General features: G+C 72.7%; 36 protein-coding genes and 2 tRNA genes. 14 read left to right on the forward strand and 24 right to left on the reverse strand.

All coding sequences use genetic code 11. From position 1 onward, the window contains the following. Window positions 1–144: 144 nt before the first annotated feature. Window positions 145–774: a hypothetical protein gene (locus ACZ55U_RS31285; protein WP_465531496.1), complete on the reverse strand. Its 630-nt coding sequence runs from the start codon at window positions 772–774 to the stop codon at window positions 145–147. A 275-nt stretch (window positions 775–1,049) separates the two neighbouring features. Then, window positions 1,050–1,122: transfer RNA gene (locus ACZ55U_RS31290), tRNA-Lys, on the reverse strand. Between the two features lie 515 nt (window positions 1,123–1,637). On the opposite strand from ACZ55U_RS31290, the gene ACZ55U_RS31295 reads away from it, so the two are divergent. The 4 genes from ACZ55U_RS31295 (at window position 1,638) to ACZ55U_RS31310 (ending at window position 5,052) form a co-directional block, all read left to right on the forward strand. Further along, window positions 1,638–2,273, forward strand: a complete 636-nt coding sequence (locus tag ACZ55U_RS31295) for a helix-turn-helix domain-containing protein (RefSeq protein ID WP_465531498.1) — start codon at window positions 1,638–1,640, stop codon at window positions 2,271–2,273. Between the two features lie 125 nt (window positions 2,274–2,398). Beyond that, complete coding sequence (locus ACZ55U_RS31300) at window positions 2,399–2,698, forward strand: helix-turn-helix domain-containing protein (RefSeq protein WP_465531500.1); 300 nt, start codon at window positions 2,399–2,401, stop codon at window positions 2,696–2,698. Then, window positions 2,698–3,942 (forward strand): tyrosine-type recombinase/integrase, encoded by a 1,245-nt coding sequence (locus ACZ55U_RS31305; protein ID WP_465531560.1) that lies wholly within the window; start codon window positions 2,698–2,700, stop codon window positions 3,940–3,942. Before ACZ55U_RS31300 ends, ACZ55U_RS31305 begins: the two co-directional genes overlap by 1 nt. A gap of 132 nt (window positions 3,943–4,074) precedes the next feature. Next, complete coding sequence (locus ACZ55U_RS31310; protein WP_465531502.1) at window positions 4,075–5,052, forward strand: hypothetical protein; 978 nt, start codon at window positions 4,075–4,077, stop codon at window positions 5,050–5,052. A 185-nt stretch (window positions 5,053–5,237) separates the two neighbouring features. Here ACZ55U_RS31310 and ACZ55U_RS31315 read toward each other — a convergent pair whose 3' ends face one another. Both ACZ55U_RS31315 and ACZ55U_RS31320 read right to left on the reverse strand, forming a co-directional pair. Further along, window positions 5,238–5,627, reverse strand: coding sequence for a hypothetical protein (locus ACZ55U_RS31315; RefSeq protein ID WP_465531504.1), 390 nt, complete (start codon window positions 5,625–5,627; stop codon window positions 5,238–5,240). A gap of 18 nt (window positions 5,628–5,645) precedes the next feature. After that, complete coding sequence (locus ACZ55U_RS31320; RefSeq protein WP_465531506.1) at window positions 5,646–7,238, reverse strand: restriction endonuclease fold toxin-2 domain-containing protein; 1,593 nt, start codon at window positions 7,236–7,238, stop codon at window positions 5,646–5,648. 266 nt (window positions 7,239–7,504) lie between these two features. On the opposite strand from ACZ55U_RS31320, the gene cas7g reads away from it, so the two are divergent. Genes cas7g through ACZ55U_RS31340 form a run of 4 tightly spaced genes read left to right on the forward strand, consistent with a single transcriptional unit; the run spans window position 7,505 to window position 14,420 of the window. Next, a complete protein-coding gene (gene cas7g / locus ACZ55U_RS31325; RefSeq protein ID WP_465531508.1) occupies window positions 7,505–8,749 on the forward strand; it encodes a type I-G CRISPR-associated RAMP protein Csb1/Cas7g in 1,245 nt (414 codons plus the stop codon). Between the two features lie 6 nt (window positions 8,750–8,755). Beyond that, on the forward strand, window positions 8,756–10,228 hold the full coding sequence (gene csb2, locus ACZ55U_RS31330; protein WP_465531510.1) for a type I-G CRISPR-associated protein Csb2: 1,473 nt from the start codon (window positions 8,756–8,758) through the stop codon (window positions 10,226–10,228). Beyond that, the gene (cas3g, locus tag ACZ55U_RS31335; protein WP_465531512.1) at window positions 10,225–13,317 is read left to right on the forward strand and encodes a type I-G CRISPR-associated helicase/endonuclease Cas3g; all 3,093 of its coding nucleotides are present in this window, start codon (window positions 10,225–10,227) and stop codon (window positions 13,315–13,317) included. Before csb2 ends, cas3g begins: the two co-directional genes overlap by 4 nt. Window positions 13,318–13,319: 2 nt before the next feature. Next, window positions 13,320–14,420 (forward strand): type I-G CRISPR-associated protein, Cas3-extension family, encoded by a 1,101-nt coding sequence (locus ACZ55U_RS31340; protein WP_465531514.1) that lies wholly within the window; start codon window positions 13,320–13,322, stop codon window positions 14,418–14,420. A gap of 968 nt (window positions 14,421–15,388) precedes the next feature. On the opposite strand, the gene ACZ55U_RS31345 is transcribed toward ACZ55U_RS31340, so the two are convergent. The 7 genes from ACZ55U_RS31345 to ACZ55U_RS31375 form a co-directional block, all read right to left on the reverse strand. Next, window positions 15,389–15,565, reverse strand: a complete 177-nt coding sequence (locus ACZ55U_RS31345; RefSeq protein WP_465531516.1) for a hypothetical protein — start codon at window positions 15,563–15,565, stop codon at window positions 15,389–15,391. Window positions 15,566–16,566: 1,001 nt separating this feature from the next. Beyond that, window positions 16,567–16,640 (reverse strand) — tRNA-Pro (locus ACZ55U_RS31350). Window positions 16,641–16,776: 136 nt separating this feature from the next. Then, entirely contained in the window at window positions 16,777–18,189 is a 1,413-nt protein-coding gene (locus tag ACZ55U_RS31355) for an MFS transporter (RefSeq protein WP_465531518.1), read from the reverse strand. A 119-nt stretch (window positions 18,190–18,308) separates the two neighbouring features. Further along, complete coding sequence (locus tag ACZ55U_RS31360) at window positions 18,309–19,100, reverse strand: DUF1684 domain-containing protein (RefSeq protein ID WP_465531520.1); 792 nt, start codon at window positions 19,098–19,100, stop codon at window positions 18,309–18,311. Window positions 19,101–19,395: 295 nt separating this feature from the next. Beyond that, the gene (locus tag ACZ55U_RS31365; protein WP_465531522.1) at window positions 19,396–20,265 is read right to left on the reverse strand and encodes an acyl-CoA thioesterase; all 870 of its coding nucleotides are present in this window, start codon (window positions 20,263–20,265) and stop codon (window positions 19,396–19,398) included. Window positions 20,266–20,405: 140 nt separating this feature from the next. Continuing rightward, window positions 20,406–21,020: an alpha-ketoglutarate-dependent dioxygenase AlkB family protein gene (locus ACZ55U_RS31370; RefSeq protein ID WP_465531562.1), complete on the reverse strand. Its 615-nt coding sequence runs from the start codon at window positions 21,018–21,020 to the stop codon at window positions 20,406–20,408. A gap of 419 nt (window positions 21,021–21,439) precedes the next feature. Next, the gene (locus ACZ55U_RS31375) at window positions 21,440–22,219 is read right to left on the reverse strand and encodes a transglycosylase family protein (protein WP_465531524.1); all 780 of its coding nucleotides are present in this window, start codon (window positions 22,217–22,219) and stop codon (window positions 21,440–21,442) included. Window positions 22,220–22,819: 600 nt separating this feature from the next. Between ACZ55U_RS31375 and ACZ55U_RS31380 the strand changes: the two genes are divergently transcribed. Continuing rightward, window positions 22,820–23,677 carry a hypothetical protein gene (locus ACZ55U_RS31380; protein WP_465531526.1) on the forward strand — a complete coding sequence of 286 codons (858 nt, stop codon included), beginning with the start codon at window positions 22,820–22,822 and terminating at the stop codon, window positions 23,675–23,677. A 349-nt stretch (window positions 23,678–24,026) separates the two neighbouring features. Next, complete coding sequence (locus ACZ55U_RS31385; protein ID WP_465531528.1) at window positions 24,027–24,839, forward strand: hypothetical protein; 813 nt, start codon at window positions 24,027–24,029, stop codon at window positions 24,837–24,839. A gap of 99 nt (window positions 24,840–24,938) precedes the next feature. Here ACZ55U_RS31385 and der read toward each other — a convergent pair whose 3' ends face one another. The 3 genes from der to ACZ55U_RS31400 form a co-directional block, all read right to left on the reverse strand. Continuing rightward, complete coding sequence (gene der, locus ACZ55U_RS31390; RefSeq protein WP_465531530.1) at window positions 24,939–26,393, reverse strand: ribosome biogenesis GTPase Der; 1,455 nt, start codon at window positions 26,391–26,393, stop codon at window positions 24,939–24,941. A 170-nt stretch (window positions 26,394–26,563) separates the two neighbouring features. Next, entirely contained in the window at window positions 26,564–27,301 is a 738-nt protein-coding gene (gene cmk, locus ACZ55U_RS31395) for a (d)CMP kinase (protein WP_465531532.1), read from the reverse strand. Between the two features lie 300 nt (window positions 27,302–27,601). Next, window positions 27,602–28,687 carry a prephenate dehydrogenase gene (locus ACZ55U_RS31400; RefSeq protein WP_465531534.1) on the reverse strand — a complete coding sequence of 362 codons (1,086 nt, stop codon included), beginning with the start codon at window positions 28,685–28,687 and terminating at the stop codon, window positions 27,602–27,604. A 456-nt stretch (window positions 28,688–29,143) separates the two neighbouring features. Here ACZ55U_RS31400 and ACZ55U_RS31405 point away from each other — a divergent pair, with 456 nt between their 5' ends. The 3 genes from ACZ55U_RS31405 (at window position 29,144) to ACZ55U_RS31415 (ending at window position 33,365) form a co-directional block, all read left to right on the forward strand. Next, on the forward strand, window positions 29,144–31,351 hold the full coding sequence (locus ACZ55U_RS31405; RefSeq protein WP_465531536.1) for a DUF4139 domain-containing protein: 2,208 nt from the start codon (window positions 29,144–29,146) through the stop codon (window positions 31,349–31,351). A 3-nt stretch (window positions 31,352–31,354) separates the two neighbouring features. Then, the gene (locus tag ACZ55U_RS31410) at window positions 31,355–32,902 is read left to right on the forward strand and encodes a mucoidy inhibitor MuiA family protein (RefSeq protein ID WP_465531538.1); all 1,548 of its coding nucleotides are present in this window, start codon (window positions 31,355–31,357) and stop codon (window positions 32,900–32,902) included. A 100-nt stretch (window positions 32,903–33,002) separates the two neighbouring features. Beyond that, complete coding sequence (locus ACZ55U_RS31415) at window positions 33,003–33,365, forward strand: DUF952 domain-containing protein (RefSeq protein WP_465531540.1); 363 nt, start codon at window positions 33,003–33,005, stop codon at window positions 33,363–33,365. A gap of 409 nt (window positions 33,366–33,774) precedes the next feature. Here the strand turns inward: ACZ55U_RS31415 and ACZ55U_RS31420 are convergent, their stop codons facing one another. The 10 genes from ACZ55U_RS31420 to ACZ55U_RS31465 all read right to left on the reverse strand — a co-directional run bounded on the left by ACZ55U_RS31420 (window position 33,775) and on the right by ACZ55U_RS31465 (window position 47,164). Then, window positions 33,775–34,782 carry a helix-turn-helix domain-containing protein gene (locus ACZ55U_RS31420; RefSeq protein WP_465531542.1) on the reverse strand — a complete coding sequence of 336 codons (1,008 nt, stop codon included), beginning with the start codon at window positions 34,780–34,782 and terminating at the stop codon, window positions 33,775–33,777. Between the two features lie 371 nt (window positions 34,783–35,153). Next, the gene (locus ACZ55U_RS31425; protein ID WP_465531544.1) at window positions 35,154–36,395 is read right to left on the reverse strand and encodes a pseudouridine synthase; all 1,242 of its coding nucleotides are present in this window, start codon (window positions 36,393–36,395) and stop codon (window positions 35,154–35,156) included. A gap of 62 nt (window positions 36,396–36,457) precedes the next feature. Then, entirely contained in the window at window positions 36,458–37,051 is a 594-nt protein-coding gene (gene scpB, locus ACZ55U_RS31430) for an SMC-Scp complex subunit ScpB (protein ID WP_465531564.1), read from the reverse strand. Between the two features lie 287 nt (window positions 37,052–37,338). Next, a complete protein-coding gene (locus ACZ55U_RS31435; protein ID WP_465531546.1) occupies window positions 37,339–38,277 on the reverse strand; it encodes a segregation and condensation protein A in 939 nt (312 codons plus the stop codon). Window positions 38,278–38,738: 461 nt separating this feature from the next. Then, window positions 38,739–39,356 (reverse strand): hypothetical protein, encoded by a 618-nt coding sequence (locus ACZ55U_RS31440; RefSeq protein WP_465531548.1) that lies wholly within the window; start codon window positions 39,354–39,356, stop codon window positions 38,739–38,741. After that, entirely contained in the window at window positions 39,353–40,420 is a 1,068-nt protein-coding gene (locus tag ACZ55U_RS31445) for a ParA family protein (RefSeq protein ID WP_030245868.1), read from the reverse strand. The genes ACZ55U_RS31440 and ACZ55U_RS31445 overlap by 4 nt, the downstream gene beginning before the upstream one ends. A gap of 425 nt (window positions 40,421–40,845) precedes the next feature. Continuing rightward, on the reverse strand, window positions 40,846–41,961 hold the full coding sequence (gene ald / locus ACZ55U_RS31450; RefSeq protein ID WP_465531550.1) for an alanine dehydrogenase: 1,116 nt from the start codon (window positions 41,959–41,961) through the stop codon (window positions 40,846–40,848). A 259-nt stretch (window positions 41,962–42,220) separates the two neighbouring features. Continuing rightward, a complete protein-coding gene (locus ACZ55U_RS31455; protein ID WP_465531552.1) occupies window positions 42,221–44,380 on the reverse strand; it encodes a tetratricopeptide repeat protein in 2,160 nt (719 codons plus the stop codon). Between the two features lie 318 nt (window positions 44,381–44,698). Next, complete coding sequence (locus ACZ55U_RS31460) at window positions 44,699–45,346, reverse strand: NUDIX domain-containing protein (RefSeq protein ID WP_465531554.1); 648 nt, start codon at window positions 45,344–45,346, stop codon at window positions 44,699–44,701. 138 nt (window positions 45,347–45,484) lie between these two features. Continuing rightward, window positions 45,485–47,164 carry a CTP synthase gene (locus ACZ55U_RS31465; RefSeq protein ID WP_465531556.1) on the reverse strand — a complete coding sequence of 560 codons (1,680 nt, stop codon included), beginning with the start codon at window positions 47,162–47,164 and terminating at the stop codon, window positions 45,485–45,487. Between the two features lie 719 nt (window positions 47,165–47,883). On the opposite strand from ACZ55U_RS31465, the gene ACZ55U_RS31470 reads away from it, so the two are divergent. After that, window positions 47,884–48,605 (forward strand): trehalase-like domain-containing protein (locus ACZ55U_RS31470; RefSeq protein WP_465531558.1); only part of this gene is annotated, 722 nt, incomplete at its 3' end.

Genomic DNA, 48,605 nt, shown 5'->3' on the forward strand with positions numbered 1-48,605 from the left:
GCACACCGCGCCGACGGCCCGCCGTGAAGCACCAGAACCGGACAACCTGCCTTCAAGGACTACGAGAACCGCCCAAGACTCGCAGAACACCCTCTTAACCGTTCCCGCGGTCGCGTTGGGCGGCCTCTCAGCCAAGAGGGCCGGTCAGGAGTTGGCCGCCTTGGCCAGCAAGCGCTTCGCCAGGTCGGAGTCCGATCGCATGGCCGTGACGACCGCCATCGGGATTTCCGACTCCCCGTGGTGCTCGCCGCAACTGCACGCGCTCCACTGCCCCTCTTCAATTCGGGCGGCGGACCGGTCAGCCAGGTCGGCCACCTCGGCCAGCAGGTCGAGGTGGATCTCCATGAATCCCGACTCCCGACTGTGCACCAACGCGTCACCCAGTTCCACCGAGAGGTCGAAGGCGTGATGCTGGTCCCGGCTGGCACCGTTGCCTCCGGCCCACTGGGCGATCTTCGCTAGGACCATCACGAGCCGACCCGAAACCCAGGGTGGGACGACGACGGCCTGGTCGCACTTGCGGACGGGGCGCACGGCCGTCGCCCGGTCGCTCTGGTCGGCCGCTCGGACGATCGCGTCCGCCACCGCTTCCGGCGTGACGCAGTGGAGCGCTTCAGCCCGTTCAAGCCCGGACTGGCGGGCCACAAGCCCGACAAGGTAGCCGATCGTGCGCCGGACAACGGCGATCTCCACACTGAGCCCGCGCGTCAGCAAGACGCTCGCACTCTGGGCCACGAGGGCCTCCAGCCGGGCAGCACCCTCCACGTCGTCCACGGCTCTAACCTACTCCGCCGCATCCCGCCCCGTTGTGGGTACCAAACAATCGACGTCAGCCTGGCCACTCGGCGCCAACGGCCCTCTGCGACTATCGCCCGACCTCAACACGCAGGCCAAATCTGATGCCTCGTCACATATCGGCACAGTAAGCCTGCAGTTGCGGTCACACCTCGGGCACACCTTGACGCGTACGCGACGAATAATCATGCCGACGAAATGTGGATAAATGGAAAAGGCCCAGGTCGGACACTGTCCGACCTGGGACTTGCCGGTGGGCCACCAGGGGATCGAACCCTGAACCTACGGATTAAAAGTCCGCAGCTCTGCCAATTGAGCTAGCGCCCCTACGGCGCCTGAGCGCGCCAGATGGCGCCACTCCGCACCGCCAGATCCGGCGCTCCACCAAGCCAGGCAAGGCGACCGGCCACACATGCCGCAAAACTGACCTGACGACGCAAGCAGCTGCCCCCTCTCAGCCACCCCCGGCGACCCGCATACACAGGAGACCAACCAAGCAGCGGCCGAACGCCCACCACCTCCGGGATCAATAGCGCCAAGCCCCAACGCAAGCAGCGCGCCGAGTGCGCGGCACGAGCGACCGTCATGCCGAAACGGCACGGGACAGTCGCCCTGCCGAGCGAGTTCACACCCGCGAGTGCGACTGAGGTCGAGCCCACGACTGGCGGTCGCAAGGTCGACCACGGCGGGGAGTTCTGCCGGCTGGGCAATGGTCACGCCGAGGCAGACCTGGACAGAGTCGCACACAAGGACACCCCCATCTCATAGGAAATGTTCCTTTCCGGAGAACAGGCCGCCATGCGACCCGATTCAGATCGAGACATGTGCTGTACTGTTCTTATATGGATCATAAAACATGGTCGGCCGCCGTAGACGCGGCCATCGCTCGCGAGATCAAACGCCGCCGCACAGAACTGGGACTGTCTGCTGAAGCCCTGGGGGCCCGATGTGGAGACCTCGGCTATCCCCTGACCCGACAGGTGATCGCCAAGCTGGAGTCCGGCGCCCGGAATGGGCCAAGTCCAGCGGAACTCCTCATCCTGGCACGCGCGTTGGAAATGCCACCGGTCAGCCTGATCCTGCCGCTCGGCCAGGGACCGACGGCCCGGCCGACGCCTCTTTCGGAGTCCACTCCGTGGGAAGCGGTCGCCCAGTTCACTGGCGAAGACCGTGCGGCCCTCCCGGAGGTTCCGGAAGCCGGTTCACCCCAGGCCATCCTTGACGCCTTCCGTCGCCATGACCGGCTCGTCCGCACAGCACTGCTGTCCACCCGGATGGCCGCCGAACGCCGCCGGGACGCCCAGCTCGCGCCGCCGGACGAGTACGAGCGAACCGACACCGCTGCCGCCCAGCTGGAGCAGGTCGCACAGAGGGACCGGAGCGATCTCCTCGCTGCCCGCCAGGCACTGCGCGATCAGGGCCTCTTCCCGCCCCCGCTGCCCGCCGACCTCGCCCACATCGATCGCAAGGAAGCCTGACCAACAACCATTCACCGGGCCGACCCCGGCCATCACGGTCTCCGAGACGGCATCCGCCTGCCAGCTTCCGGCCGTCCCGGAGACGCGACCTCCCCAGCCTTCGACCGGAGTAGGCCAACGCCATCATGCCGCACACCTCACCCCCGCCCAACCGTGCCGCCAAGAAGTCCGCCCGCGCCTCGCGCACACCCACCACCGCACCGATATGCATCTGCGCGAACGCGGACTCACCCAGCCTCCTCTACACCCCGGCGGAGGCCGCGAAGATCCTCAAGGTCAGTCCCCAGACGCTGCGCCGTTGGCGCACCCAGCAGCCGTCGCAGGGCCCTGCCTACGTGCGCATCGGCGCCCGGATCTCCTACCGGCACCAGGACCTGGCCGACTACCTGGCCAACCGTCGTGTCGTGCCGGGGATGGCAGCGTGATGAACACGCCCGAGCGGATCGACGCTCCGGTCGGCGTGAAGCTCTACACCGACATCGAGCACCGGGCGGACCGCCCGACCCCCTTCCGCGCACGCGTGCGCTGGACCGACCCGACCGACCCGACCAGACGCCCCTCGCGCTCCAGCGGATTCTCCACCAGGCCCGAGGCCCAGGAGTGGCTCGACCGCATCATCAAGGCGAACAGCCGCGGCGTCAGCGTCACCTTGGCGACCACCGAACTCGGCGACTACGGCGATTCGGTCATGGACCTCGCCATGCGCGGCCTCGAACTCAAGACCCACGACCCCTACCTGGCCGGCTGGCGCCTGAGGGTGAAGCCCACCGTCGGCCACCTGCAGATCGCCAGCATCTCGGCCGGCATCGCCGACCGGGCCCTCAACTCCTGGATCGCCGACGGCGCCGGCATCTCCACCCTGAAGAACACCATCGCGGTGTGGGTGCGGGTCATGGAGCAGGCCATCCGCGACGGCATCATCGAGATCAACCCCGCTCGCCTCCACGGCTGGCAGAATCTGATCAAGAAGACCGAGGACGAGGAGTTCGAACCGCGCGGCCTGGCCCTGCGCGACTGGGACATGCTCGACCGCCTCGCCGAAGCCCTGGTCGAGGCCTCCTTCGACAAGTACGAGGGCTGGGGCGACATCGTCCGCTTCGCCGGCGGCACCGGCGCCCGCATCGGCGAGGTCTCCGGCGTCCGCGCGGGCGACATCGACACGGACAAGTGGATCTGGAGGGTCTGCCGGCAGACCACACCAGGCCCCGGCGGCCTCCTCGACAAGGGCACCAAAGGCAAACGCGCCCGCCTCGCCCCTATCATCCCCGAGCTTCGCCCGAACATCGCCTGGCGCATATCCCGCGTCGGAAACCGGCCCGATGCCCGCCTGTTCACCGGCCCGCGCGGCGGCCGGGTCACCACCGCGATCCTGCGCGACGCCACCCACTGGGACGACGTCGTCCTCCGCCTCGGACTTGAGTACCTACGCCGACACGACCTCCGCCACACCGCCCTGACATGGTTCGCCGACGCGGGCGTCCCGCCCCACGTCCTCATGCGCATCGCCGGCCACGGCCAGCTCACCACCACCCAGCGCTACCTCCACCCCGACCTGCGCTCCATCGAGCGCGCCGGAACCCAGCTCACCACGTACATCAACGCCACCCGCGGCCTGCCCGGCCCCAAGGTCGAGGTCGAGCAGATCCGCCAACTCGCCCTGACCAGCTGACACCAACCCGTCCCGGCTGTGCAGGGAGACCTCCGTGTCAACGCACACGGAGGTCTCCCCGCTCGGCTGCGCCGAGCTTCCCGTTGTGCCGCTAGGCTCCGTGCAGCCGAGTCCGGGGAAGAGGAAGTTGCCATGTCGAACAAGAAGTCGCGGCGCCAACGGGACGCGGCCCGCGCCAGGGCCGCTGAGGTGCGGCGGCAAGAGAGTTTCAACGAGGCACACGCCCGGACCGTCACCGAGCGGCACCTGGACCCGCGTTTCGCGCAGCGCCTTCGCACCGACGAGGGCGACGAAGTCTCCTGGCATCCCGACAGCCAGACCGGACAAGGCCTCCAGGACGCCGTTCAGCGCCAGTTGAAGCGCTTCCGGGAGAAGTTCGGGCGTGAGCCCGGTCCCGACGACCCGCTGTTCTTCGACCCGGACGCCGACGAGCCCCGCCCGATGCCCGAGGAGCGCATCACCGGGATGCTCGGCGAGATGGCCGTGATCGCCGAAAAGGCCGGGACCGATCCGGCCTTCATCCATGCCTGGCGCGACCTCGGGTATGTGGTCACCGAGGACACCCGGCACCTGTTCAGCGCCGCCGAGGTCCAGGCGTTCTCCGACGCCGTGAAAGCGCACCAGCGCGGTCACCGCCCGCAGCCGGAGAGTCCGAAACCCGACGCCCCCTCGGAAAGCCTGCGGACCGTCATCAGCGCCATCATCGACCGGCATGACCCGCGGATCGCCATGCGCGTCGTACTCGGCATCGACCGGGCGGCGGCAACGGAAGGAGAGGAGGCCGCCGGCCTCATGGCCTCCCTCCTCTTCGGCGCCCTCGCAGGCTGGCTCTCGGGCGCCCGCGAAGCCGGACTCAGCCCGAACGACGCCACCGCGGCCGTCGACTGGGTCCGCGAATCACTCGGCACCGCCAACGGCCGCAAGGTCATGCACATCGCCGGCATCATCGGTCACCCCAGCGCGTCCGGCGCCACCGTCAAAGAAGCCGCCGACCACCTCGGCGACGACTTCCTCCCCACGTTCATCTGGCTCACCGCCGGCGTCGTCGCCACCGCAGGCAAGGGCGACGTCCACTGGCTCAACCAGTACGACATCTCGCTGGGCGACTGAACCCTGAGCCGCCGGGAGCGCCTTCGGGCACTCCCGGCGGTCCTGCATCCGTTCGAACAGATCCGGATTCCACACTCTTCCCTCCTCGTGCCCACCCATCCGCCCGTCGCCTGTGCGGCTCTCCGGATGGCACGCCGGAAGGCGACCCCTTCGCCGGGCTGGCAGCCGCTGCTTCGGGGAGGCGGCTACTCCAGGTCGAACAGCGTCTGGAGGAGTTCCTCGATGTCCTGGACGGTGGAGCCGGGCGGGATCACGCGGACGTTGTCGGGGGTGGACGCGACCATGGTCACCGCTCGGGCGTCCGCGGGGAGGAGGCTGAGGAACCAGGCGACGGTGTCGGCCCACAGTGCGGCGTCTCCGTCGCGCAGGACGAGCTGTCCGTGCTCGAAGTAGCTGCATTGCCGGGTGATCCCGTCCAGTTCGACGTCGAAGTCGATGTAGTCCTTGTCGCTGACGGGGGCGTGCTTGAGCCAGGACTCCATGCCGGGGAATCGGCCTGCGAGGTGCTGCTCGGCTTCCTCCGGGGTGAGCGGCCAGGTCGTGCCGGGTGCTGCTCCGACGTAGATCGTGTCCAACAGGGGTTCCTTGCCGGGCTAGGGGACGACGCGGACGTTACTCTTCACGTGGTGCTTGGCGAGCAGGTACTGCCAGTATCCGACGGTCGCCTTGTCGGGGGTGTCGATCTCCAGGTACTGGGCGTGGTTAGCGGGGTTGTCGATGGCCGCCTGGTAGCGGGAGAGTTCGGACTCGTCATCGGCCAGGACGAATTGAACGTTGAACTTCTCCTCCTTCAGTCCTTCGAGGGACCGCGGGCTGCAGCCCGGCTTGCGAACGTTCTTGGCATCGATCAGCGCCCCGTCCTCGGGCCGGAATCCGTCGGCCCACACCTTCTCCCCGTCCTTGCCGTAGACCCGCCGCTCGGGTTCGCCCGCGACCCGCACCTGATAGGCACGGTCCGCGGGCGTGCCGTAGTTCGGATCACGCTGGTCCATCCCCGCGATCCAGGTCCTGGCGGCCATCTGCTGCGCCGCGTCATAGAGCGGATACGGCCGCGGCTCGGGCGGAGGCGGGATCGGGCCGACTGCGGGGTTGGCAAGCGGGCTCTGTCCGGCGGCGCCCGGGTTCGCGGGGTTGCCGGGGGTGGGAGTGGACGCGCTGGCGGAGTCGACTCCCGCCACGCCGGTCGCGGCCGCGGCGGTGCCAGCGAGCACGACCAGCCGTGAGGCGAGGGACGACACGATGGCCTCGGCCTCGGCGACGGCGGCAGCCGCCGCCATCTCGGCTTCGGCTGTGGCGAGGGCCTCGGCCGCCAGGGCGGCGTCGGCGGCGAGGGCCGCGTCGGCGGCGCCCGCGGCGATATCGGAGCCACCGAGTGTGAACACCGTCAGCAGGACACCTGCTGTGGTGATGACGCCGGCGGCAGTTCCCAGCCCGATCAGTGTGTCCTGGCAGTCGTCGATCGCCTTCGCGTACTGATTGCAGACGGCCTGCAGCTCCCGGCAGGCGGCCGAGATGTTCTCCATCAGGGACAGATTCGACGACGCGGCAGTGCCGCCGGCGGGGCACGCGTTGAACACGGTTCCGGCGTAGCTCTCGAAGGCCGCGAAGGCATCACCCGAACACTTGGCCATCACCTCCATCGAGTGCAGCCCGGCGTTGCGCTGGGCCTGGTCGATCAGAGACGCGCACTGCTCCCAGACGTGCGCCGCGGCCCGCAGCCGTTTCGGGTCACCTTGAGGCCAGAACTTCCCGATGATCGGGATCTCGTGGACCTCCTTCGAACCGGTGACCATCGGCAGGCTGTTGTGGGCCTCGTTCGGCTCGCACTGCTGCGCGCCCTTGGCCAGGCCTGACGACGTATCGATCTTGCCGCTGAAGGCTGCCGCGACGGCGTCCTGGTTGGCGAGGTAGTTCGAGGCCATGGTGAGCAGGCGACTTGAGACCGTGGCCATGCCCTGGCCGGCTTTGCCAATGGCCGCGATGACCGTCTTCGCCGCCGGTTCGTACTTGGCCGCGAAGGAGTGGGCGACGGTGTCGTCGCCGGCCATGCCGGACGTGGACGCGAGGTCGCCGACGATCCCGTCGGCGATGTTGTAGACGAAGTCCTTTGTGTCGAGGAACTGCACTGACGATCGGAACACGATGTCTGGGTCGACGATGAACCCGTTCACCGCAGGTGTGCCCATATCCCGCCCTCCCCCAGTCTTTTGACAGCGTATCGGGGAACTGTACGGCCGGCCTGGTATCTGACGGGGAGGAGCCCATGGCGTCCTCATACGCATCGCCGGCCACGGCCAACACGCCACCACCCCGCGCAGCCTGCCTGACCCCAGAGGAGAGCCCGCCACTTTATCCCAAGTCTGTTCTAAAAAAGCAATTCTGACGTGTATTCATTCAAACGAGTGAGCAGTGTCGGTGGGGGCTGCTTCGATGCGGACTGTCCAAGAGATTCGTGCCCGAGGAGGGCTCCATGAAGGCGTTGTACGAGCGGCTGGCCGAGGCGGCGAGCGGGCTGTCGGCGGACGGTGCGATCAGGGTCACGGCCCAGTACGAGCCGGTGGCCGGTGTGGGGGCGCCGGTGGCGCCGCCGACCGTGAAGGTGAAGCAGACGGTCAAGGATCCGTCGACGGGGAAGGAGAAGGAGGTCGACGGTCCGGGTCAGTTGTTCGAGGACCGGTGGGTCGGCGGGCAAACGGTCCAGGTGGTACTGCTGGATCAGCGGCAGTCGCAGGCGAACCGCTGTGAGACGGCCCTGTTGGAGGCCGTCGACCTGGGGGATGCGGTGGTGCCGCACCTGGCGCTGCACGTGACCGCGGAAGGCCGGGCGCTTCGGATGACGAACCTGGACGCGCCGCACCGCTCCCGCGACGCGTACTTCCGGGACGCGTTGGATGAGGCCGGGGTGAAGTTCGACGACACGGAAACGGGCCGGGCGCTGCGTGAAACGGGGACGGGGGATGTGCGGGCTTTCCTGGAGTCGGCGCCGTCGGACCTGGTGTACGGCCTCTGGGACTCGCACCGCAAGCGCCGTGTGCAGCTGAAGGTGCCGCGCACCTACACCTCGGAGGTGGTGGGCCTGGACCCGCTGTCCGGGAAGAGGGCGGCGGGGCGCTTCGACAAGTGGAACTTCCCCGGCGACACCGTGGAACTGACCGCCGACGGCTGGAGGCCGGTCGACGGCACGGGGAAGAAGGGCAAGGGGAAGGCGCTCAAGGCATCGGCGGTCGGGCACGGCATGATCCCACCGGTCGCGGGCATGGGCGGCGTGACGGTGCGCGCGATCGAGCGGAACGCGACGCTGGCCATGGCTGGCCTGAGGGCGCTGCGCTTCGGTGACGCGCCGAAGGAGTACGCGCGGGCGGGAAGGGCTCTGCTGGCGGCCCTGGCACTGCTGGGGGACCGGCTGGCGTTCGCGGCGCCGGCGGTGCGGCTGCGCTCGGGCTGCGACCTGCTGCTGGTGTCGGAGCGGATCGAGTGGGTCGGCCGCGGGCGTGAGGGCGTGGCGGTGACGGAGCCGCTGGAGCTGGACACGGCCGCTGAGGCGCTGGAGCTGTTCGAGTTCGCGCGCTCGCGGGCTGAGGAGGCGGGCCTGGTGTGGTCGAAGGAGCCGGTGCGGCTGCGGCCGAACACGCAGGTGCAGCAGGCGATCGAGCGCTCCTTCCGCCTGGAGGGCATCGGCGAGGCGGAAGGCGAGTAGAGCGTCATGCCTTTCCACATCTCGGTGGAGCTGCTGGAGCCGCTCTACCAGGCGACCGCCATGGACGGCGAGCGCGCGGAGTGGCCGCCCCACCCGGCCCGCCTGTTCTGCGCGCTGGTCGCGCACGCCGACCTCAAGGACACCGCGCACCGGATGGCGCTGACCTGGCTGGAGGCGCAGGAACCGCCCGTGGTCACGGTGCCGGCCAGGCCGATGGAGGCGGAGCACCCGCGCGCGGCGTGGGTGGTGACCAACATCGTGGACCCGGGAAAGGTGACCCACGGCCTGCTGCCGGGACGAACCGCCGGCGGCGTCCCCCGGGCGTGGGCTCAGAAGACGCTGTCCGGCACGCGGATGATGTTCAGCTGGGCCGCGGAGCCGGGGAAGGATCTCGCCCCGGTACTGAAGGAACTCGCCTTCCGGGTGCCGTACTTCGGGCGCTCGACCGGGGCCGGTCTGCTGGATGCCTGGTGCGGCCCCGACGAGCCCGGTGATGAGGATGGGTGGCGGCAGCGCTGGAGGCCTGCCGTCAACGGGGAGTACCCGAAGGGATCGCGGCCGATCAGGATCCCTTACCGCGGCTATCTGGCGTGGCTGGAGGAGGCGTTCGAGGAGCAGCGCCCGTCCTGGAGCCAGTCGGTCACCCACCACTACCTCGACCCCGACCACACCGACCGGGACGAGCAGGCGGTGGCGGAGGGGCCGTTCGGTGATCTGCTGACGTTCTCGTTCGCCCCGGGCGTGGCGCTGGACCCGCGGTGGACGCTGGAGCTGACCGGCGGGCTGCGGAGCATGGTGATGGGCACCCTGGAGGCGATGGGCCACGACGTCGAGGCGATGACCACGGTCCACGGCCATAAGAGCAGCCCGGACGGCCCACGGCCGGTCGCCTACCTCGCGCTGCCGTTCGCCGGCCACCGCCACGCCGACGGGATGCTGCTCGGCCTGGGCATCGCCCTGCCCCGCGAGATGCCCAGGCAGGACCGCAAGGCTCTTCTCGCCGCCCTCCTTCGTCATGACGGGGGCTTGCGCTGGATCCGGTTCGCGGAGGGGGAACCGCTGGACCTCGTACGGGTCAGTCCCGCCGCCCACAACCAGTGGCCGCAGACCGTCCGACCGGGGACGTGGCAGGGGCCGTCGGCGGTGTGGACCACGGTGCTGCCGATGGTCCTCGACCGCTTCCCCAAGAAGTACGAGGAAGCCGCGTGGGCGGACTCGGTCGCGGCAAGTTGCGTCGCGGCTGGGCTGCCCGAACCCGCCCGGGTGCAGGTGAGCCCGCGCGCTGGCCTCGCCCCCGGAGTGCGAAGCACGGACGGGTTCCAGCTCCGTCGAAAGGACAGGGAGCGGCCGCTGCCGAGCTGCCACGTGCGCCTGACCTTCCCAGTGCCGGTGTCGGGGCCGGTGGTGCTGGGAAGCAAGAAGAACTTCGGCCTGGGCCTGTGCCGCCCGGAGCCCGACTTCCAGGAGGACGACCAGTGACGGGCACCGAGTGGCTGCCGGTGATCGATGCGGGCGAGTTCCCCGCTTTCTTCCGCGAGGTCCACCACCACACCCACTGCCCCGACGGCGCCACGACCGCGACCTGCGACGGCTGCGAGGGCTGGGAGCCGTTCCCGTGGCAGAACGCCTACCTGGCCGCTCTGACGGCCAGCGCGGACTGGCCCGACCTCGACGTCCCCACCGCGCTGGGCAAGACGACGTTCATCGACATCTGGCTCTTCCTCCTCGCCCAACAGCACGCTCATCACCGACACCAGAAACTGGGCCGCGGGCACCGGACGGTGCCGCTACGGCTGTTCTTCTGCGTCGACCGGCGCCTCGTGGTCGACCAGGCCCACCAGCACTCCATCGAGCTGGCCGAGGCCCTCGCCGAGGCGCCTGCCGGCTCGGTGCGGGCGAAGGTCGCCGCCGCGCTGCGCGACCTCGGCGGCGGCGAGTCGCCGCTGGAGGTGGTGCGGATGCGCGGCGGCACCCGGTGGGAGTCGAACTGGGTGCGCAGCCCGACCCAGCCGCTGGTGGTGACGTCGACCGTGGACCAGTACGGCAGCCGCCTGCTGTTCCGCGGCTACCACACCTCCCCGCAGCGGGCTCCGATCGACGCCGCTCTGACCGGGCACGACGCCCTGCTCGCGCTGGACGAGGCCCATCTGTCGAAGGCTCTGCTGGCGACCGCCGCCGGGACCGCGCTCTACCAGCAGACGGCGGTGCGAGGGGAGTTGGCCACGCGGGCGCTTCGGGTGGTGAGCCTGTCGGCGACCAGCGTCACCGGCGGCCGTCCCCGCCTGGGCATCAGTCAAGACGACCGCGACCACCCGATCGCCGGGCAGCGGATCGCGGCCGAGCGCCACGTGACGCTGCTGGACGCCGGCGCCTGGTCGAAGAAGCCCGCGGAGGCGTTCGCCCTGGCGGCCGAGACCGGCCTGGCCGCCGTCCTGCCCGTCCTGCGGCTGCCCGCGGTCGCGGTGATCGCCAACACCATCGCCCACGCCCGCGCCGCCCACGAAGTGCTGGCCCGGCGCTCGGACGTGGACGTGATGCTGCTGACCGGCCGCTGCCGGTCCGCGGAGCGCGACCTGCTCGTCACCGGCCCGCTGGCCGAACTCCTCGACGGTGTCAGCCGGGACCGTGAACGCCCCCTCGTCGTGATCAGTACCCAGACCCTCGAAGTGGGGATCGACTGCACCTTCGGGGCGATGGTCAGCGAATGCGGCGACTGGGCATCTGTTCTGCAGCGTCTCGGGCGCCTCGACCGCCGCGGCGAACTCGGCCCCGTGCCCGCGATCCTCGTCCGCACCCACAACCCCGAGGACCCGGACCGCATCCCCGTCTACGGCCCGGCCGCAGCCCACACCTGGCAGTGGCTCACCGGGAAGGCCTCCACCCACGACAGCCAGGAGCCCGCCGAGCTGACCCCCCGCCTCCTGGACGGCCTGGTCCTCAACCCCGCCACCCTGCCCGGCCTGTTGGACGGCACCGACACCACCCCGCTCACCCGCGCCCGCGAACACATCCCCCCGGTTGAGCAGGTGCGCCTGGGCGCCTTCGCCCGCACCAGCCCCATCCCCGTCCCCGACGAATCCCCCGCCCCCTTCCTCCACGGCCTCGACACCGGCCAGCCCGAAGTCCAACTCCTGTGGCGCGCCGACCTCCCCACCGACACCACCGACCCCGAGACCCTCGCCGAACACATCCGCACCACCCCCGTCCACACCGCCGAAACCCTCGCCCTGCCCCTCGCTGCGGTACGCCGCTTCCTCACCCAACCCCGCGCAACCCCCGACACCAGCGACCTCGAAGGCCCCGACGCCGACACCACCCCCGAACCCCGAAACCCACCCACCCGCCTTCGCACCACGGTCCTCCAACGCGAAACCGACGGCACCTGGACCACCCCACGCCTCATCCAAGACCTGAAGCCCGGCGCCACCCTCGTCCTGCCCACCACCGCCGGCGGCCACGACGCCTACGGCTGGACCGCCGACCCCGACACCCCCGTCCCCGACCTCGGCGACCACCCCACCGACAACACCCACACCCCACTGCGCCTCGACCCGGCCGTCCTGGCCACCACCACCGGCAGCGACCCCGAGCAGTTCACCCCGATCATCAAGCAGGCCCACACCGACCTCACCACAGACCCCGACGACCCGGACGCCGTCAGCACGACCGACGCGGTCCACGCCGCGATCACCCGGCTGCTCGACGCCCTGCCCACCGACGCCGCACACGACAGCCCCTCCCGGCACACCCCGGTACTGCGCCGGCGCCTGGAAGCCCTGCTGGAGGTCCCCGACTGGCGCACCGCACGGTCGGCCGCGGCCGGGGTGGTGCTGATCGACCACGGTGGTCCGGGCCGGATTGTCCTCGTCCCGCCCCGGCTCGCCGACGCCGACCGCTACCGGCTCGCCGTGGACGACGAGGACCCGGACAGCGCCAGCCTCACTCGCACCGTCACCCTCAAGCGCCACCATGAGGCCGTCGGCGAACGCGCCCGCGTCTTCGCCGAGGCCGTCGGACTGCCCGCGGACCTGGTCGAAGCCGTCGTGCTGACAGCCCGGGCCCACGACTGCGGAAAACACCACCCGCGGTTCCAGTGCATGCTCTGCTCCGGTGACCGCCTGCTCGCCGAATCCCTGCCCGAACCCCTCGCCAAGTCCGGCATGGACCCCGCCGACCGCACCGCCCGCCGACGCGCCGCCCGCCTGGCCAACTGGTCCAAAGACCTGCGCCACGAAGCCCTCAGCGCCGCCGCCGTCCACACATGGCTCGCCACCGACCCCACCACCGCCCGAGGCCTCGACCACGATCTCATCACCCACCTCGTCGCCGCCCACCACGGCTACGCCCGCCCGATGCTGCCCGCCTTCGCCGACCCCGAGCCGGTCCTCGTCGAGTGCACCATGCCCGACGAAACCACCGTCACCGTTTCCAGCACGGCGATCGGCACCGACTGGATGGGCCCACGCCGATTCCGCGCCCTCAACCAGCGCTACGGCTTCTGGGGCCTGGCCCTCCTCGAAACGGTCCTGCGCCTCGCCGATATCGCCTGCTCCGAAGAAGGCAACTGACCATGCACCAGCTCGAACTCCCCGCCCTGCGCTCCGACGACCCGCTCGGATTCCTCGCCGCCCTCGGGGTCCTCGAACTCACCACCGCCGCCCTGCCCACCGAGCCGTACCTCCACTGGAAGGGCCCGGCTGGCGCAGCCGTCCTTACCACCGACCAACCCCTCACCCTCGACACCCTCACCAAGCTCCTCACCACCTACCTCCCGCCCAAGCCCGCCCGCACCGCCGGGAAGCTTGCGGACGCAGCCGAGACGGAGGACGGGGAAGGCGAGGACGCCGACACAGCCGACACCGAGGGGGAAGTCTGGGACTCCTTCCCGCACGTCCCCGGACTCCTGACCCGACCACGCGAGAACGCCACCGCCCCCAACGAAGCCCTGCGCATGCGCATCGACACCGCGCACCAGACGCTGCGCGAACTCGCCCAAGCCGAACGCGAAACGGGCGACCACCAGTCCCGCTGGTTCGCCTCCCTGACCAACGTCATGTGCTTCGAAGACACCAAACCCAAGACCGGCAAGAACGACCCGGAGACCACGGAAGAACCGGGACCCGCCACGGTGCGCCGCACCCCCGTCACCCCGCTGATCGCCGCCGCCGGCGGGATGACCATCACCGGCCTGATGCAGAAAGCCGTCCTCGGCTGCCACAAGGACCCGCGGCAGGTCCACTCGGCCCTGGACGGCTGGCGCCGCATCCCCGACTACGCCTCCGCCAACTTCGACCACCGCTCCCTCGGCGACGCCCACACCAACTCCGAAGGCAAGCCCTACCAACGCGGAGCCCCCGGCCCCACCTGGCTCGCCCTCCACGCCCTCGCCACCTTCCGCCTCACCGCCATCGGCCGCATCCAAGCCGCCACCAGCTGGGACACCACCGACAGCCGCGGTGCCCTACGCTGGCCCGCCTGGACACCCCCACTCACCACCACCGACGTGACCGTCCTGCTCGAACACCCCGCCGTCCGCGCCACCGAACCCAGCAACACCCGCAATGCCAGAATGCTGACCAACCTCGGCGTCACCGCCCTCTACACCGCACCCCGAACAGGCCTCAAACAATCCAACGGCCCCCTCGCCGCCAGCCGCCACCTCTGGCCCTGAACCCCACCCCCGGCCCCCCTTTAACGCCCGCACCTTGACAACTCCACAGCGCCAACACCGAGAAAGCCGTCCCGGCCGGACACGACTTCGGAACCACAAGCACACACGAGAACACCGCATCGCACCGAAGCGAGAAGTCCGAATCACCCCAATGGCACCCACGTATGCACGGCAGCCAACCCGCCGAACCACCAGACCAGCAGCTCAACCGCCGTCGCTCCGCACCATCCCGGTGCGGCACCATCGCAGCCCTCAGCGGTACGTCACCGGCCTTGAGATCCAGGAGTCGCTCCGCACCATCCCGGTGCGGCACCATCGCAGCAGCTTGATCAACCTGGCGAGGCGGTCCATCTCCTGGGAGCGCTCCGCACACGGCACCATCGCAGCGTCACGGTGGCTTACTCCCAGCACCTGACGAACCACGTCCTCCGCATCGTCCCGGTGCGGCACCATCACAGCAATTTCGACACCGGCCGCTCCCAGCACGGCGTCACCGGTCGCTCCGCACCGTTCCGGTGCGGCACCATCGCAGCACCGAGTTCGCAAGGCGACTACGATCGCGGAGTGGGGTGCCTCCGCACTACTTCGGTGCGGCTCCATGGCAGTTCCTCGACCTCGACGGCCAGTTCGGCCTTCTGAGCGTCACTCCGCACTCCCGGTGCGGCTCCATTGCAGCTCGGCACCGACCGCAACGGCCTTCGCGATGCAGAAGGTCACTCCGCATCGTCCCGGTGCGGCACCATCGCAGCTCGTTGATAACGCCGCCGCTCTCCTTGAGCGCGGAGTCGCTCCGCACCACCCCGGCGCGGCACCATCGCAGCAGTTCACCCTCAGGCGGCTGAAGGCACAGCACCGCGGTCGCTCCGCACTATCCGGTGCGGCATCATCGCAGCCACTCCCTACCCAAGGTGCAGCGGTCAGTCTGCCGTGTGTCTCCGCGCCACTTCGGTGCGGCCCCATCGCAGAAACTAGGGCGCGACGACGGCGAAGATGGCCAGCCTGAGACGCCTCCGCACCGCATCGGTGCGGCACCATCGCAGCGCCAGCATCACCGGAGGCGAGGACATGCAGGCCCGGTCGCTCCGCACCATCCCGGTGCGGCACCATCGCAGCTTGGTCTTGTAGCGCTGAGCAATCCGAGTCATGGAGTCGCTCCGCACCATCCCGGTGCGGCACCATCGCAGCCCTGAGGCAGTGAAGGAGTGACCGCGTTGGCCGGTGCGTCGCTCCGCACCATCCCGGTGCGGCACCATCGCAGCACGCACTCGTCGGCGATGCAGCGGAAGCGCAGGGTGTGCGTCGCTCCGCGCCATCCCGGTGCGGCACCATCGCAGCTTCGGCCGGACGCTCGACCCGAGCCGACTCGCCTCACGTCGCTCCGCACCATCCCGGTGCGGCACCATCGCAGCGCCTACGACGCCCAGGTGGTGCGCTGCCACGCGTGCGGTCGCTCCGCACCTCGTCGGTGCGGCACCATCGCAGGGCTCCCCCTCGCACCGGAAAGTCCGCCCTTTTGGGGCTGGCGTCACTCCGCACGACCCCGGTTCGGCACCATCGCAGGGCCGACTGCTCCATGGTGATGGACACCAGCGGGGCTCGTCGCTCCGCACCATCCCGGTGCGGCACCTTCCTCTGCCCATGGGCCGGCTCCGCTGCACCGGGACTCACCGGCCAGCGCTCCGCGGACTCCATGCTCGTGGTCGTCGGGTCGGTCCCCCTCGCGCCGTCTAGGCAATGGTCACCGTCTGTAGACGGTTGCGAGCCACGGACTGGCCTGATCCGAGCTCACGGAGGCGTCCGGAAGGTCCTGGGCGACGCCTCCGGCGCGAGGTCACGAAATCGTCTGACGTCTTGACAGATTCGAGGACGGCCGCCCAACTGCCTGAAAAGATGGCTGGATTGCGTCATGGGGTGTCGAAAAACCGCTGGTCACGATTTGATATCGGTCACTGTGGGTAGTCAATTTCAGGGCCGGGAACGCCGCCAAGAGGGGGCCCCACCCCCCGGATTCGACCGGTTCGGAGCCACTCGGTCCCCATCTGGTCCCCAAGCGCATACGAACGAACGCTCATGGAATCTGACGCCATGTCACGCAAAAGGCCGCTGACCTGGGCATTAACCCGGCCAACGGCCTTTCCGACTCACGTCGGGACGACAGGATTTGAACCTGCGACCCCTTGACCCCCAGTCAAGTGCGCTACCAAGCTGCGCCACGTCCCGTGGTCTCGGCGCCCGCAGCGAGGGCCTGGGGGGCTCTGCTGTGGGCTTCTCGACCTCGTCTCCGGTTGTCCCGGCGACGTGGAAAACAATACAGCACGTCGGGGGGTGCTCGCTGCCAGGTTCGGGGGTGGGTGGGTCAGGGGGTCGGGTGGCGGGCGTCGTAGGTGAGGAAGGCGGGGCGGCGGGCGGCGAGGAGGAGGACGGCGGCGACGCAGGCGAGGCCGCCGGTGATCACGGAGGTGGTGGGGTTGGTGAGGGCGGCGACGGTGCCGGACTCGAAGTCGCCGAGGCGGGGTCCGCCGGCGACGACCACGATGAAGATGCCCTGGAGGCGGCCGCGCATCTCGTCGGGGGCCGCGACCTGCATCATCGTGTTGCGGAAGATCATGCTGACGGTGTCGGCGCAGCCCGCGATCGCGAGCAGCAGGAGGCCGAGCCAGAGGTTGTGGAGGGCACCGAAGGCCGCGATGGCCAGGCCCCAGGCGGCGACCGAGGCGAGGATGGCGACGCCGTGGCGGTGCACCCGGCCGACCCAGCCGGAGAAGAGCGCGCCCACCAGGGCCCCGACGGCCGGGGCGGAGACCAGCAGGCCGACGGTGCCGGCGTCGCCGCCGTAGAAGGTGACCGCGATGGCGGGGAAGAGGGCGCGCGGCATGCCGAAGACCATCGCGGCCAGGTCGGCGAGGAAGCTGGTGCGCAGGTTGGGCTGCTCGCGCAGGAAGCGGAGGCCGTCGAGGACGGAGGCGCGGCCCTTGCGCTCGCCGAGCGGCCGCATGGCGGGAAGGCGCCACATCGCGTAGAGGGTGGCGGTGAAGGCGACGGTGTCGACCAGGTAGGCGGCCTGGGCGCCGTACGCGCCGATGAGGACGCCGCCGAGCATCGGGCCGACGGTGAGGCCGAGGTTCATGCTGACGGTGTTCAGGGCGTTCGCCGCCGGAAGCTGGTGGCTGGGCACCAGGCGGGGGATCATCGCGGAGCGGGCGGGCGAGCTGAGTGCGAAGAAGCCCGCCTGGACGGCCACGGCGGCGTACAGGACGGCGACCAGGCCGAGGCCCGCCAGTGCCTGCGCGGCGAGGACGGCGGAGACGGCTGCCAGGCCGCCCGAGCCGATCAGGCCCAGCCGCCTCCGGTCGACGGTGTCGGCGATCGCGCCGCCGTAGAGGCCGAAGGCGACCAGCGGGACGAGGGAGAAGATGCCGACCAGACCGGTCGCGAAGGCGGAGCCGGTCAGGTCGTAGACCTGGACGGAGACGGCGACGGCCGTCATCTGCTGGCCTATGGAGGAGACGGCCTGCCCGGCCCAGACCCGGCGGTAGTCGGGGTGGTCGCGCAGCGGGCTGAGGTCGGCGAACGCCCGCCGGTACCAGGGTGAGGCGGCGACCGCCGTCGGCGTCGACCCGGTCCCCGGGCCGTCCCCCGGCCCGGAGTGGAGCCCGGACCCGGGTTCGGGATCGGATTCGGCTCCAGGATCGGATTCGGGTTCGGGATCGGGTGCGACGGAGGAGAGTGAGGGCGACGGCGACGGAGTGGAATGCTGATTGTCCGGCATAGTCCCCCATGCTCCGCCCCGCCTCCGGCCACCCCGGGACCGGGGCCCACCCCAGTACGCCCCCAGCACCGCCCCAGGCCCGCCCAGGGCACCCTCAGGCGCCGGAGAGGCCGCCTCCGTTACCGGGTCAGCACCTGCTTCTCCCCCGCCTCCACCGCGAAGTCCAACCGGTTGCCCGGCGGCGGGAACGGGCAGATGAAGTGGTCCGAGAAGGCGCACGGCGGCAGGTAGGCCCGGTTGAGGTCGAGGACCGTACGGCCCTCGGCGTCCGGCGCCGGCAGGGTGATGAAGCGGAAGCGGTAGGTGTCGGTGCCACTGGTCGCGTCCGCGATCACCCCGCTGAGCCGCTTGCCCGACCGGCTGACGGTCAGGGTGCGGTGCTCGCCCGCCACGGTGAAGGCGATCTGACCCGTGACGGCCAGCGGACGCTCCTTGCCGTCGGCGTTCGGAACCACGACCGACCGGGCGTCACCGTCCTCGAACGGGGTGAAGACGGCGGGCACGGCCCACTCGGGCGCGTACGGGTAGGCCGAGATGCCCGCGAAGGAGGCACGGCGCGGCGCGGCCGGGTCGAAGACCCGCAGGGCCAGTTCGCCCTCCCGCTCGATCGGGACGAGCAGCGTCTCGCCCAGCGTGGCCGTGTCGGCGGCCGGGTCGCTGTCCGGACGGAGCAGCACCTCGCCGTCCACCGGGGTGGCCGCGCCGTCGACCGTGATGCCGTCGGCCGCCGCCGCCCGGAGCCGGACGCCCTCGGCATCGGCCCACCAGAGCCCGGGCAGGTCGGGGATCCCGGCGGGCTCCGGCTCCAGCCAGTGCGTGCCGGTGAGTGACAGCGGGCCGTGCGGCGCGCTCACCGACGCCGCCCGGCCGTCGCTCCAGTGCTTCCAGTCCTCCGCAGCCGTCTCCGTCATCGGTCCACCCTCCCGGTCGGTCCGCGGACGGCCCGCGGTTCGGGCCGCCCGTCTCGGTCATTCACAACACCGTCCGCGCGGACGGATCATTCCCCGTCTGCCCGAGACCGCCGAAACCGCAACACGGTGGCAACGCGCCGACACGCGGCACAACACGGGGCGGGGCTCCGAGCACGACAGGGGACGAGGCACCGAGCACAGCGCGGCGCCCAGCACCGGCACCGGGCGCAGCGCGCGGCACGGCCCGGGGCGCGGCAGGGCGCGGCACCCCGCAGGGCACGGGCACACCGATCACCTACCCGTCACGGCGCTTCAGCGGCCGGAACAGCCCCTCCTGCACCACGGACACCACCAGCTGCCCGTTCCGGTCGAAGATCTGCCCGCGCGCCAGGCCGCGCGCGCCGTGCGCGATCGGGGACTCCTGCTGGTACAGCAGCCAGTCGTCCGTCCGGAACGGCTGGTGGAACCACATCGCGTGGTCGAGCGAGGCCATGTCGAAGTTCCGCTCGCCCCACAGGGGCTCGACCGGGGCGCGGACGGCGTCCAGCAGCGTCATGTCACTGGCGTAGGTGAGGGCGCAGACGTGGATCAGCGGGTCGTCCGGCAGCGGGCCGTTGGTGCGCAGCCAGACGCCGCTGCGCGCCTCGACACCCTCCAGTTCCGCCTCCGTCCAGCGCAACCGGTCCACGTAGCGGATGTCGAAGGGCTGGCGGCGGCTGATGAACGGGGGCAACTCGCCGAGCCGGGAGCCGACCTCGTCCAGGGCGCTGGGCAGTTCCTCGGGGCCGGCCACCGGCGGCATCGGGTACTGGTGCTCGATGCCGCCCTCCTCCGGTCTGTGGAAGTCGGCGGTGAGCGCGAAGATCGACCGGCCGCCCTGGATGCCGAGCACCCGGCGGGTGGTGAAGGAACGGCCGTCACGGATCCGGTCGACCTGGTAGACGATCGGCACCCCGGGCACCCCGGGGCGCAGGAAGTAGGCGTGCAACGAGTGGACCGGGCGCTCGTCGTCCACGGTGCGCCCCGCAGCGACCAGCGCCTGCCCAGCGACCTGGCCACCGAACGTCCGTTGCAGCGCCTCCTCGGGGCTGCGCCCCCGGAAGATGTTGAGTTCGATCTGCTCAAGGTCGAGCAGGTCGACGAGGTCGTCGACGGGGGTACCCATGCTCACGCTTCCTCTCCGGTCTCCGAACGAATTCTCCAGCTCACTCGAATCCCCTGGCGACCCGGCTCATTCCCGCGCAGCGGGTCGAAGACCCCGGTTCACTCGAACGAGTAACCGAAACCGTCGACGGGGGCCCACGGCTACGCCGCCAGCCCCGACTGCCGGACCGTGATGTTGAGCCGCCCGACCAGCCCCAGCGCCCGATCGGCAGTCCCCGGCAGGGTCCGCACCACCCCGTGGTACGCGAACCGGGCCGGACCGCCGAAGACCAGCAGGTCGCCGCTGCGCAGCTCCAGGTCCGTCCACGGCCGGGTCCTGGTCTCGGTGTTCCCGAGCCGGAACACGCAGGCGTCGCCGAGCGAGAGCGAGACCACCGGCGCGTCCGTGCGCTCGTCGCGGTCCTGGTGGAGACCCATCTTCGCGCCGTGCGCGTAGTGGTTGACGATCGCGATGTCCGGTTCGTACGACGCGGCGCCCGCGATCTCCCCCAGCGCGGGCCCGTACGCCTCGGCGACCGCTCTGCGCGCCAGTTCCCCGAGCAGCGGCGGGAACGGCTTGACCGGCGCGCCGTCCTCGGCGACCCGCCGGTAGCCGTACGGGTACCAGTGCAGGCCCAGGCTCACCATTCGTACGGACATCATCCCGCCGGTGGGCATCCGCACGCTGTGCAGGCCGGCCGGCGGGCGGGCCCAGTCCCGGCAGGCGGTGACCAGACGGCGCTGGGCGTCGAGGTCGAGCCAACCGGGGAGCAGCACGGCGCCGGGGGCCGGCTCGGAGCGCCCGCGCTCGCCCGAGGCCCCGACCGATCCCCCGCCCGGGTCACCGCCCTGGCCACCGAACAGATCGTCCTGGATCACCAGGCCATCCTCCCGCACCGAGCCCGCCCGGACCCAGACCGAGGTCGGCCCGAGATCAGCCCAGCCCCGGTCCGGCCCCGCCCGCAACGACGCCGACGGCCGCTCCCCCGCCCTGCGGAAGGATCCGCGCGGCGGGAGAGCGGCCGTGGAAGGAGCCGAGCAGGTCACTGCCCGATCGGGCGGCAGCGGCGCACCGGAGCCCGGGCAGCCGGTGTCAGCCGCGCACGGAGCCCCGGAGCTCGTGGCTCAAGGCGCTCAAGGGCGACCGGGTGACTCAGGGGCCCGACCACCCGAGGGCTTGGCCACCCGGGGGAACCTCAGATGCTGAGGGTCTGGCCCGGGAAGATCAGGTCCGGGTTGCCGCCGATGACCTTGGCGTTGTTCTTGTACAGGTCGTGCCAGTCCAGGCCCTGCGCGGTCGCGATGGAGCTCAGGGTGTCACCGGCCTTGACGGTGTAGCCGCCCTTGGCGGCCGGCTTGGCGTTGTTCGAGCCCTTCCAGGACTTGGCGCCGGCCTTCGGCGCGGCCTTGCGGACGTCGGCCTTCGGCGCGGCGGCCTTCGGGGCGGCGTCGTTCTTCGGCGCGGCCTGGGCCTTGGGGGCGGCCTTCGGAGCCTCGGCCGGCTTGGCGGCGGCCTTCGGGGCCTGCGCCGGCTTGGCGGCGGTCGAGCCCGCCGAGGTGTCGACGGCGGCCGGGGCGCCGCCCTTGGTCAGACCCGCCTTGACGGAGCAGACCGGCCAGGCGCCCGGGCCCTGCGAGGCGAGGACCTTCTCGGCGACGGCGATCTGCTGCGCCTTGGTGGCCAGGTTGGCCTGCGGGGCGTAGGCGGTGCCACCGAACGCGGCCCAGGTGCTGGAGGTGAACTGGAGACCGCCGTAGAAACCGTTGCCGGTGTTGATGGCCCAGTTGCCGCCGCTCTCGCACTGGGCGACCTTGTCCCAGGTGGAGACGGAGGCGGCGGAGGCCGAGGTGGCCGTGACGAGGCCGGCCACCGGCAGGGCCGCGACAGCGGCGCCCGCCACGACGGCCATCCGAACGCGGTTGCGCTTGGTGGCGGCAGGGGTGGTGGCAGCGGCGATCTCGTTACGGAAAGTCATGGGGTTCCTCTCGACAGCCCCGGGCGGGCACGCGGAACCAGACCCTGGAAAGGGCCGCGTCTCGCTTGCCGCGTCCGTCGGGCGGCCGTGCACGTGTCGGACGTGCCGCTGCCGCCCCGGCCACCCAGCCGCTCGCCGACGACCTGTTCGAGCGATCGCTTCGGCGGGCACCTGCCGCGCCCGGCGGGCCGGGGGGCTGTGCGTCGGGGGTGAACCCGGGTGGCGCTCGTTGCGCCGCCCAAGAAGCTACGAGCCGGTCGACGGCTAGATCAAAACTCCGACGGTCTTCCCAGCTCAGCCGAAGGTTACCGGCGGTAACCTCCAAAGAATCACGCCCGGAATGTCCGCTTTAGCCGTCGATTCCTAGATCAAACACGCGCGCGGCGTGACTCACCTCACTCAGCCGTTCCGGCAGTCCGCACACCGACATCGACAGATTGCGACCACGACAGCACTCCTCGCGATCGGATCCGAAGCAATTCCCGTCAGCCTCGACGGGCACCCGTGACGCCTGACACAAGGGCCCGTTGGGCATGTCGACCTCCCCGTGTCCGCCCCCGAACCCCATCCACACCCATCCGAGGAGACCCTGTGCCGCGCATGCTCGACGTCAGCGACGAGGTCCGGTCCGAGATCGGCGACGACGAGGCCGACCGCCTACTGGGCGGCGACCGCGCCCCCGACAGTTACGAATGCACCTCCTGCCGGACCCCCGGCGACTCGCACCTGGAGCCCACCAGCACCGTGCTGTTCGTCGGCGAGGAGACCGCCGTCCTCGCCTTCGCGCACGCCCGCTGCATCCCCTCCCAGGTCGTCCCCGTCTCCGAGGAGCAGCTGGCCGGTGCCGTCCGCAGCATCAGCCAGTCGTCGCACACCGGCGCCCCGGACCTCGCCGTCCCCGCCGTCCCCGCCGTCGCGCAGCCCGCCCCGGCACCGTCCCCGGCCGCCCCCGCCGGACCGGACCCGACCCAGCAGAGCGCGCCGGGCCAGGCCGCCATCCTGGGCATCACCTGCGGACTGGTCCTGCACGGCAAGGTCGGGCACGCCTCGCTGGTGGTCGAGCCGACCGGTCCGGTCGGCCGCCCCGGCAGCACCTCGGGCGAGGACGAGTTCCTCGACCTGCTCCAGGACGCCGGCTTCCAGCCCGTCACCGACCTGGACGAGACGCCGGAGCAGTTGCCCGGCTGGTCGGTCCTGGTCGCCATGGGCAAGCTGCACGCAGTCCTCCAGCCCGCCGCGGCCGGCGGCAGCACCGGCTGGTGGCAGGCGCACCAGCCGCTCCAGGTCACCGATGCCTGGCGGATGGCCGCGAGCCAGCTCTCCGAGGTGACCATGTACGCCGTGCCGGCCGGCATGGTCGGCCGCCAGCCCCGCGAGGACCTGCTGCGCCAGGCGCTGGAGCGGGCGGTCGCGCTGGGCCAGGTGGTCGCCGCCTCCCTCCCGCTCGCCGGGACCTGAGCCGCCTCGGTGCCCGCCCGCCGGAGGGCGGCCTCCCGTCCAGGGGCCGCCCTCCGGTGGGCGGACGCACGCCGACAGCGCACCGGGCTCGCCCGCGCCCCCGGCCGTGGTGCGCCGACGGCTCACCCGCGCCCGACCCTTGCCACAGCGCACCGCCCCCGGCCCCGTGGCCCGGCCGCCCGGCACACCGGCCCCGGCGCACCGTCTCCGGCCCGGGCGCACTGCGGGCACCGGACTCCCGCGCGCCCGCACCGCGCCCGGCGCGCCCGCCCCGCCTCGCTCCGGCGCGTCGGCCCGCCCGCACCCCCACGCCCCGCATCCCCCGCCCCTCTCGCTCGTTGGCCCCTACGTGTACAGCTACGACGTCTCCGCGTCCCCCGGCCGGTCCGCGACCGCCTCCCGCTCGATCCCGGGCATGCGCCCGTCGTACGACGCCGAGCACCCGCACTCCGCGACGCCGATCTACGACGAGCTGTACTCCGAGTACCGGCGCCTCTTCCGCGCCCTGCCCGGCGACCGGTCCGGCGAGGAGGACCTGAAGTTCACCGGCTTCGCGGTCCGCGACGGCTACCCGCCGCTCGGTGAACAGCGCCCGTACCCGCCGGCCCAGCAGCAGGCGTTCCACACCCTTCCGGGCCAGACTCCGGGGCTCCCCCAGTTCATGCCGAGCCACCAGCACCACGGCCCCGGTCCCTCGGGGGGCCGACAGCACGGCCAGGCCGGCACCCACGCCACCGGTCACACCGGCGCCCACCCGACCACCCACGCCGGCGCCCCCGCGGCCGGTCACCCCACCACCCCCACCGGCCGGCACACCACCGGCCATCACCACGGCCACCCCGCCGGCCACCCGGAGCCCGGCGTCCCCGGGGCCGCCCCCATCCCCACCGGCGACAGCCTCGGCCACCCGGCCCCCACGGCCCCCGCCCCGGACCAAGGCGCCAACCCCGCCGCCCAGTTCACCAACGGTCAGGGCTGGGTCGCGGCCGGCTATCTGGGCGCGCCCCCGATGCCGGTGCCCGCACCCGTGCCGCCGGCGCCGCCCGCGCCCACCCCGGTGATGGGCACGGTCACCGGAGGCCTGACCACCACTCCGTCCACCCGCGGCCGCCACCGCCAGATGCTCTCCCTTCCCCCCGGCCCCACCGGCGACCACCACTGACGCCCTCGGCCCGGCGGCCGGAAACGCCGGAGGGCCCCGCCACCACCGTGGCGAGGCCCTCCGGCCGTCGGTCGGGTGACCGACCGCCCCCGACTGCTCCTACTTCTTCTTGCGCTTCTCCCGGACCCGCACCGAGATCGAGATCGGCGTCCCCACGAAGCCGAACTCCTCACGCAGCCGGCGCTCGATGAAGCGCCGGTAGCCGGCCTCCAGGAAGCCGGAGGCGAACAGCACGAAGCGCGGCGGCCGGATGCCCGCCTGGGTGCCGAACAGGATGCGCGGCTGCTTGCCGCCCCGGATCGGGTGCGGGTGGGCGGCGACCAGCTCGCCGAGGAAGGCGTTCAGGCGAGCGGTGGGGATGCGGGTCTCCCAGCCCTCCAGCGCGGTCTCGATCGCCGGGACGAGCTTCTCCATGTGCCGGCCGGTCTTGGCCGAGACGTTGACGCGCGGGGCCCACTGCACCTGGACGAGGTCGCGCTCGATCTCGCGCTCCAGGTAGTAGCGGCGCTCCTCGTCCAGCTGGTCCCACTTGTTGTAGGCGACGACGACGGCGCGCCCGGCCTCGACGGCCATCGAGATGATCCGGGTGTCCTGCTCGGCGAGGGTCTCGCTGGCGTCGATCAGGACGACCGCGACCTCGGCCTTCTCCAGCGCGGCGGCGGTGCGCAGCGAGGCGTAGAAGTCGGCGCCGGCGGTCAGGTGGACCCGGCGGCGGATACCGGCGGTGTCCACGAACTTCCAGGTCTTGCCGCCGAGGTCGATCATCTCGTCGACCGGGTCGCGGGTGGTGCCGGCCAGCTCGTTGACGACGACGCGCTCCTCGCCGGCGACCTTGTTCAGCAGGCTGGACTTGCCGACGTTGGGCCGGCCGATCAGCGCGATGCGGCGCGGGCCGCCGGGGGCGGCGTCGCCGAAGGTCTGCGGCGGGGCCTCGGGCAGGGCGGCCATGACGGCGTCCAGCAGGTCGCCCGAGCCGCGGCCGTGCAGCGCGGAGACCGGGTAGGGCTCGCCGAGGCCCAGCGACCACAGGTAGGCGGCCTCGGCCTCGGTGGACGGGCCGTCGACCTTGTTGGCGCACAGGACGGTCGGCTTGCCGGCCCGGCGGATGAGCTTGATCAGGGCCTCGTCGGTGTCGGTGGCCCCGACGGTGGCGTCCACCACGAACAGCACCGCGTCGGCCTGCTCGATGCCCAGCTCGGCCTGGGCGGCCACCATGGCGTCGATGCCGAGGACGTCGATCTCCCAGCCGCCGGTGTCGACCACCTTGAAGCGGCGGCCGTTCCAGCTGGCCTCGTAGGTGACCCGGTCACGGGTGACGCCGGGCTTGTCCTCGACGACGGCCTCGCGACGGCCGATGATGCGGTTCACCAGGGTCGACTTGCCGACGTTGGGGCGGCCGACCACGGCCAGCACCGGCAGGCGGACGTGCTCGGCGCCGTCCGCGGCGTCGAAGGCGTCGAGGTCGAAGCCCTCCTCGGCCGCGAGGGCCATGAATTCGGCGTAGTCGGCGGCGTCCAGTCCACCGTGGTCGGTGGCGGAGTGCTCTGCGGTCATGTTCGTCTGTTCCGTTTCCCGGCCCGGCCCTTCCCAGGGGCGTGCCGTGCGTACCTGCCCCGCTCGGGGCAGCGCGTTGGCTGTCTCCGCGGCACCTCGAAGGCCCGCGGGTCACTCGATGGTCGGCCCACCAGCTCGGTGGGCCCGGCACCGGTCCGACCCGTGACGGGTCAGACCGAGGACAGCCCGGCCCGCTCCTCCACCAGCCCGGCGATCCGGTCGATCACCTGTTCCAGGGTGAGCTCGCTGGTGTCCACCAGGACGGCGTCCGCGGCCTGGGTCAGCGGGGCCGTCTCCCGGGAGGAGTCGGCGGCGTCACGGCGGGCGAGGTCGGCGGCCATCGCGGTGATGGTCGCCTCGTCGACGCCCTTGGCGCGCAGCTCGGCCGCCCGGCGCGCGGCGCGGGCCTCCTCGGACGCCGTCAGGAAGACCTTGACGGTGGCACCCGGGAACACCACGGTCCCCATGTCCCGGCCCTCGGCGACGATGCCGCGCTCGGCCACCCCGGCGCAGCCGCGCTGGAGCTCCACCAACCGGGACCGTACGGCCGGCACCGCGGCGACGGCGCTGACCTGGGCGGTCACCTCGGGGCCCCGGATCGGGCCGGACACGTCCTGGCCGTCCACCGTGATGGTGGGACCGTCGGCGTCGGTACCGGAGACGATCACCGGCTTGCCGCACGCGACGGCCACCGCCTCCGGGTCGTCCACGTCGACCTCGTTGGCCAGCATCCACCAGGTCATCGCCCGGTACATGGCGCCGGTGTCCAGGAAGCTCAGGCCCAGCCGGGCGGCGACCGCCCGGGAGACGGTCGACTTGCCGGAGCCGGAGGGTCCGTCGATGGCGACGACGACCGGGGCGTGCGCTCGGTCGGCAGTGTCCACGGGGGCGAACCTCTCTCTGAGCATGGGAGCCGGAGCCTGGGCGGGCGGACGGCAGGGGATTGTCTTCCTCAAGGTTAATGGACCGCCGCCGTGACACACTCCGCCACCCGTCCGGCCCAACCGGCGGGGCCACGAGTCGGCCGTCCGGTCGACGGCGGCGGGTCGCTGCCGGCGGGTCGATACCGAGTGGTCGACAGCGACCGTGCGGCCGGGCCTCGCGCCCTGGCATCGGTCCCGCGCCGTCAGCCGCGGGTGTCAGTCCCGCGCCCTTGGCCCCATGCCCCCAGCCCCGGGCATCAGTCCCGCGCCGTCAGTTCCACGCCGTCAGTCCCGGACGTTCCAGCCGCTCGCCCGCAGCGCCTTGGTCAGCCGCTTCACCGCCGTCGGCGCCACCGACAGCTGGACGAAGCCGACCTGCTGCCCGGTCGAGTGCTCGATGACGACATCCTCGATGTTGACCCCGGCGTCACCGACCTCGCCGAACAGCCGGCCCAGCTCGCCCGGCTGGTCGCCCAGCACGACCGCCACGGTCTCGTAGCGGGTGGGCGGCGCGCCGTGCTTGCCGGGGATGCGGGCCTGGCCGGTGTTGCCGCGCCGCATGACCGCCTCGATCCCGGCCGCGCCCGCCCGCCGCTCGCCCTCGTCGACGGCGTCCAGGGCGCGCAGCGCGGTGACGGTCTCGCCGAGGTCGCGGGCGACCGCCTCCAGGACGTCGGCGACCGCTCCGGCGTTGGCGGAGAGGATGTCGACCCACATGCCGGGGTTGGAGGCGGCGATCCTGGTGACGTCGCGCACGCCCTGGCCCGAGAGCCTTATGGCGGTCTCGTCGGCGTTCTCCAGCCGGGCCGCGACCAGCGAGGACACCAGCTGCGGGGCGTGCGAGACCAGTGCCACGGCGCGGTCGTGCTGGGCGGCGTCCATCACGATCGGCACCGCCCCGCAGAGCGCGACCAGCTCCAGCGCGACGTTGAGCGTCTCGGTGTCGGTGTCGGCGGTCGGCGTGAGCACCCAGGGCCGCCCCTCGAAGAGGTCGGCGCGGGCGGCCAGCGGGCCTGAGCGCTCCCGCCCGGCCATCGGGTGACTACCGATGTAGTGGACGGTGTCGCAGCCGAGCGCGGCGATCTCACTGCCCGGGCCGGCCTTCACGCTGGCGACGTCGGTGTACCAGTGCGCCAGGTTGCGCCGCTGGCAGTCCGCGAGCACCTTGCCGACCAGCGCGGGCGGAACGGCGATGATCGCCAGGTCCGCCTGGCCGTCGACCGGGTCGGTGGTGCCCGCCCCGAGCGACTCGGCGGTGCGGGCGGCGTCCGGGTCGGCGTCCTCCAGGTGGACGGTCAGCCCGCGAGCGGTCAGCGCGAGCGCGGCGGAGGTGCCGATCAGTCCGGTGCCGACGACGACGGCAGTGCGCATGGCGGGTCGCTCTCCTCGATCACGTTTTCGACAGGTGCCAGGACCGTCCGGGAGCACCCGCGCCCCATCCTCCCTCATCCGCCCTGCCGAGTTCCCCACCCCCGCCCGGTGACCGGGACGAGGACCGCGGCGGCTGCCACCCCCGGCAACCGCGACGGACCCGCCGCCGTCCCACAGGGTGCACACGCCGCACCCGGAAATCCGGCGACGCCCGCCCCGAAGCCGGGCAGACTGGCCGCCCGGGAGCGGGGAAGGCGCGGGCAGAGGCGGCACGGCGGCGAACACAGCGGGCGAGCGCGGTGAGCAGGCGCACGGAGAGCCGGAGAACCGACCCGCCGAAGGCCCGCACAGCACGACCGGCACGACCCGCACGACCCGCATGATCCACACGACACGACGACCGGCGCGGCACGACGAACGCCACACGGCGGCGACACACGAACGAAGGGGTTGCGCATGGACGACCAGCACAGCAGCCGGAGCGGGCAGTCGAAACCGCCCGCCGTACCGGCCCACCCGTCGGTCCTGGACTCCGTCGTGGTGTACGCCGAGGGCGCGGTGTGCCGCCGGCGCGCCACCGTCCCCGTCCCGCCCGGCGGACGGCTGCGGCTGACCGGCCTGCCCGCCGCGGTGGACGGCCGCTCGCTGCGCGCCCGGGTGCTCGCCGGACCGGCCGGCACCACGGTCACCGAGGCCCGCCTGGAACTGCTCGCCGAACTCCGCGAACCGGACCGGCTCCCGGAGCTGAGGAGGGCACTCGACGAGGCCACCGAGCGCCGTAGCTCCCTCGCCGAGCGCCGTCGGCTGGTCCTGGCCGCGATCGCCGAGACCTCCGCGCTGCGCGCCGTCCCGCCGCAGCGCCGCCGTGACGAGCCGCTGCGCCGCACGCCCGCGGACGCCTGGCTGGAACTCGCCGACTTCGTCGACCAGCGGCTGACCCGGCTCCAGGAGCGCGCCGAGGAGCTCACCCAGGAGCTCGAAGTGGCCGACCACGAGCTCGACCTCGCCGCCGACCGGCTGCGCAGGGCCTCCACCGCCGACCTGGCCGAGCCTGCTGGGACCACCACCACCGCCCTGCTCACCCTCAGCACCGGAGGGACCGCCCGGGACACCACCGACCGCGCCACCCAGGACACCGTCGAGCTGGAACTGGAGTACGGCGTCCCGGCCGCCCGCTGGGTACCCGCCTACCGCCTGTCCTACCGGACCGGCTCCGACACCGCCCACCTGGTCCTGCGCGCCGCCGTCGCCCAACGGACCGGGGAGGACTGGACGGGCGTGCGCCTCGCCCTGTCCACCGCCGACCTCGACCGCCGCACCGACCTGCCCCGGCTCTCCTCGCTGCGGATCGGCCGCAGCCAGCCCGCCCCGCCGCCCTCGGGCTGGCGCGAGCCCCCGGCCGGCCTGACCGACCTCTTCACCGGCTACGACGCGGCCGCCGCCGACCGTCCCGCACCGCGCCGCGCGACCCCGCCGCCGATGGCGGTCTCCTCCAGGGCCGCCCGCCCTGGCGCACCGGGCCCGGCCGGACCCCGCGCCGAGCTCTTCACGGCCTCCGAGGAGCCCGCGGCGTACGGCGGCGGCCTGCTGAGCGTCGACGAGCCGATGCCCCCGTCCCCGGGCGCCCCGCCCGCCCCGCCTGCCCCGGGCGCTCCCGGCGCTCCGTCCGGGTTCGCCGGCTACGGCGCGCCCGCGCCGGTCCCGCTACCGGCACCCGCCGCCGCAGCCGTCGCACCGATGCCGAAGGCCCCCGGCGGACGCCCGGCGGCGGAAGCCCGCCGACGCAGCGCCCAGGCAGTGCCGCCCCCGCCGTCCGGGTTCGTACCGGACGCCACCCTGCTGGACTACCCCGACCTCGTCCTGGCCGGCCCCGAGGAGCCCGCCGCCCGGCGCGGCACCCTGCACCCCCTCCCCGAGCGGGTCGAGCGCGAGGCCCGGTCCCGGGCGCTGCCCGGCGGCGACGGTGTGGCGGAGGTGGGCAGCCTCGCCCTGCCCCGCCACGCCGTCCCGCCCCGCGAGTCGGCAGGCTCCTTCGACCACCGCTTCGACGCCGCCGCCCCCGCCGACATCCCGTCCGACGGCACCTGGCACACCGTCACCGTCGGCGAGGTCCCGCTCGCCGTCCGCCCCGAGTACGTCACCGTCCCGGCCGTCGAGGAGAACGTGTACGCGACCCTGGTGCTCGCGAACCGCAGCGACCAGGCCGTCCTGGCCGGCCCGGTCGAGGTCACCGTGGACGACGAGTTCCTGCTCACGGCCGCCCTGCCCACCCTGGCCCCCGGTGGCACCCGGCGGCTGGGCGTCGGCGTCGCCGAGAGCGTCGAGGTGGCGCGCCGCACCGAGCTGCACGAGTCGACCACCGGCATGCTGAAGGGCAACAGCACCGTCCTCGACCACCGGGTGCACGTCCAGCTGGCGAACCGGCTCGGACGCGCCGTCACGGTGGAGGTCCGCGAGCGGGTGCCGGTCACCTCCGACGCCGAGATCCGGATCGAGGAGCGCGCCGACTGGCACGCCCCGACCGACTCCACCCCGGACTGCCCGCCCAGCACCCGGCTCTGGCGGGTCGACCTGCCGCCGGGCGGCCGCGTCGAGCTGGACGGCGGCTACCTGATCAAGATCCCGGCCGGAAAGGCCATCGTCGGCGGAAACCGGAGGAACTGAGCGATGACCGTCGAGCCCCTTCCCCTCCCCGTCACCGCCGTGACCTGCCTGGAGGACCGCAGCCAGGTCGAGCGCACCACGACGGTCGAGCTCGCCGCGGGCGTACAGCGGCTGCGCCTCGGCCCGCTCACCGCCCTCGCCGTCGACCGCACCCTGCGCGCCGAGTCCGCCACCAGCGGCGTCCGCGTCCTGGACGCCCGGCTGGTGCGCGTCTGGACCCCGCGCGCCCCGCTGCCGCCCGGCACGGAGGACTCCGAACTGCGCCACCGACTGCACCGGCTGGATGCCGAGAGCCGCCTCGCCGACCAGACCCGGGCCCGCCTGGAGGCCCGGCTCGCGCTGCTCGCCCAGCTCTCCGCCGACCTGCTGCGCGAGATCGGCGAGGGCGCCGGCCTCGGCGAACTCGAACCCAACCGCTGGGCCCGCGAGCTCGGCCGGGTGGACGCCGAGCGCGAGCGCTACGGCGAGGAACTGCGCGCCACCCACTCCCGGCTGCGCCGTCTGGAGGAAGAGCGCTCCCAGGCCCTGACCGCCCTCGACGAGGCCGAGGAGGAGCCGGCCGAGTTGACCGCCCACCTGGAGCTCACCGTCGAGGCGGCGCGGTCCGGCCCCGCCGAGCTGACCGTCTCGCACCTGGTGCCCTGCGCGCTGTGGCGGCCCTCCTACCGGGCGACCCTGGAGGGCGCCGAGCTGCGTCTGGAGTCGGAGGCGGTGGTGTGGCAGCGGACCGGCGAGGACTGGACGAACGTCCGGCTCACCTTCTCCACCGCCCGCTCCGCCCTCGCCACCGACCCGCCCTCGGTCGCCGAGGACCTCCTGGTGCTGCGCGAGCGCAGCGACGAGGAGCGCCGCACGGTCGAGGTCGAGCTGCGCGAGGAGGCGGTCGCCACTCTCGGTCCGGCCTCCGGGGTGCCGGGCGTGGACGACGGCGGCGAGGTCCGGGTGCTGCCCGCCCCCGCTCCGGCGACCGTGCCCTGCGACGGCCGCGCGCACCGGGTGCCGCTCGGCGCCTTCACCGGTCCTGCGAGCAGCGAGTACGCCTGCGCGCCGGAGCTGTCCCCGCTGGTCACCCAGGTGGTCCGGTTCCGCAACACGGCCGGGCATCCGCTGCTGTCCGGTCCGGTCGAGCTGGTCCGCGGCAGCGGCTTCTCCGGCCGTGGCGAGCTGCGCTTCACCGCCGCCGGCGCCGACGCCGAGCTGTCCTTCGGCAGCTCGGACGGCTACCGGGTGGTCCGGGAGACGGAGGAACGCCAGGCCACCGCCGCGCTCACCGGCCGCCAGACCACCAGCCGGACGGTCCGGCTGCACCTGTCCCGCTTCTCCGGCCCGGAGGAGCACGACGAGCGGATCGTGACGGTGCGCGAGCGGGTGCCGGTCTCCGAGGTGTCCGCGGTCGAGGTGCGGCTGCGCAAGGAGGAGTGCTCACCGGCACCGGACGCCTTCGACGCCGAGGGCATCGTGCGCTGGGAGGTCCCGCTCTCGCCGGGCGCCCGGCGCACCCTCACCCTCGTCTACGAGGTGTCCGCCTCCGCCAAGGTGGCCGGGCTCTGACCACCACCGCGGACCGTCCCGTACGGTACGGCGGCGGACACCGCCGTACCGGTGACGACCGCTCAGGAACAAACCGGAGACAACAGGTAGAAAAGGAAGCATGATCCTCCACCTCGCACCCCTGGACGACTGGCTGGCCGACCCCGGCCGCCCGTACGCCACCGCGTCACTGCTGACCGACGGGTTCATCCACTGCTCGGCGGACGAGCAGACGGCGCTCGCGGTGGCCAACGCCTTCTTCGCCGAGACCCCCGAACCGCTGATGGTGCTGCTGATCGAGGAGTCACTGGTGGAACCGATGGTCAAGTGGGAGGCCCCGCACGGCGCCCCACCGCCCGGGGCCACCCCCGGCGTGCTGTTCCCGCACATCTACGGGCGGCTGAACCGCACCGCCGTGGTCGGCCTGGAGAAGGTCGAGCGCGGCCCGGACGGCCGCTGGGCCTCCCTCAGCCCCTGGAGCTGACGGGGCGCGGGGAGGGGAAAGTTATGACAATTCCCGGGATTCACGCGGTTCCGGGGGTCCGGGATTCCCGTGCTTCCCGCTATCGCGCCCCGGCTCCGGCAATCCCTGCTGTTCTCGCCGAGCACGGGAATTGTCACAACATTGCGGACGGCCATGGCCTTCGGGGGGCCACACAGCCGTGTGCAGTCATAACAATTCCCGCGCCCGCGAGCGCCCGCCCCCGGCGTCACCGTGTGCAGTCATAACAGTCCCGACGCGCGCACGCACCGGAGCGCCACAGCACCCAACGCAGTCATAACAATCCCCGCGCCAACGAGCACCCGCCCCGACGACATCGCGCGCAGTCATAACAATCCCGACGCCCGCACACCCCAGAACGCCACACCACCAAACGCAGTCATAACAATCCCTACAGCCACCCCCGCTCCCTGGCCGCCATCCCCGCCTGGAAGCGGGTGGTGGCGCCCAGCGAGCGCATCAGGCTCTGGAGCCGGCGCTGGGTGGTCCGGGCGCTCCAGCCGAGTGAACGGGCGATCGACTCGTCGGTGAGCCCGGCCGCCAGCAGGCCCAGCAGCTTGCGGTGGTCGGCCTCCGGCTCCGGCGAGGCGTCCCCCGTGCCGATCGCCGCCTGCAACCGGACAGCCCGCTCCCACTCCGCCTCGAACAACGTGTCCAGCGCCTGGAGCAGCGCCGAGGGGTGGATCACGTACGCGGCGTCCAGCACGCTGTCGCCGACGCTGATCGGGATGATCGCCATCCGGTCGTCCGAGATGATCATCTTCATCGGCAGCGTCGGCCGGACCCGCGCCTCCTCGCCGTCCGCGACTCCGACCAGGATGTTCTTCTCCAGCCGCCCCGGCCAGGCCACCGCCTCCCGGTCGTAGATCGTCCGGAACTTCACGCCCTCCCGCAGCCGCCGCCGTTGCAGGGACATCGGCGCCACCGGGTCCTGGATGTACGGCGGCCGGTCGAAGCCGCGCACCTGGTACTGGCTGGTCCCGGTGATGTGCTCCAGCCGCTGGGCGATCGCCTCGCCGCCGGTGAGCACCTCCACCGAGTGCGCAGGGTCGGTGTACCGCGAGGCCTCCCGGAAGGCGTCCATCAGCCGGTGCATCTCGGCCCGCGCGTAGCGCAGCTCGGACTCCCGGTGCCCGATCAGGGTGCCGATGGCGACGTCCGGGGGGACGGGCAGGTAGCGGTGCCGGTCCACCGGCGCCCGGGTGGCCATGCCCTGCTGCGTCAACCGGTCCAGGGCGCGCACACTCTGCTGGAACGTCAGCCCGCAGCTCTCCGCCAGTTCCTCCGCCGTGGACTGCGGGTTGGCCACCAGCGCCGCGTAGACCTGCCCGTCCGGCTCCGCCAGTCCCAGTGCGCCGAGGGCCTGTCCGCCGGCCCGCCCCAGTGCTGCATCGGACACGACGCCCTCTCCCCCGCTAGCCCGTTCCCGCTGTCGGCCCGGGCCCCGTCGGCCCGGTTCCACCCAACCGTTCCACCCAACCGGTACGCCCGTTCTGGCACGGTCCCGCCACACCGCGCAGTGGTCGTCCGGTGGCCATCCTCGGCCACGGATCATGACGCTGACAAGGCCGTGACCAGCGGTTGCGTCCCGGCTCACAGGCCCCGTCCGAAACGTGGACACCCACCCGTCCCACACAGCCCCCGACCCCCGCCGCCCGCGCCAACGCCCCGCCCCGGCCCCGCTCGGCGGCGCCGGCCCCGGGAACGCCCGAGCCCCCGGCCGCGACGAGCGCGACCGGGGGCTCGGGGCTCCCTCCGTGGCGGACGGGCCTACAGCCCGACCTCACGCATCAGCTGGCCGACCTCCGGGTTGGTCAGGCGGCGCAGCCAGCCCGACTTCTGGTCGCCCAGGGCGATCGGCCCGAAGTGGGTGCGCACCAGCTTCTCGACCGGGAAGCCGACCTCGGCCAGCATCCGGCGGACGATGTGCTTGCGGCCCTCGTGCAGGGTCACCTCGACCAGGTAGTTCTTGCCGACGTTGGAGACCACCTTGAAGCTGTCGGCACGCGCGTAGCCGTCCTCCAGCTCCACGCCCTGGGCCAGCTGCTTGCCCAGGTCACGCGGGATCGGGCCCTGGATCGCGGCCAGGTAGGTCTTGGTCACGCCGTAGCGCGGGTGGGTCAGCCGGTGGGCCAGCTCGCCGTGGTTGGTGAGCAGGATGATGCCCTCGGTCTCGGTGTCCAGGCGCCCGACGTGGAACAGCCGGGTCTCCCGGTTGGTCACGTAGTCGCCCAGGCACTGGCGGCCGTCCGGGTCCTCCATGGTGGAGACCACACCGGCCGGCTTGTTCAGCGCGAAGAAAAGGTAGGACTGGGTGGCGACGGTCAGACCGTCCACCTTGATCTCGTCCTTCTGCGGGTCGACCCGCTTGCCCTGCTCGGTCACGCGCTTGCCGTTGACCTCGACCCGGCCCTGCTCGATCAGCTCCTCGCAGGCGCGGCGGCTGCCGACGCCGGCCCGGGCCAGCACCTTCTGGAGGCGCTCGCCCTCGGGCTCCCCGAACGTCTTGGGCAGCTTGACGGCCGGCTTGTCGTGCCGGGCGAGGACGGCGTCCTCGATCTTGGCCTGGAGCTCGCGGGAGCGCTGCGGCTGGCGGCGCGGGTCGCCCGGGGCGCCCTGGCCCTCACGGCGCGGGCGCGGGGCCGGGCCGGGGCGCCGGCCGGCGTAGCCGCCACGGGCCGGGGTGGCGTTGGGGCCGCCGCCGTACTCGGGGCGGTCGTACTTGCGCTCCTCCGGCCGCAGCGGGCGGTCCGGGTAGCGACGGTCGTCCCGCCGGTCGTCGCGACGGTCCCGGCGGTCGTCACGGCCGTACGAGCCGCCACGCGAGCCGGAACCCGAGCCGCCCCGACCGCCGCCGTAGGAGCCGCTGCCCCCGTACGAACCCCCGCGCGAACCCGAACCCGAGCCGCCGCGGCCACCGCCGCCGTAGGAGCCGCCGCCCCGGCCCCCGCCCTGTCCGCCGCGACCGCTTCCGCCGCCGCTGCTGTTCCTGCCGTTGCCACTGCTACGCATCAAAGTGTCCGTACGTCGTTCCGTCTGGGATGTGCGGTCGTTTCGGCCGACCTCACCGCCCCCTACCGATCGGGCCCGGCCCGACCGGCCTCGCCACTGCCGTCCGCGGCCTGCGCGGCAGCGGCGGCGACCGCCTCGGCGATCATCGTGCCCTCCAGGGACTCCGCTTCCACGTCGTCGACCTCGGGCAGGAAGGGAGCGAGCTCCGGCAGCTCATCCAGGCCGCGGAGCCCCATCCGTTCCAGGAAGTAGTTCGTCGTCCGATACAGGATCGCACCTGTTTCGGGCTCGGATCCGGCCTCTTCCACCAGTCCTCGCTGTACCAGGGTACGCATCACCCCATCACAGTTCACACCGCGGACGGCGGAAACCCGGGATCTGGACACCGGCTGCCGGTAGGCGACCACCGCCAGGGTCTCCAGCGCGGCCTGGGTGAGCCGGGCCTGCTGGCCGTCCAGGAGGAAGCGGTCGACCGCCGCGGAGCAGGTGTCCCGGCTGTAGAACCGCCAGCCGCCCGCGACCAGCCGGAGGTCGAAACCGCGGCCCTGGGCCGTGTACTCGGCGGACAGTCCGCGCAGCGCCGCCGCCACCTCGGCCCGCGGCCGCTCCAGCACCCCGGCCAGCCGCTCCTCCGCCACCGGTTCGTCGACGACCATCAGGACGGCCTCCAGTTCGGCGCGCAGCCCGGCGTCCGCACCGCCCCGGTCTTCCCCGGCCCCGCCGGCGCCGGAAGTCGACGGAGCCGACTTCTGGTGCACGACGCGCGGCTCCCCGGCCGACGCGCCCGCGCCGGAGAGCCCGGCAACCCCGACGGACTCCGTCCCGACCGGCTCCACCCGGTCCGGTAGCAGCTCGAAGGCCGGCTCCAGCCACTCCTCGGACCGCGGCCGTCCCGGCAGCCCCAGCGGACGCCGCACCGGCCGCCCGCCCTCGTTCCCACCACTCATCGCCGCTCGCCCTCCTCGGCCCCTCGCACGCCCTCACCCGCCGACCGGTCGCCCCCGGCCCCTCGCTCGACCGCCGCCTCTCGCCCACCCTCGCCCGCCGGCCGGTCGAACTCGTCCGTCACCTCCACCACACCCCGGCCCTCCTCGGCCACCCAGCGCACCCGCAGCTCGCCGAGCGCCTCCGGCTGCTCGAAGGCGAGCACCCGCTCCCGGTACAGCTCCAGCAGCGCGAGGAAGCGGGCGACCACCACCAGGTCGTCCGGGGCGTCCTCGACCAGCCGCTGGAACGAGGCCTCGCCCAGCTCGGTGAGCAGTCCGACCACCAGCCCGGCCTGTTCCCGCACGCTGACCGGCGGAGTGTGGATGTGGTCCACGTAGACGACCGGCGCCGGCTTGGGCTCCATCGCCTTGGCCGCCAGCTCGGCGAGCTGCCGCGCCCCGAGGCCGATGACCACCTCGGGCAGCAGTTGCGCGTGCCGGGGTTCCAGAGCGGCGCTCCGGGGACGGCGCAGCAGCTCGGCCGCCCAGCGCTCGCCGAAGATCGCCGCCGCCCGCTTGTACGCGCGGTACTGGAGCAGCCGCGCGAACAGCAGGTCACGGGCTTCCAGCAGGGCCAGGTCCGCCTCGTCCTCGACCTCGGCCACCGGCAGCAGCCGGGCGGCCTTGAGGTCGAGCAGGGTGGCGGCCACCACCAGGAACTCGGTCGCCGCGTCCAGGTCCCAGTCCGGGCCCATCGCCCGGATGTGCGCCATGAACTCGTCCGTGACGGTGGCCAGCGCCACCTCGGTGACGTCCAGCTTGTGCTTGACGATCAGGCTGAGCAGCAGGTCGAAGGGGCCCTCGAAGTTGTCCAGCCGTACCCGGAAGCCGCCCCGCGACTCGTCCTCGGTCGCGTTCGCGGCGGTGGCGGCTGGTTGTTCGGCGGTCCTGGGCATGACGGTCCATCTTCACCCGTCCCCGGCCCTGCCTCGTCCTCGGGGCCCACCGACACGCCGCCCACCGGCCGCCGGCCGACACCTCCGGGCGCTCCCGGACGGCTTCGAGCGCTCCCGAGGGCCCCGAGCCCGTACGCCCGTACGACCCCCTCGGCACCCGCACACCCACGACCCTCCGCGAAAGCCCTCCAGCGGCCACCACGGCCCCTCGGGCCCCCACCGGCGGTACCCCGGCCCGGCCAACGCCGACCCGACGTCCTCCGGACGCCCCGCCGAGAACCCGGCGGTCTCCCCACGCCCGGCCCTCGGCCCAAACGACACCCGGCCCGAACGCAACCGGCCCAACGGCACCCGGCCCCAGCGGCGCCCGGCCCAAACAGCACCCGGGCCGAACCCGGCGCCCTGCCGACGACCCGCGCCCCCTCGGCCGCCCCCGCGCGCCCGGCCGCCCCCGCGCGCCCCTAGCGCCCGCGCAACCGCCGGACCAGGATCGAGGCCTCACCGCGCTGCTCCAGATCCGCCAGAACGACCGCGATGGCCTCCCGCACGATCCGCCCGCGGTCCACGGCCAGGCCGTGCTCACCGCGCAGCACCAGCCGGGTGTGCTCCAGGTCCATGAGTTCCTCGGCGGACACGTACACCGTGATCTTCTCGTCGTGCCGCTCGCGCCCGCTGGGCCGGCGCGGCGCGCGCCCGCGCGGCCGGGCACGCCCGGCGGCACCGGCCTGCTCCTCGGCGGCGCCCTGGTGCGTGCGGGCCGCCGGGGCGGAACCGGCTCCACGGCCGCCCTGGACGGCCTTCCCGGCCCCGGCGGCGCCGCCGGCGGGAGCGGGCCCGACGGCCGCGCCGGGCCGCTGCGCGGGCGCCGGCACGGTGGCGGCCGTCTGCTGGTCCGGTGTCACCTGCCGCTCGTCCTGGGCCCCCTGGGCGGACTCGGCGCCCTCGGCGCCGTCCGGGCCGTTGACGGTCCGCGCGGTCTCCGGTCTGGATGCCTCGGCGGCCGGACGCGGCGCGAGGGAGGGCGACAGCGCCATCCCGCCGGTGGTCCGGAACAGCTCGTCGGCACCCGGGAGACTCACTCGGCGGGGCGGCACCGGTCGAGCACCTCCCTGGCGAGCTGGCGGTAGGCGGCGGCACCGACCGAGTTGGTCGCGTACGTCGTGATGGGCTCGCCGGCGACGGTGGTCTCCGGGAAGCGCACGGTCCGCCCGATGACGGTGTGGAAGACGTGCTCGCCGAACGCCTCGACGACGCGCGCCAGCACCTCGCGGCTGTGCACGGTGCGCGAGTCGTACATGGTGGCCAGGATGCCGTCCAGGCGCAGCTCGGGGTTGAGCCGCTCGCACACCTTCTCGATGGTCTCGGTGAGCAGCGCGACACCGCGCAGCGCGAAGAACTCGCACTCCAGCGGCACGATCACGCTGTGAGCGGCCGTCAGCGCGTTGACCGTCAGCAGGCCGAGCGAGGGCTGGCAGTCGATGATGACGTAGTCGTAGTCGGGCAGCAGCGGCTTCAGGGCGCGCGCCAGCGCCGACTCCCGGGCCACCTCGCTGACCAGCTGCACCTCGGCGGCGGAGAGGTCGATGTTGGAGGGCAGCAGGTCCATGCCCGGCACGGCCGTCTTGAGCAGCACCTCATCGGCCGTCAGCCCCCGCTCCATGAGCAGGTTGTAGACGGTGACGTCGAGTTCCATCGGGTTGACGCCGAGGCCGACCGAGAGCGCGCCCTGCGGGTCGAAGTCGACGAGCAGCACCCGGCGGCCGTACTCGGCCAGCGCCGCGCCCAGGTTGATGGTCGACGTGGTCTTGCCGACGCCGCCCTTCTGGTTGCACATGGCGATGATCTGGGCGGGGCCGTGCTCGGCGACCGGTGCGGGGATCGGGAAGTAGGGCAGCGGACGGCCGGTCGGGCCGACCCGCTCGCGGCGCTGGCGCGCGGCGTCGGGGGCCAGCGTGGCCGCGTACTCCGGGTCCGGCTCGTACTCGGCGTCCGGGTCGTCGTAGGCGCCGTAGGCGAACTCGCCGTAGGCCAGGCCGTAGGCCGCCAAGTCGGCGTCGTGATCGGTCACCGTGGTCACCTGTGCTGTGTTCTGGCGTGCTTCGAAAGTACGGAGTGCGACCGAGCCGACCTCGGCCGAGCCCACGGAGGGCTGCCGGGCCCCGGGCTCCTCACTCGGCTGGCCGGCGGTGAGCTCCGCCAGTCCTGGCTGACCACCCCCGGGAGCAATTGTCGACTCATTCACAAGTCGTCTTACCTCCTTGGGCATCCAGGACTCTATGTCGATTCGTCAGCGTGGCAGCATGCCGACGGTTTGCGACTCTAGGCCGTTCAAGGCGTTCGCAGCAACACAATCCACGGTAGTGGGCAGGATGTGTCGACTATCGAGCGGGCTGCTGTCAAGGGATGCGAGGGCCATCGGCCCCGGTGTTTCCGCGAGCGGGTGACATGACCGACGGATATTGACGACAGAGCGACCCACTCGCTCCACCCGCCGTTCACGGGCACGGCGAAGCCCCCGGCCCGAACGGATCGGGTCGGGGGCGAACGACCGCCGTGCGGTCAGGGGGTTCAGGCGAGCACGCTCTCCAGGGAGACCGACTCCAGGCCGAAGGCCTCGGCCACGGCCGGGAAGGTGATCTGGCCCTCGTGCACGTTCAGGCCCTTGGCGAGCGCGGCGTCGCGGCGCAGCGCCTCCTTCCAACCGCGGTTGGCCAGCTCGACCACGTACGGCAGGGTGGCGTTGGTCAGCGCGTAGGTGGAGGTGTTCGGGACCGCACCCGGCATGTTGGCCACGCAGTAGAAGACCGAGTTGTGGACCTTGAAGGTCGGGTCGTCGTGCGTGGTGGCGTGCGAGTCCTCGAAGCAGCCGCCCTGGTCGATGGCGATGTCGACCAGCACGGAGCCCGGCTTCATGCGGGAGACCAGCTCGTTGGTGACCAGCTTCGGGGCCTTGGCGCCCGGGATCAGCACGGCGCCGACGACGAGGTCGGCCTCCAGGACGGCCTTCTCCAGCTCGAAGGCGTTCGACACGATGGTCTTGACCTTGGTGCCGAAGATGCGGTCGGCCTCGCGCAGCTTGTTGATGTCGCGGTCCAGCAGGGTCACCTCGTAGCCCATGCCGACGGCGATGGTGGCCGCGTGCCAGCCGGAGACGCCACCGCCGATGACGACGGCCTTGGCCGGGTGGGTGCCGGGCACGCCGCCCGGCAGGGTGCCGCGGCCGCCGGCCGGGCGCATCAGGTGGTACGAGCCGACCTGCGGGGCCAGGCGGCCCGCGACCTCGGACATCGGGGCGAGCAGCGGCAGCGCGCCGTTCGCCTGCTGCACGGTCTCGTACGCGATGGCGGTGGTGCCCGAGGCGATCAGCGCGTCGGTACCGGCCCGGTCGGCCGCCAGGTGCAGGTACGTGAAGAGGGTCTGGCCCTTGCGCAGCCGGTGGTACTCGGAGGCGATGGGCTCCTTGACCTTCAGCAGCAGGTCGGCCGTGGCCCACACCTCGTCGGCGGTGGGGAGGATGGTGGCGCCGGCGGCCACGTACTCCTCGTTGGGGATCGAGGAGCCGACACCGGCGTTGTCCTCGATGTAGACCTCGTGTCCGTTGCGGACCAGCTCATGCACGCCGGCGGGCGTGATGGCCACGCGGTACTCGTGGTTCTTGACCTCGCGGGGGATGCCGACCTTCACGACTGAACACGTCCTCTTGCCATGGGGGTCCCGACCGGAGAAGACCGGTGGGCGACGCGCACGTGGGGAGCCTCCGGATAGCCCGGGGCGGGGATCGCTGCGCGACTGAGTCCGAGTGTAATGAAGCCCAGTCGGCGTGTCAGCCTTCCAAAGTGAATAATTTTCCCGCACACATTGGCAGGTTCGTAGGCTTCCCCTGCGACTTACCCACCAAAGACCTTCCAACCGGGCATATTCGACAATACCCCCGAAACGCCCGTCACCACCCCGCGTCGACCCGTTCCCGCAGGTCCGCCAGGGCGGCCCCGACGGCGTCGAGGCCCCGCTCGTCGCCCAGCCGGCGCAGCACAGCGAGCGCGGCCCGGTACTCCCGGTCGGCCTCGTCGAAGCGGCGCTGCGCGGTGTGCGCCTCGGCGACCCGGGCGAGCAGCCGGGCCTCGGCCGCGTGGTCCCCGAGCGCCTGTCGCAGGCCGAGCGCCCGTCCGTACCAGTCGGCTGCACGCACCGGGTCACCGAGTGCCCGGTGGCAGTTGGCCGCGCTCTCCAGGGCCCGGGCGCACAGCGGCTCGTCGTCCGCCGTCCGGGCGTGTTCCAGGGCGGCCCGGTAGTGCCCGGCGGCCCGCTCCCAACGGCCGGCCGCGGCCTGGAGGTCGCCCAGGTTGAGCAGCGCGGCCGAGGCCCGGCGGGGGCGGCCGTTGCGCTCGGCGACGGTCAGCACCAGCTCGTGCAGCCGGTAGAGGTCGGCGGGCGCGGCCGCTCCGGTCAGCGGCAGCGCCCGCAGCAGCGCGGTGACCAGCCTCCCGGCCGAACCGTCCAGGTCTCCCTGGCCGATCGCGTCCGCCACCGCGCCGAGCAGCAGTTCCCGCTCGCCGAGCAGCCACTGCCGGGCGTGCTCCGCCGAGTGGAGCCGCAGCGGGGCCGGCAGCGGGTCGGGCCCCGGGCCGGCCGCCGGGTCGGGCCCCGGGCCGGCCGCCGGGTCGAGCAGCGCCCGGGCCGACTCGGCGAGCCGGACCAGCCGCTCCAGCAGCCGGGCCCGGGCGAGCTCGGTCTCGGCGGGCCGGTCCTCCCGCTCGCGCAGCCGGACCAGCCGCGGGTAGAGCCGGCCGGGCACCCGGTAGCGCGGGGTGCCGTCGGCGGCCGGCGCCTCCTCCCCGAGGAGCTCCCGCTCGGCCAGCGCGGCCAGCGTCGCGGCCGCTTCCGGCGCCGGGCAGCCGACCAGGGCGGAGGCGGTGCGCAGGTCCGCGGTCTGCGCCGGGGCCAGGGTGAGGGTGCGCAGCATCCTCGCCTGGGCGGCCGGCAGCCCCCGGTACAACAGGGTGAAGGCGCCGAGCAGCGGGTCGTTGTCGGGAACGGGCACCGGCTCGGCCGGCTCCGGAGCGGGCTTCACCCAGCCCGCCGGATCACCGGCCGTCCCGGCGCCGGGGGCGTCCGCGCCCTCCTCCCCCTTCTTCCGGGGCCCGGCCTGCGCCGAAGCGTCCTTCGCCGCCGCGCCCGTCACCGGCCCCGCCGTCGCGGCCGCCTTCTCCCGCCCCTTGCCCCGCCCGCCGTCCACTCCCCTCTTCCGCGCGTTGTCCCGTCCACTCTCCCGATCCCGCTCCGTCCCCTTCTTCGGCGACCCCTCCGGCTCCGCCCCGCCGGCACCCGCGGCGGCCGGCTCCTCCCCCACCACCCGGTTGAGCTCGCGCGCCGCGTCCGTCACCGCGGTCTTCGGGTTCCCGCGCAGCCACCCCGCCATCAGCCGCAGCGCCGCCGGCCGGCTGGCGCACGCCTCGGCCAGGTCGGCACCGCCGACCGGGTCGCAGGAGATCCGGGTGCCGCCGACCAGGTCGGCCAGCAGCTCGCCGGAGGCCTGCCGGTCCAGCCCGCCGAGGATCACCGGGTCGATGTCCTCGATCCCGGTGAGCGGCCCGGCCGTGGTCGCGAGGACCAGGCAGCCGGGTTCGTCGGCGAGCAACGGCCACACCTGCCCGGCGTCCCGGACGTCGTCCAGCACGATCAGCACCCGCAGTCCTTCGAGCGCCTCGCGCAGTGCCACGCAGCCCGGCTCGTCCCGCCCGTCCTCCCCCGCCCCGGGCAGCGGCACGGTGCCCTGCGGATCGAGCTGCTCCAGCAGCAGCCGGGCGGCCCGGGCGGGCGGCATCCGGCCGCCGTCCGGGGCGGAGAGCCGGACGAACAGCACGCCGTCGGGGTAGTCGGCGGCGACGGTGCGGGCGAAGCGGGCGGCCAGCGCGGTCCGTCCGGAGCCGGGACGCCCGGCCAGCACCAGCACCGGGCAGCGCCCGCTCGCCGGACGGGCGGCCGCCGCCCGCAGCGCTGCGAGTTCGGCCCGCCGGCCGACGAAGAGCGCGGGCCCGGCGGGCAGCCGCTCCAGGCCCGGGACGGCCCCGGCGGGCGTGCCGGGGCCAGGGCCGGGGTCCATCGTCGCCGTCTTCCTTGCCACCCGTGCCACTCCCGACGTCATCCCGCGCTCGGCATCCGACGCCCGGCTCCGGTGCCCAGCCTCCGGAGGTCAGCGGAGGCGGCCCGGGACGGGCGCCCTGTCTGCGAAGCGTAGTTCGACCGTCCGGCTCAGCAGAGGTGACATCCGGTCGTACGAATCCGCAAATCACCCCAACGACTCAACGCGCGGGACCGGCCAGGGGCCGGCCCCTCCCCCGAAGGCCCGGGTCCTGCTCCGAAGGCCGCCCCGAAGGCCCGGCCCCTCCTTCTCCGAAGGCTCGGGCCCCGACGGCCCGGCTCAGGCCTCGAAGGGCCGGGCCGGCCAGGGCGAGTCCGCCGGGCGCAGCGCGTCCAGCCCGTCCGGGCCGGTGAGCGCGGCGTGCACGGCCAGGGTGCCGGTGATCAGCGTCGGGTTGTGCAGCGCCCCGGCCTGGATCAGCCTGATCAGCTCCGGCACCGGCACCCAGGCCAGCTCGATCTCCTGCTCCTCGCCCTCGGCCGCGAAGCGCTCGCCCTCGGCCGGCGCCAGGTCGGTGGCCAGGAACATCCGCAGCGCCTCGTCGGTGCCGCCGGGAGAGGTGTAGTAGTCGGCGAGGATCCGCCAGGTGCCGGCCTTGCAGTACGCCTCCTCGTACAGCTCGCGCTGCGCGGCGTGCCACGGGTTCTCGCCGGGCACGTCGAGCAGGCCGGCCGGCAGCTCCCACAGCCGCTGGCGCACCGGGTGGCGGTACTGGCGCAGCACCAGCACCCGCTGCTCGTCGTCCAGGGCGAGCACCGAGACCGAACCGGGGTGGGTCTGGTAGTCGCGGCGGGCCCAGCTGCCGTCGGGCATCCGGACCTCCTCGCTGCGCACCCCGGTGACCTTGCCCTGGAACGGGGTCCCGCTCGACCGGACCTCCCACTCCTCCGCCACGTCGGCGATCCCCTGGCGGCTCTGCTCGTCCATCGCGCTCTCCCCTTTTCGTCAGTACGACACAATCTAACGCCGGACGGCGGCCCCGCGGGAATCGCGGGACCGCCGTCCGGTGAACGACCGTCGACGACGGCGCCCGGGCCGCGGCGGCCCGGGGGCGTCGTCCGGGGACTACTGGGTGACCCCGGTCTTGATCTCGATGGCCGCCTTGACCAGGCCCGCGAACAGCGGGTGCGGGCGGGTCGGGCGGGACTTCAGCTCCGGGTGGGCCTGGGTGGCCACCAGGTAGGGGTGCACCTCGCGCGGGTACTCGACGTACTCGACCAAGTCGCCCTTGGGCGAGAGGCCGGAGAACTGCAGGCCCGTCTTCTCCAGGTCCGCGCGGTAGGCGTTGTTGACCTCGTAGCGGTGGCGGTGGCGCTCCTCGACGTACTGCTCGCCGCCGTAGACCTCGCGGACGATCGAGCCCTCGGCGAGCTTGGCCGGGTACAAGCCCAGGCGCATGGTGCCGCCCAGGTCGCCCTTGCCGTCGACGATGGCCAGCTGCTCGGCCATGGTGGAGATCACCGGGTGCTTGGCGGCGGCGTCGAACTCTGTGGAGTTCGCCTCCGGCAGGCCGGCCAGGTTGCGGGCCGCCTCGATGACCACGCACTGGAGGCCCAGGCACAGGCCCAGCAGCGGGATCCGGTTCTCCCGGGCGTAGGTGATGGCGCCGACCTTGCCGTTGACGCCGCGGTCGCCGAAGCCGCCGGGGATGCAGATCGCGTCGACGTCACCGAGCTGCTCCTGGGCACCCTCGGGGGTCTCGCAGTCGTCCGAGGTGACCCACTTGATCTCGACCCGGGCGTTGTTGGCGAAACCGCCGGCGCGCAGCGCCTCGGTCACCGACAGGTAGGCGTCCGGCAGGTCGATGTACTTGCCGACCAGCGCGACCTTGACGATGTGCTGCGGCTCGTGGACGCGGCGCAGCAGGTCGTCCCAGGTGGTCCAGTCGACGTCGCGGAACGGCAGGTCCAGACGGCGCACCACGTAAGCGTCCAGGCCCTCGCCGTGCAGCACCTTGGGGATGTCGTAGATCGACTTGGCGTCGATGGCCGCGACCACGGCCTCCTCGTCCACGTCGCACATCATCGAGATCTTGCGCTTGATCGCCTTCGGGACCTCGCGGTCGGCGCGCAGCACGATCGCGTCGGGCTGGATGCCGATGTTGCGCAGCGCGGCGACGGAGTGCTGGGTGGGCTTGGTCTTCAGCTCGCCCGAGGGGCCGATGTACGGCAGCAGGGAGACGTGCACAAAGAAGACGTTGTCCCGGCCGACCTCGTGGCGGACCTGGCGGACGGCCTCCAGGAACGGCAGCGACTCGATGTCGCCGACGGTGCCGCCGACCTCGGTGATGACGACGTCGACGTCCTCGGTCGCCATCCGGCGGATCCGGGACTTGATCTCGTTGGTGATGTGCGGGATGACCTGGACGGTGTCGCCCAGGTACTCGCCGCGGCGCTCCTTGGCGATGACGGTCGAGTACACCTGGCCGGTGGTGACGTTCGCCGAACCGTGCAGGTTGGTGTCGAGGAAGCGCTCGTAGTGGCCGATGTCCAGGTCCGTCTCGGCGCCGTCGTCGGTGACGAACACCTCGCCGTGCTGGAACGGGTTCATGGTGCCCGGGTCCACGTTGAGGTACGGGTCGAGCTTCTGCATCGTCACGCGCAGGCCGCGGGCCTTCAGCAGCGCGCCGAGGCTGGAGGCGGTCAGCCCCTTGCCGAGCGAAGAGGCGACACCCCCGGTGACGAAGAGGTGCTTGGTCGTCACGGCGCGGCCGTTCGCTGCCTTGCCGGAATGGGGCTGTGCCAAGAGGGGGCTCCCGTGGGTCGCGTGTCGAAGAAGACGTGGGCGGGAGCTCGGGGTTCGCCGGGCGACGGGAGGCCGGCTCGGTGCGCGGCGCTCGTTGGGTCGTCGGTTCGGCTGGTCCGGGGCGTTTGATCCCGCCGGTCCACGGGATACCAGGGTATCAGTGCCCCGGCCCGGACGCCTTTCGGGCCGCGCGCCTCCACACCGGGGGCGTACGCGGGGCGCACCACCGGCGCATCATCCGCCGCACGGGTCACACCGGTCGCACTACCGGCCGGACCGGGCCAGGCCGTGGCTTCCGTCCGGACCATGCCGACTCCTCCGGCCGGACCAGCCGGAGGTGATCCTTCCGGGTCATCCTGCGCGGCGCCCTCGCGATGCACGGCATTTCCGCCGAATTGCGGCGCCACTCCGGGCTGCGCCCGCGTGCTTCGCCCCTTTCGTCCGTCGTAAGCTGCTCGGACGCATCGCCGACAGCACGAGCACGCGGAGGGCGTGGGAGGGTCAGGACACTCCCGGTCCCCGATGCGCGACCGGACCTCCCCGTAATTCCCGCTCCTCCCCACCCACTCCAGGGGCTCGACCGAGCCCCGCGGACACTCCAGCAAGGCCCGCCACCACCCCCGGCGGGCCGGACGTCCCGGGGTGGACCTCCGGCCCCGCAGCCCGCTCGCTCCCTCCGCTCGCCGATGCCCTGACCACATTGCGAACTGGAGATCCACGTGGCCGGCCGTATCGAGGACTACGCACTCATCGGGGACATGCAGACCGCTGCCCTGGTCAGCAGGGACGGGGCGGTGGACTGGCTCTGCCTGCCCCGCTTCGACTCGCCGGCCGTGTTCGCCGGTCTCCTCGGCACCGATGAACACGGCTTCTGGCGGATCGGCCCGGCCGAGGCCGTCCCGACCGAGGTCCCCGCCCCGGCCCCCGCCGCGCCGCCCTCCGCCGGGGGCCGGGCCCGCCTCACCGACACCGCCGACCTGCGGGTGCCTCCGCCCACCGCGGCCGCGCCCGCCGTGCCCGCCGACCGGCGGCGCTACCGAGGCGACTCCCTGATCCTCGAACAGGAATGGGACACCACCACAGGCACCGTCCGCGTCACCGACTTCATGCCCCCACGCCCACTCGCCGGCAAAGACGCCGTCCCCCAGATCATCCGCATCATCGAAGGACTCTCCGGCACCGTCCGCATGCGCTCCGCCCTGCGCATGCGCTTCTCCTACGGCCGCATCGTCCCCTGGGTCCACCGCGTCGAACAAACCGACGGCACCCACCGCACCGTCGCCATGGCCGGACCCGACTCCGTCTGGCTCGACGGCGAAGCCGACACCTACGGCCGCAACCTCACCACCTACGCCGACTTCACCATCACCACCGGCGAACGCCTCGCCTTCGCCCTCACCTGGCAAGCCTCCCACCTCGACCCACCCAGGCCCCCCGACGC

Source organism: Kitasatospora sp. NPDC034533 (assembly GCF_055575155.1).

Coding starts and splice junctions, on each gene's coding strand:
- scpB (WP_465531564.1), bottom strand. CDS start 37,051: ATGGTCGTCGACGAACCGGTGGCGGAGGAGCGGCTGGCCGGGGTGCTG.
- cmk (WP_465531532.1), bottom strand. CDS start 27,301: ATGCTCAGAGAGAGGTTCGCCCCCGTGGACACTGCCGACCGAGCGCAC.
- ACZ55U_RS31365 (WP_465531522.1), bottom strand. CDS start 20,265: ATGGGTACCCCCGTCGACGACCTCGTCGACCTGCTCGACCTTGAGCAG.
- ACZ55U_RS31455 (WP_465531552.1), bottom strand. CDS start 44,380: ATGGACCCCGGCCCTGGCCCCGGCACGCCCGCCGGGGCCGTCCCGGGC.
- ACZ55U_RS31295 (WP_465531498.1), top strand. CDS start 1,638: ATGGATCATAAAACATGGTCGGCCGCCGTAGACGCGGCCATCGCTCGC.
- ACZ55U_RS31405 (WP_465531536.1), top strand. CDS start 29,144: ATGGACGACCAGCACAGCAGCCGGAGCGGGCAGTCGAAACCGCCCGCC.
- ACZ55U_RS31415 (WP_465531540.1), top strand. CDS start 33,003: ATGATCCTCCACCTCGCACCCCTGGACGACTGGCTGGCCGACCCCGGC.
- csb2 (WP_465531510.1), top strand. CDS start 8,756: ATGCCTTTCCACATCTCGGTGGAGCTGCTGGAGCCGCTCTACCAGGCG.
- ACZ55U_RS31400 (WP_465531534.1), bottom strand. CDS start 28,687: ATGCGCACTGCCGTCGTCGTCGGCACCGGACTGATCGGCACCTCCGCC.
- ACZ55U_RS31460 (WP_465531554.1), bottom strand. CDS start 45,346: ATGGACGAGCAGAGCCGCCAGGGGATCGCCGACGTGGCGGAGGAGTGG.
- ACZ55U_RS31300 (WP_465531500.1), top strand. CDS start 2,399: ATGCCGCACACCTCACCCCCGCCCAACCGTGCCGCCAAGAAGTCCGCC.
- ACZ55U_RS31310 (WP_465531502.1), top strand. CDS start 4,075: ATGTCGAACAAGAAGTCGCGGCGCCAACGGGACGCGGCCCGCGCCAGG.
- ACZ55U_RS31345 (WP_465531516.1), bottom strand. CDS start 15,565: ATGACTCGGATTGCTCAGCGCTACAAGACCAAGCTGCGATGGTGCCGC.
- ACZ55U_RS31355 (WP_465531518.1), bottom strand. CDS start 18,189: ATGCCGGACAATCAGCATTCCACTCCGTCGCCGTCGCCCTCACTCTCC.
- ACZ55U_RS31305 (WP_465531560.1), top strand. CDS start 2,698: ATGAACACGCCCGAGCGGATCGACGCTCCGGTCGGCGTGAAGCTCTAC.
- ACZ55U_RS31320 (WP_465531506.1), bottom strand. CDS start 7,238: ATGGGCACACCTGCGGTGAACGGGTTCATCGTCGACCCAGACATCGTG.
- ACZ55U_RS31425 (WP_465531544.1), bottom strand. CDS start 36,395: ATGCGTAGCAGTGGCAACGGCAGGAACAGCAGCGGCGGCGGAAGCGGT.
- ACZ55U_RS31380 (WP_465531526.1), top strand. CDS start 22,820: ATGCTCGACGTCAGCGACGAGGTCCGGTCCGAGATCGGCGACGACGAG.
- ACZ55U_RS31410 (WP_465531538.1), top strand. CDS start 31,355: ATGACCGTCGAGCCCCTTCCCCTCCCCGTCACCGCCGTGACCTGCCTG.
- der (WP_465531530.1), bottom strand. CDS start 26,393: ATGACCGCAGAGCACTCCGCCACCGACCACGGTGGACTGGACGCCGCC.
- ACZ55U_RS31375 (WP_465531524.1), bottom strand. CDS start 22,219: ATGACTTTCCGTAACGAGATCGCCGCTGCCACCACCCCTGCCGCCACC.
- ACZ55U_RS31435 (WP_465531546.1), bottom strand. CDS start 38,277: ATGCCCAGGACCGCCGAACAACCAGCCGCCACCGCCGCGAACGCGACC.
- ACZ55U_RS31360 (WP_465531520.1), bottom strand. CDS start 19,100: ATGACGGAGACGGCTGCGGAGGACTGGAAGCACTGGAGCGACGGCCGG.
- ACZ55U_RS31340 (WP_465531514.1), top strand. CDS start 13,320: ATGCACCAGCTCGAACTCCCCGCCCTGCGCTCCGACGACCCGCTCGGA.